Here is a 45,008-nt window from a genome sequence, read left to right as displayed (position 1 = left end):
GCAAATAAACTCAGCAGAGATACCGGGCTTTTTTTATAAGCCAATAGCTATTTTTACACCTGTATTTTATGGGGCCACACGCTTAAGAAATGCTATAGCGGCAGCACCGGGGTAGGCCTACAGAATTGATTACCGCAACGCTCAAACCTGTTATCCTTTCTAAAAACAACCCTCCAATTATTCCGTTACTTTTGCTTCAAGTTTTTTACAATGAAGCACAGCGTACTGATCATTGATGATGAAGAAAAATTAAGACAGCTACTTTCCCGCATCATCACACTCGAAGGATTTGAGGTGTTTCAGGCGGGCGATGGCCGCTCCGGACTGAAATTACTGGAAAAAACCGGCGCGGATGTGGTCCTCTGCGATGTAAAGCTTCCGGACGATAATGGTGTGGAACTGGTAAAGAAAATAAAAGCCCAGGCCCCGCAAACAGAAGTGATCCTGCTCACCGCCTATGGCAATATCCCCGATGGCGTGCAGGCCATTAAAAATGGGGCTTTTGACTATATTACAAAGGGAGATGACAATAACCGGATCATTCCGCTGCTGAACCGGGCCTTGGAAAAGGCCGCCCTTCATAAAAGAGTACAGCAACTGGAGCAACAGCTTGGTAACAAATATTCGTTCGACAGTGTTATCGGTCATTCTGAAGCCATACAACAAGCCGTTCTTTTTGGCAGAAAAGTGGCCCCTACCGATGCCACCGTTTTATTTACCGGGGAAACCGGCACGGGCAAAGAAGTGTTTGCAAGAGCCATACACGAGGCCAGTAACCGTAAAAATAAAAGCTTTGTGGCCATCAACTGTGCAGCGTTTAGCCGCGAACTGCTGGAAGGAGAACTCTTTGGACACCGGGCGGGGTCCTTTACCGGCGCGGTAAAAGACCAGGCGGGTCTGCTGGAGGAAGCCCATAACGGCACCCTGTTCCTGGATGAGATCGGCGAAATGGCCACCGACCTGCAGGCAAAACTGCTGCGGGTACTGGAATCCGGCGAATTTATTAAAATTGGTGAAACCAGGCCCACAAAGATCAACCTGCGGCTGCTGGCCGCTACCAACCGCAATTTGCTGAAGGAAATTGAAAGCGGGCAATTCCGGGAAGATCTTTATTACCGGATTTCTACCTTTAAGATCAATCTTCCGGCACTGCGGGAGCGAAAAAAAGACATCAAAGAACTAGCGGTTTTCTACCTCCGTTTCTTTGCCGAAAAAACCAACCGGAAATTGCTCCACATTTCACCGGAAGCATTCCGCGCCCTGGAAAACTACAACTGGCCGGGCAATATACGGGAATTGAAGAACAGCATTGAACGCAGCGTGATCCTGATGCAGGATGATGAACTGCATGTAGACGACCTTCCGCTCGAAATTCAACAATACCAGCATCCGGGGGCCGACGCGGGAGAAAATCCTTCGTCGCTGGCCTCTATGGAGAAAAACCATATCCGCCGTATCCTGCAATTTACCAAAGGCAATAAAGCAGAAGCCGCCCGCATCCTCGAAATCGGCGTAGCCACCCTGTACCGGAAAATTGATGAGTACCGGTTATAATCCCCGGTATTTCCAGCCACTGTTTATTACCGTGCTGCATTCGACTGCGCTTTAAAAGCCTCACGGCCGCTGTATCTCCCGGCTGTTCAGATCTTAGTGTATTTCTCATTTTGAGAATGCCGCCTATCAAAATGATAGGCTTTTTTTATGTGCCAGCCCGGACTCTCAAACACAACCACCTGATAAACAGCCCTCTGCACAAAATATTAAAATCCGGACCTGTATTTGAAACAGGAATGGCAACAGTAAACATTTAAATCACTGGTATATGGTAACAGGTATTTTGATTCTCGCAGGCATTGGCTGTTTCATACTCTTTTTCAGATCCATTTCTCTTTTTGAAAAGATCTAAAGCAGCTTTTAAACAATTAAATCTAAAAAAAATGACAGGACTATTCATCATCGCCATTCTTGTATTTATTTATATGTGTTACGTACTGCTGAAGCCCGAAAAGTTTTAGGACCAGCTCCACGTTTCACTATAAACCTCTCACCATAAACTTCCCCCCTTAACATTACTTCTCACTAAAACATTATTAACCCTTCATTTCTCACTAAAAACTTCCTCCAAACAATGAACACAGAAATATCAGGCATCATCGTCATGTTTATTCTTACACTGTTGCTTTCCCTGCCCTTAGGAAGGTATATTGCAAAAGTGTACGGCAATGAGCGCACATTCCTTGATCCGGTTTTTAATCCCATTGAACGGTTTCTTTTTAAATGCAGCGGGATCGATCCCCAAAAGGAACAAAACTGGAAACAACAGCTTGTGGCATTGCTGGTCATTAACCTGGTTTGGTTTCTCCTGGGTATGTTCATCCTGCTGAATCAGTCCTGGCTGCCGCTTAACCCCGATCATAATCCCAACCAAACGCCGGACCAGGCCTTTAATACTTCCATTTCCTTCCTGGTAAACTGTAACCTGCAGCACTATTCCGGAGAAACCGGAGTCAGCTACTTCAGCCAGCTCTACCTGATGTTTTTGCAGTTTGTAACCGCTGCCACCGGTATGGCCGCCGCCGCCGCGGTGTTCTATGCGTTCCGGAAAGGAACACATCAAACCCTGGGCAATTTTTACAACGCCTTTGTAAAATCCATTACCCGGATCCTGTTGCCCATTTCCATCATCATTGGAATAATCCTGATCCTTAATCATACCCCCATGACCTTTGAAGGCAAACAGCAGATGATTACCCTGCAGGGCGATACTACGTATGTGTCTACCGGTCCGGTGGCTGCATTTGTTCCTATCAAACACCTGGGCACCAATGGTGGTGGTTTTTTTGGCGCCAACTCCGCGCACCCACTGGAAAATGTGAATTACATCACCAATATGACGCAGATGATTGCACAAATGCTAATCCCCTTTGCGATGGTATTTGCTTTTGGACAGTTCATCAACCGCAGGAAACTGGGATGGGCAATCTGGTGCGTCATGACCCTTGGATTCCTGATCCTTTGTATACCCAATATTATTATGGAGATGCACGGCAACCCCAACATCACGGCCATGGGCGTTAGCCCTGCACTGGGGGCCATGGAGGGAAAAGAAGTACGCTTCGGTACCCCGGCCTCCGCCTATTGGAGCATTGCCACCACGGTGATCTCCACCGGCTCCATTAACTCCATGCACTCCAGCTATATGCCACTGAGTGGTATGAATATGCTGCTGGCGATGATGACCAATTGTTTTTATGGCGGCTGCGGTGTGGGTATCCTGAACTATTTTGTATTCATCATTCTTGCCGTTTTTGTAAGCGGATTGATGGTTGGACGCACCCCGGAATTCCTGGGCAAGAAAATAGAAGCCCGCGAAATGAAGATTGCCATGATCGTAGCTTTGCTGCATCCGCTGCTGATACTGGCCGGCACCGCACTGGCTGCGGCATTGCCTTCACAAACGGCTTCTACCCTCGCCAATCCCGGCTTTCATGGCTTTAGCGAGATGCTCTACGAATATACTTCCAGTGCAGCCAACAACGGAAGTGGGTTTGAAGGCCTGGGTGACAATACCCCCTGGTGGAATATCAGCACGGGTTTTGTACTGATCCTCTCCCGCTATCTTCCCATCATCGGCCCAGTGGCCATCGCCGGCATTCTTGGTGCAAAAAAATACATCCCTGAAAGCGCCGGCACCCTGAAAACAGATACCGCCACTTTCGGATTTATGGTTTTTGCCGTAATCGTTATCGTAGCTGCACTTTCCTTCTTCCCGGCATTAACATTGGGGCCTATTGCAGAATATTTTGGGATGGGTTAGGTTATGAAAAGTAGCCGGTAAGAAGTTGTTTGTAAAAGTAGGATACAGCATAGTTGGGTTAGTCCTTTCCATCCCACTTCTTACCAATAACATCTCACTTCTTACTAACAACTTTTTACAAACAACTTCTCACTTTTTACAAACAACTTCTCACTAAAAACATTTCACCAACATCACTTCTCCAAACTTTTAATCAACCCATAAATCATCTTCCCAATGATATCCATTTTTTCAACCAACCGGGTACATTCCTGCGGGGGAATAAATTCCAGGGCACCGCAGAGCAATATAAGCGTATCCAGTTCCGTCAGCGAGCCCAGCGAAACATACAGGAACCAGGCAAACTGCTTCGGGCTTTTCCGGGCGGCCCCTTCAGCAATGTTTACAGGAACAGAAACGGCGGCCCTTCGTATTTGCGAAACAAGGCCAAATTTTTCTTCGGGAGGAAGTGCTTTTGTTACAGCATATAATTCTTTAACAAGTTCAAAACTGTCTGCCCATGCGTTTAATTTTTGGTGTGGTTTCATAAGTTAAATATTTCATCGAATATAATTAATTATAATATAAAAAACAAATACATTTTATCCAACAATATGCTCCCTTTTACAAAAGAGCTCACGAATAACCGCTCACAAACAACTTCTTACTAAAAACTTCTCACTAATAACCTCTCACTAAAAACTTCTCACTAAGAACCTCTTACTAAGAACATCTCACTATCACCTCTCACAAACATCTCACAATGAAAAATCAACATACATCATTATTTCAAAAAGACCAGTTCATTGAAGCGCTGAAGGACTCTTTTTTAAAACTCAGTCCCTCAAAAATGTTCCGTAACCCTGTCATGTTCCTGGTATGGACCGGCACCCTGGTGATGCTGGGCGTATGCGTTCAGATCGCTGTTAACGGAAGCAACGGAGCACAGAGAACACTTGCCTATAATATTATCATCACCGCTGTACTATTTGTTACCCTGCTCTTTGCCAATTTTGCAGAAGCCATTGCCGAAGCACGTGGTAAGGCACAGGCCAACAGCCTTCGGAAAACGAGAGAAGAAACCCCGGCAAAAAAAATAGATCTGGTAGGCGAAATGACGCTGAATGAAATCCGCATCGTGCCCTCTTCTACCCTTCAGCTCAATGATATTTTTGTATGCGAACCAGGCGATATCATCCCCACCGACGGGGAGATTATCGAAGGACTTGCCACGATTGATGAAAGCGCCATCACCGGCGAAAGTGCACCGGTGATCCGCGAAGCCGGGGGCGATAAAAGCTCCGTTACGGGCGGTACCAAAGTATTGTCGGATAAAATAAAAGTAAAAGTAACCACCAAACCCGGCGAAAGTTTCCTCGACAAAATGATTGCCCTGGTGGAAGGTGCCTCCCGGCAGAAAACGCCCAACGAAATTGCCCTTACCATCCTGCTGGCCGGTTTTTCACTGGTATTTATTATCGTTTGTACCACCCTGAAACCCTTTGGCGATTTTGCCCATTCGCCCATTCCCATCGCCGCCCTGATTGCGCTCTTTGTTTGTCTGATACCCACCACCATTGGTGGTTTGCTGTCTGCGATCGGTATTGCGGGTATGGACCGGGCACTAAGAGCAAACGTGATTACCAAAAGCGGTAAAGCCGTTGAAACCGCCGGCGATATTGACGTGCTGTTACTGGATAAAACAGGAACCATCACCATCGGAAACCGGAAGGCCACCCACTTTTGGCCGGCTCATAATACCGGCGAACAGGATTTTATGGAAGCGGCCGTATTGGGTTCTCTTGCAGATGAAACGCCTGAGGGAAAATCCATTGTGGAACTGGCATCCGGCCTGTTTAAAGATAAAAACTATATCCCCTATGCACAGCAACAATTTTCCTCCGAGCACAGCAGTTATAAGCCCATTCCGTTTACCGCCGAGACCCGCTGCTCCGGTGTAAACTTCAGTGGTGTCCATATCCGTAAAGGCGCTATGGATGCCATTACCCGGCTGGTTCAAAAAGCCGGCAACTACATCCCGGCCGAAACCCTGGCAAAAACAAAGGAGATCGCCAGCAATGGTGGCACGCCCCTGGTTGTAGCCCAAAACGATGTGGTGCTGGGAGTAATCGAATTGCAGGACATTATTAAACCCGGTATACAGGAACGCTTTGAACGGCTGCGCCGGATGGGTATTAAAACGGTGATGGTAACCGGAGACAACCCGCTTACCGCAAAATTCATTGCTGAAAAGGCCGGTGTGGATGATTTTATTGCGGAGGCGAAACCCGAAGATAAAATGAACTATATCCGCAAGGAGCAGGCAGAAGGCCGTTTGGTGGCGATGATGGGCGACGGCACCAATGATGCACCTGCACTGGCCCAGGCGGATGTTGGTGTAGCCATGAACAGCGGAACACAGGCGGCTAAAGAGGCCGGCAATATGGTGGATCTAGACAACGATCCTACCAAACTTATTGAAGTAGTGGAGATCGGCAAACAATTGCTGATGACCCGTGGTACGCTTACCACCTTCAGCATTGCCAATGATGTAGCCAAATATTTCGCCATCATTCCTGCCTTATTCATTGCGGCCATTCCGTCCCTGCAAGGACTGAATATTATGCGGCTGCACAGTCCGGAAAGCGCCATTCTTTCGGCAGTGATCTTTAATGCCATCATCATTCCTTTACTAATACCATTGGCGTTGAAGGGCGTTGCCTACAAACCCATTGGTGCCAGCGCACTGCTGCGAAGAAACCTGTTTATTTACGGCCTCGGTGGTATCATCGTACCCTTTATCGGTATCAAGCTGATTGATCTGATGACCGGACTGCTGTTTTAAAAAGCGGCGCCCTTCATCAACATTTTACTACAAACATCTCACTAAAACATTTCACTAAAACATTTCACTAAAAACATCTCACTGTAAACATCTCACTAATTCCCCCACTCCCCAAAAAAACAAAACAATGAAACAACAGATCCTTCCCGCTCTACGCCTTACCCTTGTGCTGATGATCCTTTGTGCAGGCGTTTATACACTTCTGCTCTCCGGCTTTGCAGGGCTCACCCCCGAAAAAGGAAAGGGCGAAAAGATTGCCGATCGCAACGGGAAAAGTTATTATGCCAATATCGGACAGCGTTTCGATAGTGTTATCTACTTCAACTCCCGCCCTTCCGCAGTAGCCTATAATGCTGCCGGAAGCGGGGGCAGCAACAAGGGGCCCAATAACCCCGGCTACCTGAAAGAAGTACAGCAACGGGTGGAAGCCTTCCGGCAAAACAATCCCGGAGCCGTAATCCCCGCCGATATCGTAACCGCAAGCGGCAGCGGACTGGATCCCGACATTTCTGTTGCTGCGGCAAATGCACAGGTGGCCCGTATTGCAACGGCCCGCAAGTTATCGCAACAGGCCGTACAGGAGCTGGTAAACCAACACACAAACCGGCCGCTGCTGGGACCTCAGAAAATAAACGTACTGAAGTTAAATATCGACCTTGACAAATTGAACCATTGATTCCTTATAACCCGATGACCGGCACCTGCGCTCCCGGTACTCCTCTTTTTAAAAGGGGAGGCCGCCGGGAACCGCAAGGCGTACCGGTCCTTCGCAAAACAACTCAAAGAAACCAACACGTATGAACAGCAGAACAATCCGCAACAGCATTATCTGGCTGGCGCTCACCGCTCCGTTTACCGCGCTTCAAAAAGCAACCGCGCAAACGGATACCACCGAAAAATCGTTAACAGTCAGCGGTTATGGCGAAACATTTTACAGCTATGATTTCGGGAAACCCGGCCATCATATCCGCCAGCCTTTTTTGTACAGCTACAATCGTCATCATACGATAGCGATCAATCTTGCAATGGTCAAGGCCAGTTATGCCGCAGAACGCGTAAGAGGAAATATCGCCCTCATGGCCGGTACCTATAGCAATGATAATATGGCTGCCGAAAAAGATGGGTTAAAAAATATTTACGAAGCCAACGCCGGTGTTAAACTCTCAAAAAAAAGCAACCTCTGGGTAGACGCCGGTATCCTGCCCTCCCATATTGGCTGGGAAAGTGCTATTGGAAAAGACTGCCCGACATTGACCCGCAGCATCGCGGCAGAAAATTCGCCCTATTTTGAAACGGGTGTCCGCCTTTCCTATACCTCCGGCAATGGCAAATGGTATCTGAGCGGCTTGGTCCTGAATGGCTGGCAACGCATTGAACGGGCACACGGGAACAATACCCTGGCCTTTGGCCACCAGCTTACCTTTAAGCCTTCGGACAACATAACGCTTAACAGCAGCTCATTCATCGGTAATGATAAGCCGGACAGTACCCGGCAGATGCGGTATTTTCACAATCTGTATGGGCAGTTACTCCTGTCGCCCCATTTTTCATTAACCCTGGGATTTGATATCGGTGTGGAGCAGCGGAAAGCCGAACACCATGGCTACAATACCTGGTATACGCCGGTGGTAATTGCCAGCTGGTTTAATGACAGGTGGAACACCGGGCTGCGCGGTGAATATTTTAATGACCCGGCCGGAGTGATCATTGCTACCAATACGGCACAGGGGTTTAAAACCTGGGGCTATTCCCTCAATATCGACCGCAGGATCAGCCGTCAGTTTGTATGGCGTATTGAAGGCCGGGGGTTTAACAGCAGCGACCCGGTCTTTTTAAGGGGGAATCTTTCATCAAATAATAACTTTGCGATCACTAGCGCACTTGCGTTTTCTTTTTAAATAAACCACACTATGGACTCAGCAGCCGATTTCTTACAACTCATTCAGAAAAACAAACGGGGCCGGTTTAAAATATACATCGGCATGAGTGCCGGCGTGGGAAAAACATACCGGATGCTGCAGGAAGCCCATGTGCTGCTGCGCAACGGGATTGATGTACGCATCGGTTATATTGAAACCCACCACCGCGAAGAAACCCATGCCCTGCTGGAAGGATTGCCCGAAATTCCGCGCAGGCGGCTCTTCTACAAGGGTAAGGAACTGGAAGAAATGGATACCGATGCCATCATCAACCTGCGGCCAGAGGTAGTACTGGTAGATGAACTGGCCCATACCAATATAGAAGGAAGCCGCAATAACAAACGCTGGCAGGATGTACGGGATATCCTCGATGCGGGTATCAATGTGATCTCAGCCGTGAACATTCAGCACATTGAAAGCCTGCATGAGGATATACTGATGATCACCGGCGTGAATGTAAAGGAACGGATACCAGACAGCATCATTAAGGATGCCGATGAAGTCGTGAACATCGATCTGCCATCCGATGAGCTGATCACCCGTCTGAAAGAAGGAAAGATCTATAAAAGTGACAAGATACAATCCGCTCTTAATCATTTTTTCAAACACGACCATATCCTGCAACTGCGCGAACTGGCGCTAAAAGAAGTGGCTTCCGCCGTGGAACGGAAAGTGGAAGCCGAAGTGGTAAAGCTTCCGCTGCAACAGGAACGTTTTATGGCCTGTATCAGCAGCAACGAACAAACCTCCAAGACCGTGATCCGGAAAACCGCCCGCCTGGCAAATTATTATCACAGCAAATGGTACGTGCTGTATGTGGAAACACCTGCAGAAAGTGCCGATAAGATCCGGCTGGATAAACAGCGGTACCTCATCAATAATTTTCAGCTGGCTACGGAGCTGGGCGCAGAGATCATTAAGATAAAAGCCGACCGCATTGCTGCAGCGATCGTGGAACAGGCCGGGGAGCGCAAAATCACCACCATTTGTATCGGCAAGCCCCATTTGAATTTAATGCAGGTCATTGCCGCCACCAATATTTTCAGCAATCTTTTAAAGAAACTCAGCGATAGCCAGATCGACCTGGTGATCCTGAGCTAAGGTTATTACTTTTGTTGATGTATAAACATTAAGAAATGCGTATTCAAACAAAACTGGTATTGGCATTGGGTGCGCTCTTTGCATTGGTTGCCTTCCTGGCCATCCTCTCCGGCATTTATATCAACCGGCTTTCGGCAGACACCAAGAACATCCTGGTGGCCAATTACAACTCCGTGTCCTATTCCCGGGAAATGTTGCTGGCACTGGATGAAGGCATTCAATCGCCCCAGGTACAGCAAAAATTTGAAGTCCAGCTAAAACGTCAGAAAGAGAACATCACCGAGCCCGATGAACTCGAAGCTACGGAACGGGTCAATGCCGATTTTGAACAGATCAAAAACGCCCCCCCGGATTCTTTCCTGACCCGCCAGATCCGCAAAGATCTTGCAGATATCATGCTGCTGAACATGCAGGCGATTCAGCGAAAAAGCGCGATCGCAGGTAAAACGGCAGATAAGGCCATTGTGTGGATCGCCGTAAGCGGTACCCTTTGTTTTATTATTGCCTTTACCCTGTTGCTGAACCTGCCGGCAGCCATCTCCAATCCCATTAAAGCCCTTACATCCAGTATCCGCAGCATTACCTCCAAAAACTATTCCCAGCGGATCTATTATAACAAACCGGATGAATTTGGCGATATGGCGAAGGCCTTCAATACCATGGCGCAAAAACTGGAAGAATATAATAACAGCAACCTGGCACGCCTCATGAACGAAAAGCAGCGGATCGAAACGCTGATCAATAATATACACGAACCGGTGATTGGCCTCGATGAAAATAAAAAAGTCATTTTTATCAACGAAGAAGCGGCCCGTATCACCAATATTCAACCGGCAGATGTGCTGGGGAAACCGGTACAGGACCTGGCTGTAAGCAACGACCTGATCCGGATGCTGATCCGGGATTTTTTTGAACCGGTTGCAGCGCAGGTGCCGCTAAAAATATATGCAGATAATAAAGAAAGCTATTTTGACAAGGCCATCATTCCGATCAGCATTGTACCAACCGGCGAAACCGAAGCCCGGCACCTGGGTGATGTAATCTTCCTCAAAAATATTACGCCGTTCAAAGAGCTGGATTATGCAAAGACCAATTTTATCGCCACGGTCTCGCATGAACTCAAAACCCCCATATCTTCCATAAAAATGAGCGCCCAGTTGCTCGAGAACCACCGCATCGGAAATTTAAACGCCGAACAAAAGGAACTGGTGGAGAGCATACAGGATGATGCCGCCCGCCTGCTGAAAATAACCAGTGAACTGCTGAATGTAACCCAGCTGGAAAGCGGCAAACTACAGTTACAACCGGTATTGTGCCGGCCGGAGGAGCTGATCCAAAAGGCGCTACAGATCAACGAAACGGCAGCGGCTTCCCGGAATATTCATATCCAGGTACAACTCCCCCCAGACCTGCCTTTTTTAAATGTGGATGCCGATAAAACCGCCTGGATCTTCAGCAACCTGATTTCCAACGCCATCCGTTACAGTCATGAAAACAGCCCGGTTACGGTAACCGTTGCTGCCAGTAAAGAAGAAATCCGTTTCTCCGTTAAAGATCATGGCCAGGGAATTGCGCCTTTTTATCTCGACAAAATATTCGACCGTTATTTCCGGATCCCCGGGTCTAAAAAAGAAGGTACGGGGCTGGGGCTTTCCATCAGCAAAGAGCTGATCGAAGCCCAGGGGGGATCCATTGGAGTACACAGCGAATTTGGTGCAGGAACCGAATTTACGGTAACCCTGCCCGTTGCAAACAACAATTAGCCGGCACAACATTCCTACTTCAGTACGCTGGTATTTTCCGCTGATGTTCGCCGATACCTTCATCCTCCTGCGTTTCATCTGCGGGATCAGCGGAAACGAATCCCCGCTGATATTCGCTGATCACCGATGGATCCCTGCGAATGCCGTACCTTTAATACATGATCACACCCGAATTTTACGACAACCTTACCCCCTCTGAAGCCGTCGCCCTGCAAAAAGAACTACGTGAAAAAATCAACCTCACACCGCTCAGCACACCGGTCCGGTATATTGGCGGCGCAGACATCTCCTTCAATAAATTTGAGACCACCGTTTATGCAGGCATCGTGGTGCTGAAGTACCCCGAAATGGTGGTACAGGCACATGCATCCGTTACCTGCACGGTTCAATTCCCCTATATATCGGGCTTGCTGGCATTCCGGGAAGTGCCGGCATTGCTGAAAGCGTGGGAAGCGCTGACCTTAAAGCCCGATTTATTAGTGCTGGATGGGCATGGTATAGCACATCCCCGCCGCCTGGGCATTGCCACACATTTTGGTATTGTAAAGAACCTGCCCACCATCGGCTGCGCTAAAACCCGGCTAACCGGCGTATACCAGGAGCCCGGCAACAACCGTTTTGACCACACGCCCCTGTTTCATAAAGAAGAACAGATCGGCACCGTGTTGCGTACCAAACCCAATTGTAACCCGGTGTTTGTATCACCCGGACACAAGGTGGGAATGGAGCAAAGCCTGCAGATCATTACCCAATGCTGCGGTAAATACCGTATTCCCGAACCTACGCGGCTGGCGCATATGCTGGTGAACCAGGAGCGGGTGAAAGGGAGTCAATAGACCTCAGCTACCAGCAGTCAGATTTGAAAAATGCGAAAATGGACCGGAGGAACTGGGAATAAAACCGAAACCAATCTCAAATCAGGGAAGGAGCCCGGGCTGATAGCTGAAAACTGATGACTGATACCTGAAAACGGATACTTATATTTGTTCCTTATGAGGTGGATGCATCACAAAAAAACGGTTCTTGTGCTTTCGTCGATCCTGCTCTTCTTTTTGGGCAGCCTGATCATCGTACGTTGCTCTCAGCCGGATAAAAAAAGCGGGGAAAAGCGAACAGCCAATGACTACGTGGGGGATGCCGCCTGTATCAGTTGCCATAAAAGCGAACATGATCAATGGCAGCTTTCGGATCATTTTAAAGCCATGCAGCCCGCCAATGACTCCACGGTATTGGGCAACTTTAACAACGCCTCCTTTTCCGCCGATGGCGTTACCTCCCGTTTTTTTAAGAAAGATGGTAAATTTTTTATCAATACGGAAGGCCCGGACGGAAAGCAGCACGACTATGAGATCAAATACACATTTGGATACTATCCCCTGCAACAATACCTGGTGGAATTTGACAGGGGCCGCATGCAGGCGACCCGGCAATCCTGGAACAGCAAGGACAAAAACTGGTTTCATCAGTATGCCGGCCAGAAAATTGCCGCCAATGACTGGCTCCACTGGACGGGCAACGGACAGAACTGGAATACCATGTGTGCCGAATGCCACAGTACTAATTTAAAAAAGAACTACAACACCGAAACAGACAGTTACAATACCACGTACAGCGTACTTACGGTAAGCTGCGAGGCTTGTCATGGGCCGGCCAAACAGCATATTGACTATATCAACGGCGGTGATTATAAACAAGGAACCAGGCAGGCCGGCTCCTACCTGCGGGCGCCCAAGAACAGCAGCCAGCTTGCGCAGATCCAGACCTGCTTTCCCTGTCATGCCCGCAAAGGCAACATCAGCAGCAACCTGAAGAACAGCAATGAGATCATGGATGACTATATTCCCGAGATCCCTTCCACTGAGTTTTTTCATGCAGACGGACAGGCCGATGATGAAGATTACACCTATACGTCTTTCCTGCAAAGCAAGATGTACAAGCATGGGGTAAAATGCAGCAACTGTCATAACCCGCATACCGGCAAATTACTGATCGCCGGCAACGGGGCCTGCCTGCAATGCCACGATAAAAAATATGATGCACCTACCCATACTTTTCATGCTGTAAATACGGCTGGTGCCGAATGTAAGAACTGCCACATGCCAGGCAAGTTTTATATGGGCAACGACTGGCGGCATGATCACACATTCCGGGTACCGCGTCCGGATCTTTCCGTTAAATACGGTACTCCCAATGCCTGCAACAACTGCCATGCCAATCAATCTGCAGCCTGGGCAGAAACCGCAGTCAACAAATGGTATGGCCCCACGCGTGCCTATCATTTTGCTGAAGACCTGATCCCCGGAAGCAAAATGGATGCCGGCAGCCAGGCCCACCTGATCAAACTCATACAGGATACCGCCACCCCACCCATCATCCAGGCTACGGCGGTACACTATTTATCCGGTGTGCAGGGCGGCGAAAACCCGGTTGCCGGCGTGTTGCGGGAGCTGCACAACAAGGATGCCCAGGTACGTTACCGGGCAGTCACGGGGTTAAATAATTTTGCCCCGGCGCTGTGGCGGGATGCGATCCAGGACATGCTTACCGATAAAGTTCGGGCCGTACGTATCGCTGCGGCGAACCTGGTGCTGGGTGCCAATGATGCCGACCTCATCGCTGGTTTGGGAGCAGCTTACACCAACGCACTGGCCGAACTCAACGACCATGTACTTTACCAGACAGATTTCGCCTCCGGCAATATCATGGCCGCTGATTATTACTTAAAGCTGAAAAACTATGATAAAGCGGAATCCTTTTACCTGAAAGGATTGCAGAAAGACAACCAGATGAACTATGCGCGCCTGAATCTTTCAACCGTTTACAATATAAAAGGCAATAACGAAGCGGCATTGAAAACACTGGAAGAAGCCGCCCGTGTTGATCCTAAAAACGACCGCATTTACTTCAATCTTGCCTTGTTGTACAATGAGCTGAATCAGCCCGGCAACGTTGAGAAAAGCCTGAAGAAGGCCATTGAACTCAAAACCTCAAATCCAAGGGTATATTATAACTATGCCATTCTGCTACAACAACGGCAGCAATATAAAGAGGCGGAACAGCAATACCTGAAGGCGTTACAGCTGGCACCTTCGGATGCAGATATCAATTATGCCCTTTGTGTGCTACACCTGCAACAGCAGAACCCGGCTGCGGCCAGGCCTTATGCAGAAACCCTTAAACGTTATTACCCGGGCGATCAGCGCTTTCTCCAGCTCTGGCAGCAATTGGGAATGTTGTAATATGAGATGAATACTTTATGCCCCCCGTTTTATCATTGCCCGTATACGTTTTGCTGACGGCCTTGCAGCCCCGGCAGCCTTTTACATATTGAGCAGATCTTTGGGCGGAACGGGCTGCCACCGGAACGATTTCAGATCTGTACAGTTGGAATCAGTGCACCAACTTTCCGCATCGGTTTTTAATGGGCATTACCTTATCTTTTAACAAATAAGCCGCATTATCGTACAATGAATGGTACGATGATGCGGCTTACACTATTTTGCTTACCGTCCTTTCCGGGGGCCGTTCTCAGTTGATCAGGCCGCTTTCCGTTCGGGGCGCTCCAGCAACAAGCTCCAAACAATGGCCGCCAGGATGGCACCGGCAATGGGCGCTACAATAAACAACCATACCTGGCTTAAGGCTTCCCCGCCTTTGAGCAGGGCTGGCCCGATGCTACGTGCAGGATTCACTGAAACACCGGTAATAGGTATACCCACAATATGGATCAATACCAGGCTAAGCCCGATGCTGAGGCCTGCAAAGCCACCGTTGATATTTTTTGTTGAAGTAGATCCGAGGATCACCATCAGGAAAATGAATGTAAAAATGATCTCGGCCACCAGCCCGCTTTGCAACGAGTATTTTTGCGGCGAAAACTCTCCATAGCCGTTTTGTCCCAGTCCGCCCATATAATCGATCTTACCGCTGGCGATCAGCGAAAGCAATGCCGCGCCGATAATGGCACCGATGATCTGGGCTAAAATATAGTAGGCCGCTTCACCGGCCTTCATGCGTCCTGCTGCCACCATGGCAATAGAGATCGCCGGATTAATATGACAACCGGATATATGCCCGATCGCATAGGCCATTGCCACCACGCTTAATCCAAAGGCGAAGGCAATACCCAGCAGACCAACGCCGGTTGTGCCATCTGCCCCGGCAATTACAGCGCTTCCGCATCCCATAAGCACCAATACCATGGTTCCGATCAGTTCTGCAAAGAACTTTGATACAGCAGTTACTTTCATATGATTTATGTTTTAAGGATGAATAAACAACGTCAAAAAAACACCGTCGCTACATAACCTTCTTCTACAGCAATCATCAAATACTTCCTGAAGATACCAAAACTCCGGAATTGTTCCAATAAATGCCTTTTTATTTCAAAATTAAATACCCGGGAATAACCACAGGGTTCGCCCGGTGGCTTTAAGCAATCTCAACTGCAGGTTCAAGCGGATCTTTTCCCACCGATCTGCCGGTGACCTTTTTCAATGTTTCTCTGCAGGAAAATGACCGGTACGGTCATTACGGAAAGCGTTTAAACCAGGTGTACCGCAGCAACACTTCGATCAGCAAAAGTCCCAGTGCCGCAAGCACCAACGGCAGGAACATTTCCTCCGTTTGTTTATACCGGATCACTTCAACCTTTGTCTTTTCCAGCTTATTGATCTGGTTATAGATCGCCTGCAGCGACGTCTTGTCTACCGCATGGTAATACTGGCCGCCGGTCTCACTGGCAATCCGTTTCAGCAGGTCCTCATCCAGGAAGTTGCGGACCCCCGAGGCCACCTGTTCCTCTGTAAACTCACTTACGCCCAACCCTACACAATAAACTCTTACACGGTTGGCTTTGGCGATCTCCAGTGCCATTCCCGGATCAATAATGCGGGTGGGCGGCGCATCTTCCTTGCCATCGGTCAGCAATATGATCACCTTTGTTTTACTGCTGCCTTTGCTAATGCGGTTTACGGCTGTTGCCAGCCCCTCCCCAATCAGCGTGCCCGGCTCCAGGTAGCCATCGTCCATGACCTTCAACTGGCTGAGCTGATCCAGCAGGGTAGCTTTATCCGGCGTTAACGGCACTTTTGTAAAAGCCTCCCCGGAAAAAATAACCAGCCCGATCCGGTCGGTAGGCCGGTTCTTCACAAAATCAATGGCTACTTCTTTTGCAACAGTGAAACGCCTTGGCTTTATATCCTGGGTAAGCATACTGCCGCTCACATCCATCACCAGCATAATATCAATACCTTCTCCTTCACTGCGCGACATATCCTTTTGATGCTGCGGCCGCGCCAGCGCTGTTACCAGGCAGGTTATACCGATCAGGCGGAGCACAAAAGGCAAATGCCGGAACCGGGTCTTAAACGTACCAGGGATCTTCGACTGGATACCTGAGGTCAGGATCGCGCTTTTCCCCTGCTTGCCATTCTTAACATACTGGGCAATCAGGAAAGGGATCAGCGCCAGGAAGATAAAATTCTCCGGCCAGATAAACTTTATATTTTGCAACCAGTCGTAAATCATTTTTTATGGATCATTTCAGTGCGCCGGTCTTCGTCTTTTTTCAATTTTGCCGCGTTCCGGATCCCTTCCTCAATATGGTCAACCCCTTTATCGATCACCTCATAAGCCGATCGTGCCTCTGCGTCTTCAGGGTCGTATTTGGCAAACTTTACCAGGTCGCACAATGACAGTACCTGCGCCAGGCTCTGGTACAACTGCCCGTCATTAAAAAGTGGTTTGATCTTTTCAACAAGATCCCCGGACGTCTGCTGTAATGAATTCACCCTTGCCCGCTCCGACAAGAAAGCTCTTAATATCTCCACCAGGCGGGCATAAAAACGACTCTCCGGAACCTGTGCTTTCTTTAATTCGGCCAGCTGTTGTTTGGCCCTGGTATATGCGCTCTTATATGCTTTCGTTTCTGCCCGGGGCTTCTTTTCCCCGGTCATTACATAAACGACCAGCGTCATCATAATGAGTAACAGGGCGATCATATACCACCATTTTTCAAACTGTTTTCCCAATTTGAACGGGATCGAGCGGATATCCTGGATATCATGGTAGGGTTGGCTGGGATCGAATGGCTCCGTAAACACCACATCCATCAGAACAGATGCCGTCTTAGCCTCAGCATTCAAAACGATCGGGGGAATGGCCCAACGGCCGGAGTCAAAACTTGTAATCCGGAAGTACTGACGTAAAATCAGCTGTCCTTCTGCACTGTCCTTTACGATACTGTCTTTTGAAAGAAATTCAAAATGTGGCAGGGTATCGATCTTTACAGGTTGTATTTTACTACCCGGCGGTGCCTTTATCTCGAGCGTTAGCAGAACCGGTTCGCCAAGCAGGATCTTGTTTTTATCTACCGAAGCACTAACCGTTGGCGCCTGGGCCAGCAGCGATGCATTGAAGCCCGCTGTCAGCAGGTACAACAAAACTATGATCCATGCCCGTTTTATAAACATTCCTTGCTTGCTCTTTATTTAATACTTCCTTTAACCCTGCTCTTGAAAAAACGACGCAACACCTGGATGTAATCATCCCCGGTTTTCAGGTGCAACAGGTCGCTGTTGGCCTTTTTAAAAACTGCGGCACAATAGGCGGTGATCCGGAAAAATTCTTCCTCATACTTCCGCCGCACATAGGCGTTCCCCGAATCGACCCACTGAAGCGCCCCGGTTTCTGCATCCATCAGCTGGATCAGCCCCGCATCCGGCAGCTCTTTATCCATCCGGTCGTACAGCTTAACCCCGATCAGATCGTGCTTTTTTCCAGCCACACGCAACGCATCTTCATAGTTCGTATCGATGAAATCACTGAGTACAAATGCGATACACCCCTGCTTCATAGCATTGGTCAAAAAACGGATCGCGGTTGCGGTATTGGTTCCTTTACCGGAAGGCTCCAGCCCCAGCATCTCCCTTACAATAAATAATGCATGCTGCCTTCCTTTTTTGGGCGGGATATACATTTCGATCTTGTCGCTGTAAAAAACGGCGCCTACCTTATCGGCGTTGGCTACTGCTGAAAAGGAAAGCACAGCCGCGATCTCTGCAGCCACATCCCGTTTACGCCCGTAAGAAGTGCCAAACAAACCACTCCGGCTGATATCGATCAGCAGCATTACCGTTAACTCGCGTTCTTCCTCGAAGATCTTGGAATAGGGATGCCCGATCCGTGCCGATACGTTCCAATCGATAAAACGGATATCATCACCCGGAGTATATTCCCGCACCTCTTTAAAGGACATTCCCTTGCCCTTGAAGGCACTATGATACTCCCCGGAGAACAATTCTGTTGCCAGTTTCTTGCTTTTGATCTCCAGCTCCCGTACCTTTTTTAATATTTCTTCACGTGTCCGCAATGATTTTTCTTTTGGGCGATCAGACTTCTGGTATCAGCTATCAGCCTTGAGTTTTTAGTCGTCAGCAACCAGGCCATTCACTATTTACTTTTCACTATTCATTTCTCACTATTCACTTCTCACTATTCACCATTCACTTCTTCCTACGGCACATTCACCGCCTTCAGTACCTCATCAATAATATTCTCTGCCGCGATATTTTCTGCTTCCGCCTCGTAGGTAAGCCCGATCCGGTGCCGCAGTACATCATACACCACACTACGGATATCCTCAGGGATCACAAATCCGCGCTTGTTCAAAAAAGCCTGTGCTTTACCAGCCAATGCAAGGTTAATGCTTCCGCGCGGAGACGCTCCATAAGAGATCAGGGGAGCCAGCTTTTCCAGCTGATACCGGCCCGGGTACCGGGTGGCAAATACGATATCCAGTATATACCGCTCTACTTTCTCGTCAAGATAGATCTCACGCACCAGGCTTTTTGCATCCAGTATTTCCTGCACATTGACCACCGGCCGGATCGGAGGCAGCTTTTCGCCCTGTACATTGTGCCTCAGGATCAGCTGCTCCTCCTGCATTTCCGGGTAACGCACGATCACTTTCATAATGAAACGGTCTACCTGGGCCTCGGGCAACGGATAGGTGCCTTCCTGCTCCAGCGGGTTCTGTGTGGCCAGTACCAAAAAAGGGTCATCCAGCTTATAGGTATGATCACCAATAGTCACCTGCCGCTCCTGCATGGCCTCCAGTAAGGCCGACTGCACTTTTGCAGGCGCCCGGTTGATCTCATCCGCAAGGATGAAATTTGCAAAAATGGGACCCTTGCGCACCACAAATTCATTCTGCTGCTGGTTATAGATCAGTGTGCCGATCACATCAGCCGGCAACAGGTCCGGTGTAAACTGGATCCGGTTAAAGTTGGCCTGTATGGCCGTGGCAAGGGACTTGATCGTAAGCGTTTTTGCAAGCCCCGGCACGCCCTCCAGCAGCACATGCCCGTTGCTGAGCAGCCCTATCAATAAGCGATCCAGCATGTGATGCTGTCCTACAATGACCTGGCCGATCTCCTGACGTAACGCGTCCACGAAATAGCCGGCCCCAACTATTTTTTCATTTAACTGACGTATTTCTTCTCCCGTTTTTGCCATAATTATTTTTGAGATTACAGATATCAGTATTCAGATCTCCGCTATCAGCATTTAGCTTCGCCAACAGCGCTCCTGTTCATCATTGTCTATTCACCACTCCCTATCCACTATTGCCTTTCCCTGCTCACTCCCCCTCCCTTCTGCAAATAACCTGCCGGAATATTCTTTTCACCGGCCCTTATTCAATTCCAGCCAGCCACCCGCTATGAAAGATACTTGCCTACTACCGGCATCCTCCGGCCTGGTCCAAATGCTTTATAGCTTACCCGGATGATGGGACAGAACTGTTTCCGTTTATATTCATTCCGGTTTACCATTTTCAGGATCCGGTCTACCAGTTCCGCATCATATCCCATGGCCTCTATTTCCCGCGGGCCCTTACGTCCTTCAATATATTCTACCAGGATCGTGTCCAGGTCCGCGTAATCCGGTAAACTGTCGCTGTCCTTCTGTCCCGGGCGTAATTCTGCAGAAGGCGGTTTGATGATGATGTTGTCCGGTATAATCGTTCCGTTCCGGTTAATATACCGGGCCAGCGCATATACCTGCGTTTTATATACATCCCCCAATACACCGATCCCTCCTGCCATGTCGCCATACAATGTACCATAGCCGGTTGCCAGTTCGCTCTTATTGGAAGTGTTCAATAAAATATTCCCGAATTTATTCGACAGGGCCATCAGCAGGTTGCCGCGACTCCGGCTCTGGATATTCTCCTCGGCTACGCTAAAGGGAAGATCTTTAAAAACAGGCGCCAGCTCTTTAAGAAAAGCGTCATAAATGTTTTTTATGGGAAGAACGTTATACGGATTCCCCAGGTTCCGGCTGAGTTGCTCAGCATCTGCTACGGAATGCCCGGTAGAGTATTGCGAAGGCATCAATATAGCCCAAACGTTCTCTTTTCCCAGCGCATCCACGGCCAATACCTGCACCAGGGCACTGTCAATCCCCCCGGATGCACCAAGGATCGCTTTGGTAAAGCCCATCTTGGTAAAATAGTCCTTTATGCCCAATACCAGCGCCTGGTAGATCTCTTCGATATTTTTTTCGTCAGACAGGTAGTCCAGCGTATGCTTACCCAATCCTACTTCCGATGCTGAAAAGTAGATCGGCGTTTCTGCTACTGTATGCGCGGAACCTGCAAAAAGCGCATCCAGCTCCACTACATAAAAATCTTCCTCAAAATACCGGCATTCCTTTACCTTATTACCTGCGTTGTCGTAAACCAGGCTTCCCCCGTCAAACACCACTTCCGTTTGCGAGCCAACCGTGTTGCAATAAAGCATGGGCAACCCGTACTTTAGGGTATGCGCTTTTACAATACTGTTGCGCACTACATCCTGGGCATAATTATAGGGAGATGCGGAAAGGTTGATCATAAGATCCGGCTGATCTTTGATCAGTTCATCCATCGGTGTTATACGGTACAGCGGGTTCTCACCCATGTTCCAGATATCCTCACAAATCGTAACGGCCAGCTTTTTACCCCGGAACTCCAGGACCCGCCAGTGATCTGCCGGTTCAAAATAACGATACTCATCAAAAATATCATAATTGGGCAGCAGGGTTTTGTGTACCACTCCTTTAACAGCTCCATCCTCCAGCAGAAAAGCAGCATTGTACAGATCTTTCCCATCGGCGTTCTCATTACGGCAGGGGGTACCGATCAATACACCGATGCCCTGCGTATGCGCGGCGATCCTGTTCACGGCCGTCTCACAGGCATGGATAAAATCATCAAATTCCAGGAAATCCTGTGGTGGGTATCCACAAACGCACAACTCGGTAAATACCACAAGATCAGCCCCTGCTTCCTTTGCCTGCTGAATCCCGGAAATGATCTTTCCCACGTTGATCTCAAAATTCCCGATATGATAATTTTGTTGCGCTAAAGCAATTTTCATCAAGTACTCAATTAATAGTTACAAATGTAATCTTATGAGAACAAAGTTTAAAGCCAAATATACTTTAACATTCTCTATAGATAATTAACTCCGCCCACCTTAAAAAGATTGCCTATATTGCCACGCTGCTATATATGTAAATTGAAAATCTGTTATGAAGACCTTATCCGCATTAACTGATCCTGTGTATCAGCCTAAAAAATCGTTGAGTTCCTATGACCGTTTCTGGTTGCGGATCATGAACGATAAGCGGGACCTTCCTTTTATTTACCTGCTCACGCTCATCCATCTTACCGTATTACCGCTGGCCATTTTGCTGTTTACGCCCCTCCTGCACGGATGGCTCTGGTGGGCCGTGGCGATCCCCTACTTTTACCTGGCGCAGTTTTATTTTAAGGGCCGGTTCGGGCTGATGTTCCATTGTCTTTGTCACCGGAAGATGTTTAAACCAAAATACCAGCAGGCAGCGCATAATTACATTACCTGGATCCTCTGTCCGTTATTCGGGCATGCCCCCGAAGGCTATTTCAGCCATCATATGGGCATGCATCATGTAGAGAACAATAACGAACACGATGACAGCAGTACGATGTGCTATCAGCGAGACAGCCTGCAAAGTTTTTTTGCTTATTTCTTTAACTTCATATTTACCGGGGTTAAAGACACCTTTCAGTACCTCACCAAACGCAACCGCAAAAAGCTCGCAAGACGTCTCTCCGTTGGAGAGATCACCTATCTGATCTTTTGTGTTCTCATGTGCTTTGTGAACCTGAAGGCTACGCTGGTCGTATTTATTATTCCCCTTTTATTTGCCCGTTTTGTGATGATGCTGGGCAACTGGACGCAGCACTCCTTTATTGACCATACCGATCCGGAAAACCTGTATACCAACTCTATTAACTGCATTAACACGGAATATAACCGGATTTGCTGGAACGATGGTTATCACATCATTCACCACCTGAGACCCGGTTTGCACTACACCGAAATGCCCGGGGAATTTTTAAAACGGAAAGATGAGTTTGCAGCCCGGAAGGCTATTGTGTTTGACGGGATCCATTACCTGCATATCTTTATTTACCTCATGACGAAACAATACAATAAACTTGCGGATAACCTGGTAAATATCAACAACATGTTTGAGACCCGGGAACAGGCGATCCGGCTGATGAAGGAACGTACCCGGCGGATCGTTTAGGGTTTAAGCGCCCTTTAGCCGAGGTCCCGCATAGATCCAAAAAGTATCATTGATGGCAGGACCCTTCATACCATATGCATCAAGTTTCACGTTCAACGTTTACTGAGCTAACGTGAAGCGTTGAACCTCAAACCTGGAACAACAGGCCTACTGCACTACTTTATTGGCGCAGCAGGAGCTCGCAAAAGCCTCAGGTTTAGCTTTAAATACAAAGCCCATCCCGGTAATATAGCCGATAGCTTCCTTTAAGGCGTCATGGCTCTTGTACATCGGGTCGGTATTAATATCTACGTGCACTTCCATATCCACCTGGTGTGTATTCAATACGCTGCTCAGGGCGTAAGCAACTTCGATGCTGCGGGCCACTTCGGTCATCATCCGCTGGCGGATACTCATTTTCTCCTGTGTTATTTCATTATTCAGGTACATAAATCCGCCACGTCCTTTGCGGATGAATACGATCGCTGTTGCAAATTCGGTATCAGCACCCTTTACCTGGCTATCGGTGCCGATGCACACTTTGAGCTGGCTGCCCATCCGGCGTTCGCGTTGAATAACGCCGCGCAGTTCGTCTTCGATATAGGCTGTAATTTTTTCACCGGTCAGTTTTCGCCATTGCTTTGTTTTATTCTGCATATGTATCTGGTTTTACTTGTTTTAAACCGCAACACCATCCTCATAAAATCTGCTCAACAGGAAATTTCCCGGTAAATTATTAAATCTGTTCTTTTCGTAATAAAAAATATTTTCCACCTATCCCGGAAAATGTGGAAAACTATACCGGCCCCGTTAATACCGGGTTAACGGATTTTTTATAATGAACGGCAGCCCCGGGAAGCCCTCCCCACAGCGCCCCGATCCCTGTCAGACATCAAAACCGGCAGGGCCGCAAACAGGAATTAACATTTCTCCCACTGCCATACTGTCATACAACCAACAGATTTACTTATCTTTGCCGTTTCATAAGAACAACATACAGTATGTTAGATTTAACAGCAACAAAGGTGCACGATGAGGCACGCCAGGGAGAGCGGTTTGCACCCTTTAAAGACGACCCTAACAGCTATGGAAAACAGTTTTATATTGAAAGTTACGGCTGCCAGATGAATTTTGCAGACAGCGAGGTTGTGGCCGCTATTTTGAATAAGGAAGGATTTGGAGCCACGCGCAATGTAGAAGATGCGGACCTTATTTTTATCAACACCTGTTCAATCCGCGAAAAAGCAGAACAAACGGTGCGAAAACGCCTGACCGATTTTAAAAAACTCAAGACCGGCAAACCCGGTACGCTCATCGGGGTACTGGGCTGTATGGCAGAACGTCTTAAGTCCAAATTCCTGGAGGAAGAGAAACTGGTTGATATTGTAGTAGGCCCGGACGCATACCGCAGCCTCCCCCGGCTGGTAAGCGAGGCGAATGAAGGTCAGAAAAGCGTGAATGTGCTTTTGAGCCGTGAAGAGACCTATGCCGATATTGCCCCCGTGCGCCTGAACAGCAATGGCGTCAGCGCTTTTGTGAGCATCATGCGGGGCTGTAATAATATGTGCTCATTTTGTGTAGTGCCCTTTACAAGGGGTCGCGAGCGCAGCCGGGATGCCGGAAGCATTATTAACGAATGCCGGGATCTTTTTGACCAGGGATACAAAGAAGTGACCCTGCTGGGACAGAATGTGGATTCCTATCATTATATTCCCGGTAATGGGACCGAAGCCAATGCCGTAAGCTTTGCAAACCTGCTGGAGCAGGTGGCGCTGATCTCCCCCGAATTAAGGGTACGGTTCTCCACCTCGCATCCCAAGGATATTACCGATGATGTACTGCATACTATGGCTGCTTACGAAAACATCTGCAAATGCATTCACCTGCCCGTGCAAAGCGGGTCAACCCGCATCCTGCAGCTGATGAACCGGACCTATACCCGCGAATGGTATATGAAAAAAGTGGACCGTATCCGCGAGCTGTTGCCGGGCTGCAGCATCACTTCCGATATCATTGCAGGCTTTTGTACGGAGACCGACCAGGACCATCAGGACACACTATCCATTATGGATTACAGCAACTACGTATATGGGTATATGTTCTATTACAGCGAACGCCCGGGCACACTGGCCCAGCGCCGTTACCAGGACGATGTTCCACTGGAGGTAAAAAAACAACGGCTGCAGGAGATCATCGAAAAACAAAATCAGTTGTCGCTGGCAGACTATAAAAAAGATATCGGGCAAACCTGTAAAGTGCTGATCGACGGCGACAGCAAACGCAGCAGCGAACAATGGGTGGGCCGTAACTCACAGAATAAGGTAGTGATCTTTCCCAAACTGGAAAACGGCCGGCATAAAAAAGGCGACTATGTACAGGTACAGATCAACGATTGTACCCAGGCAACCCTGTTTGGAGCAATCATATAAACATTGATAAAACATGGCACCGGAAATAATAAATAAATGGATCTACAATCGATAAAAAACCGTTTTAATATCATCGGGAATTCGCCCGAACTGAACTATGCATTACAGGTAGCTGTGCAGGTAGCCAACACAGACCTTACCGTACTGATCATCGGGGACAGCGGCGTGGGTAAAGAAGCTTTCTCCTCGATCATCCATTCGCTATCCTCCCGGAAGCACAATCCCTTTATTGCGGTCAACTGCGGTGCCATTCCGGAAGGCACGATCGACTCTGAACTGTTCGGACATGAAAAGGGTTCGTTTACCGGGGCCGTGGATGCGCGTAAAGGTTATTTCGAAACAGTGAACGGTGGTACCATTTTCCTGGATGAGATCGGCGAAATGCCGCTGGGCACCCAGGCCCGGCTGCTGCGGGTACTTGAAGCGGGTGAATATATCCGTGTAGGCTCCAGCAAGGTGCAGAAAACAGATGTACGGGTTATCGCTGCTACGAACAAAGACCTGCTCAAACTGGTAGAGCAAAACAAGTTCCGGGAAGACCTTTACTACCGTTTGAGTACCGTACCCATCCGGGTACCTTCGCTCTCGAGCCGGAAAGAAGACATTGTACTGCTCTTTAGAAAGTTTGCAGCAGACTTTGCCGACAAGTATAAAACGCCTTCGGTTCAGCTGGATGAGGAAGCTAAAAGTTTATTGCTGGAATATCCCTGGCCCGGAAATATCCGGGAGCTGAAGAATATAGCAGAGCAGATCTCCGTCCTGTCGGAGAACAAGCAGATCTCGGCCAAAGCGCTCAGCCGCTATCTTCAGCCCTATTCCAGCAACCGCCTGCCTGCGATCTCACAGGCCCAGCCCCAAAATGAATTTCAAAACGAACGGGAAATTCTTTATAAGCTTTTTTTTGACATGAAAAAGGATGTAAACGAGCTCAAACGAATGTTCCTCGAAGTATTGCAAAACCCGTCGGTTGCTGCACAGAACCCATCGCTGATCAATGAGCTTAAGGACCTGAACAATGGACATGAATCCGGCTACCTGCCGGCCCCTGCCACCACTTACCAGCCCGTACAGCTGAGTATGCCGCAGCCGGCAGCACCGGTAATTATGGATAATACCATTGATGAACACGAAGAGGTAGACGAAAGCCTGAATATCATGGAAAAGGAAAAGGAACTGATCATCAAAGCCCTTAAAAAGCATAAAGGCAAACGTAAAGACGCCTCGCTGGATCTTGGCATCAGCGAACGCACCCTTTACAGAAAACTAAAAGAATATGACATTGAAGAGCTATAAAACCTTTTTTGCAGCGCTGACCATATCTGCCGTGCTGGTGCTCGCATTTGCCCAGGCAGGCTGCGGCATTTACAAGTTCAAGGATGTAAGTATACCGGACAGCATCAGGATTGTCCGCGTCGGCATTATCCAGAACAAGGCGTCCTATGTAAACCCGCAGCTGGCGCCTGAACTAACGGAAAGCCTGAAGCGAAAGATCACCAGCCAGACCCGTCTTAAGCAAACAAACGGAGACGATGCCGACTGGGATATCAATTGTACCATTACCTCCTACTCCTTCTCCACCTCCGGTATCTCCAACCAGCGGGCCAATACCAACCGGTTAAATGTAGGCGTACACGTGGACGTCCGCGACAATCATTCTCAGAAAGTAAGTAAATACGACGTCACCCGCAGCTTTGACTATAACGGAACACTGGCCCTGCAGCAGGCTGAGCAGGAACTGAAAACGGAAATGCTAAGAAGCCTCTCCGACGATGTTTTTAACCGGATATTCTCCAACTGGTAATTATGAAATGCAGCACAAGAAAATATTCATTTTCATACGCAGCAGCATGAATATTTTCTTATGCAAAATTCCATCTGACCAAAATCAATAAAAAACAAGCAGATGAATCATTTTATCAATACGATCGCATGGGCCACATTCCCCCACCAGCAGCAGCCCATGCCGGTGGCCGCCCTGGAACAGCTGGCCCGGCAATATCCTTATGCCCCGGCCCTGCAGCTCCTGCTGGCCGCGCGTCTTAAGGAAACACAGGATCCGGGGTTTGCCGGTCAATGGCAAAAGACCCTGCTTTACTTTAAAGATCCCTTACTGCTCCAATACCAGTTTTTTGCAGAACAGCAACGACCCGCCTCCGGAATTCCCCCGGCATCGGCCCATGACACAGAAGTTCAGCAGGCAGACGCCGAAGCAGGCCCCGATACCTCCGAAGCACCCATTCCCATCCCGGGCCTGAAACTGGAGCCGCTGGATACGGCAAAGGCCAACCTGCTGTTTACACCCTATTATACAGTTGACTATTTCGCCTCCCAGGGAATCCAGTTAAGCGATGACAACAATACAGGCGACCGTTTCGGGAGCCAGCTGAAGAGCTTTACCTCCTGGCTGAAGGAAATGCGCCGGCTTCCGGAAGCAACCTCAGGGATCCGGTTTAGCATTAAAAATGAAGCCGTTATCGAAAAAATGGCTGAAAAATCCCTCAATGGACAAAACGAAGAGACTGCTGCCATGGCGGAAGTTTGGGCCAAACAGGGCAATAAAGCAAAAGCCATTGAGATTTATCAAAAATTAAGTTTGCTAAATCCCTCTAAAAGAGCTTATTTTGCAGCGAAAATTGAACATTTAAAGAAATAATTCATGTTAACAACATTATTTGTAATACTGATCATACTGGTTTGTGTTATTTTAAGTTTTATCATCCTCATCCAGAACCCCAAAGGTGGCGGCCTGGCCGGAACCTTTGGCGGCGTAAGCAGCCAGTTTATGGGAGTAAAACAAACCAATGACGTACTGGAAAAAGGTACCTGGATCTTTGCAGCGGTGATCGGCGTACTGTGCCTGTTCTCTACCTTTTTTGTATCCGGTACAAAGACCGGTGGTGCAACTAACGGACGTCTGCAGGATATCAGTACACAACCTGTACAGCAGGCGCAACCCCAGGCAGCCCCCGCCGTTCCGTTCAGCAACGGCGTTCAGCAACAACCTGCCCAAACAGCCCCCAAAGCAGACTCTGGTAAATAAGGGCGCTTTTATCAAAAATATTCAGATCCCGGCAGTGGCTGCCGGGATTTTTTGTGTATATGGTCAATCAATGGGAAAACATCGCGCAAGGCCCCTGCTGATCCCCGGGTTACCGGGCTCCCGGCAGGATACGGACCATCGTTCCTCAGCCTGGTACAGATCCTTCTGACGGAACAGGGACCCTTTAAAACCGGCGCTGCGCCCTGGGTATCCAGTCATCTTCATACCCGTTTATTTTATGATCCAAAAAGGCCCCACATCCATCAGCTTAAACGGGAAATAAAGCCTGCGGCTGATCCCGGTTACCATCGGAACAGCCCCCGGAAAGGCACCGCGCCTGGCATATGCATCAAGGTAAGCGGTAAAACCGTGGATGGGTTTATGCCCGGATAGCCGTCGGTTTATGGGCGATTCATTTGCAGGGAACCCCGGCCGGGGTTCAACCAGGATCCGGATCATGAGCCCCGCGTTCCACCCGCGGTTCATCAAATACAACCGCTTACGGGTTTATCAGGGCAACAGCGGGGGGAAAACAGCGGTTTGGCGGTCATTTATATATAGGGCCTGCTGTTTACGTCGAAATTCAACAAATTTCATCGTAAAACGGATTCATTTGAGATCAGATAAAAAGAAGATTAGGCAAGAAATCCTGCAGGAACTGCCCCTTTAAAGAACAATGCCAGGTGTATCAGTCAAAAGACGGAATACTCAGAGACCCGATCGATAAGATCTATTATTCCCGAATGCATGAGCGGATGCAAACCGGTAAGGCCAGGAGATTGATGAAATTGAGACAAGGCACAGTAGAACCAGTCATCGGCAGGTTGATAAATTATCTGGGAATGAAAAAAGTAAATACAAAAGGGATAGCACAGGCCAATAAATGTATGACGATGGCAGCCACTGCATACAATTTAAAGAAACTGCTCAGGTATGCGGGAGGACCTAAAGTTGTAGCGAAGGCACAAGCGCTGATAACAAAGCTTGAGCATTATTATTCCAATCTTTTAAAAAATATTTTCCATACAACGGATCATTGTATTGTGTATTATCATAATATTAAATAGGCCCGGCAAATTTTTACTACGAAATTGACAGGCGCTGACCGTTCTGCTAATCTGCCGGCATTTTTAAAGTCATGTTGTGCAACAGCCACTCAATGACAAAAGCGGAAAAGACCAAACCGATTGCGGGACTTAATCAGCTGACCATATATAGAACCGGTACCCATCCTATCAGGGCAAACGCATCTAATTTCAGCATTGTTCAGCTCCGGAGGAGCAGCGTGTTTATAGTAATCTGCTGTTTTATCAACCCCGGCTCCTTTGGAGCCGCGTGTTTGTTGGGCCCGAAATTTTACGCGGCTCCTACAGGAGCCGGGGTTTCCCCTTTAGAGCCTGTTTAAATTTTATTGATGGAATTTATTATGAAGCTATTTTGGAGCGAAACAAGGAAAATTTTGCAGGCATAGTAGGCCACTATGGCGAAAAATTTAACGCAGTTGCAGCCCAAAACAGCCATAATAAAGCCATTGAATGAATTTTAAACAGGCTCTTAATATCCTGCTATAAACACGAGGCACTTACAATGCCTGAAAATGCTCCTGGTGTGCTCTTTTCACCCAATTTAGATGCGTTTGCCCTGTCCATCCTATGCCCTGGTTACCCACAATCCCCTGCAGACCAACATGAACCTGACGCACATGCGCCTGCGGCACCCGGCATTCGGTTTGCTTGCGCTATTTTCCGGAGCAGGGAGAAAGGCAGACCGGAGGAAATCCCGGGGGCCTTCAACCATCCGCTGCGGGCTTCCGTTCGCGGTACCGGAGGATCCAGGGCGCCGTAGTAGGCACTGGCCATAAATTGATGGCTATGGTACACACCAGGAGCCCTCACCGTGCAACTTGTGAAGCGCTCCATACAAGCGTAGACCCGGTAGCGCCGGGTCCCCTACCGGAAAAGAATAAATGCAATGATCAGTGTAATGATCACATTAAATGATTGTGCGATCAGAAAGGCCCAAAGCGGCTTCCTGCTGTTATTTTTAAACAGGTCGGCAAATCTTGTTTCCAGCCCAATACTGGTAAATGCCAGTCCGAACCATAATCCCTGGATGCTTTTAAGCCCGCTTTTCACTGATGCGTTTACTTCGGGGGTCACAAAGAAAGAGAACAGCAGGGAGGCCCCGATAAAGCCCAGTATGAATTTGGGGAACCGTTGCCAGATAACCCCCAGCGTGGGTTTTTCCTGGCGGCCTGCTGCGCTGCTTTTGGTATAGGTCCAGTAAATAGAGATCGCAAAGGCTGCAATACCGAGCAGCACATTTTGCGAAAACTTTACGATCGTGCTGATCTTAAGCGCCTCTTCCCCTACCAGCGACCCGGAGGCCACTACCGCCCCGGAGGTATCAATGCTTCCGCCAAGCCAGGCTCCTGTTACCTGTTCCGGGAAATTAAAATAATTGGCAATAACAGGCATAAAGATCATCATTGGCACGGCGGTAACCAGCACCATCGAGATCACATAGGATAATTTTTTAGAATCTCCCTTGATGGCCCCGGAAGTTGCAATAGCCGCCGATACGCCACAAATGGAAACCGCGCTGGAGATCATCATCGTCAAATCGTCATCCACCTTTAGTTTGCGGCACAACCAGAATGCAAAATACCATACAGACAGTACCACTACCAGCGCCTGCACCAGGCCCAGCCCTCCTGCTTTCATCACATCCGAAAAAATAACCGAACAGCCCAGCAATACCAGGCCGATCTTCACATACAGTTCAGCATTCAGCACCTCACGGATCCATCCCGGTAACCGGAAGCAGTTGCCGATGATCAAACCCAGTGCCAGGCTGAATATTACAGCCTCAAGGTTAAGATCGCGCATAGCACTGTTGCCGGCCAGTATAAGGGCAGCCTGCGTAATAATAAAGATCAGGCCAAATACCGGGATCGTCGTTTTCACCGGCTTCCCCGTTAACAATGCAGCGAGTACCGCCACCGGCAAAACGATCAGCAGCTGCTGCCCGATACCTGCCAGGTTAGATGAAGAAAAGACCGTGCCTGTAAGATCTGCCCCGGTCTTCCAGGAATATGCAGGTACAGGAATTACCAGCCCCGAAAGGGCCAGGACAATAATAAGGCCTCCTAATAATACAACGGCCCAATCCTCGTGCATCAGTGGTCGCTTTGTTTGCTCCATTACTCGTTTTTAGTTTTAAATTGATATAAGCGGGGCGCTCTTTTCCCCGCCCGGCCAATAATATGACCGAACAGCTGCAGGCTTCCCCGAAATCACCTGCAAAAAGAACAAAATATTTGCGGCTTACTCCTTAAATTTCATTCCCAGGTTGTACATGGTAAAGGCCCAGATGTCGGCAGCCTCTTCAATCACTTTACCGGTTGGCTTTCCGGCTCCGTGCCCGGCATTGGTTTCAATACGGATCAATACCGGGTTGGGCCCTTTATGATATTCCTGTAACCGCGCGGCAAATTTAAAGGAATGCGCCGGCACTACCCTGTCATCATGATCCCCGGTTGTTATCAAGGTAGCCGGGTAACTGGTTCCTTTTTTCAGGTTATGATAGGGCGAGTACCGGTACAGGTAGGGGAAATATTGCGCAGAATCGGAGCTGCCATACTCCACCGTCCAGCCCCAGCCTACCGTAAACTTCTGAAAACGCAGCATATCCAGTACCCCCACCTGGGGTATAGCCACCTTAAACAGATCCGGGCGCTGGGTCATAGCAGCCCCTACCAGCAATCCGCCGTTGCTGCCTCCCCTTATAGCCGTTTTATTCCTGTTGGTATATTTATGCGCGATCAGGTATTCCGCTGCGCCGATAAAATCATTAAATACATTCTGTTTATTCAACAGCATTCCGGCCTTATGCCATGCTTCTCCATACTCACTCCCCCCTCTCAGGTTCACTACGGCATAAATACCACCCTGTTCTACAAAAAATGCATTGCTGACGCTAAACCCCGGGGTCATCGGGATGTTGAACCCGCCATAACCATACAGGAGCACGGGATTGTTCCCATCTTTTTTCAATCCCTTTTTATAGGTCAGGAACATCGGTACGCGCGCGCCGTCCTTGCTTGTAAAAAATACCTGCTCCGTTACAAGATCGTCTGTGTTTAAGCTAAGGGCTGTTTTCCGATACAGCGTGGATTTCCCGGAGGCGATATCGTATTGATAAATTGCCGGCGGAGTTGCAAAAGAACTATAGGAATAATAAAAACTCCGGTCCTCCTGCTCAGCTCCAAAGCCCCCCGCGGTACCAATCCCCGGCAGCGCAATATCCCGGATCCGCTTACCCTCAAAATCGTATTGCACGATCTTTGACGATGCATCTTTCAGGTAGCTTGCAAACAGGTAGCCGCCACCTGTGCCTACCCCCTGCAACGCTTCTTTTTGCTCGGGGATCACCGTTTTCCAATGCGTCCTCTCCGGCTTTTTAGGATCGATCAGCACCACCCGGTAATTCGGAGCTTCATAATTCGTGTTTACCAGGAGCAGTGCCCCTTTATTTTCGATCACGGACGACTCCGTATCAAATCCCTTTACCAGCAGGGCAAATTCCTGTTGTGCAGGATCATTAAGATCGCGGTACCAGAGCTCACTGCCACTGGTCCCTTCGGTAACGCTCAGGATCAGGAACCGCTGGTCTTCTGTCAGGCCTACTCCAAAATAGCGCAGGGGGTGCTCCCTGTCCTGGTAAATAATAATATCGTCTTTCTGCGAAGTACCCAGCCGGTGGTAGAACACTTTCTGGAACTCGTTCTTTTTGCTCAGCTTTGATTTTTCATCCGGTTCGTCATAAGCGCTGTAATAAAAGCCTTCATCCCCCTTCCAGGCAACGCCTCCGAATTTGGTCCAGTTGATCTTATCCGCCAGCAATGCCTTTGTATCTGTATTCATCACGAAGATCTCACTCCAGTCGCTCCCGGCCTTCGATACGGAATAGGTGCACAGTTTTCCATCTTTGGTAAAGGACAGACCGCTCAACGCCGCAATGCCTTCACTGCTCAAGGTATTGGGATCTATAAAAACTTCCGGAGTACCATTAAGGTCCTTTAGCCGGTATAGCACGGCCTGGTTCTGCAGCCCGTCATTTTTATAAAAATAGTAATACGCCCCTTTCTTAAACGGAGCGCCGAACTTAGGATAGTTCCACAACGCTTCCAGCCTGCTTTTGATGGCCGACCGGTAGGGTATCTTAGACAAATAGTCATTCGTTACGTTGTTTTGCGCTGCCACCCATGCTTTTGTAGCCGCTGCATTATCGTCCTCCAGCCAGCGATAAGGATCCTCCACCTTCGTGCCGAAATAATCATCCGTAACCTCCTCTTTATGCGTTGCCGGGTACTGGATCTGCGCCATGGTCTTCATAGTCAGTAATAAAAATGGGAAATAAAAAATTCTCTTCATATAAAAGCATTTGAATAAAGATAATGCTCATTTCTGATTTCTCATTCCCGGGGCTACCGGGGTTGATTTTTCATAGACAGGTTTATCTTTTGCCACCCAAAACTCCACAAGGGTCCCTTCGCCGCAGGCGGTTACGATCTTAATATCAGCATTGATCTTCCCTGCCCTGGATTTTATATTCTTTATACCGTTCCGGTCTGTCAGTTTATCCGGGTCAAACCCGATTCCATTATCCTTTATAGCAAAGGAGATCTGTGCATCTTCGTTCCGCGCTATAATTGAGGCTTCCGTGCACCGGGAGTATTTGACGAGGTTGTTCACGGTCTCTTTTACTATAAGAAAAATATTCCGCCGGGTATCCATGGGCAGGGGCATTTCTGAAACGGAGTCAGGGAAGTCGATAACAAACCGGATCCCTTTTGACTGGAACATGGGTATGGCATACTCCCGGATATGCTGGCAAAGGTTGCTGAACTTATCATTAGAGGGTTTTACCAGCCAGATAATATCATCCAGCGCATCCAGTGTATCTTTTGCATTGGCCTCGATCTTTGTCAGCAGCTCTTCTTTATTGGTACCGGATTTCCGCAGCAGCTCACTAAAAATATGGATGCTGCTAAGCGTGGAGCCCATGTCGTCATGCAGGTCGGAAGCGATCTGCGAGCGGATCTCCAGCTCCTGGCTCAGCCGTTTATTACGTTCCAGCAACCGGTACCGCAAATAATAAAGGATACCGGAAGTCAGGATCAGCAGGAACAGGATCAATGCTCCAAACAGGAAAATGCGGTCATTCTTTCTTAAAACGCTGTCCTTTTCCCGGTTGGCTTCCAGAAATGCAATACGGGCCTTCTCTTTTTCTGTATCATAGATCGCTTCCATCTGCCGCACATGACGGTTGTTGCTTTCTGCTACAATACTGTCGCTGTATTGTTTGAACAGTTTGCTATAAAGCAATGCAGAGTCCAGGTGGCTGGTTCGTTCGTTCAGCTTCATCAGGCCTTCATAGGCACTTTTGATCTCCGTCATTGTACCGATATCCCGGGCTATCAGCAAGGCATCAAAGAACATTGCTTTGGCCTTATCGTACTGCTTTTGCAGCAGGTAAGCATTGCCCAGGTTATTGTAGTTATTGGCCCGGTACAGCCCGTCGCCAAGGGTATCGGTGATCCGCTTCGCTTTTTCGAATAACGCTATCGCCTCGCTGATCCGGGTCTGTTTTTTTAACACATTCCCTATCGAGTTGTAGCTGATGGCAATCCCCTTATGGTTATTGATCTTTTCATTATAATAAAGCGATTCCTTGTAGTATTTATCTGCAGAATCCAGTTTGCCCATGTATTCATAGGCTTCGCCGATATTATTATAGTTCATAGCCATACCCAGCATATTATTGGCCTTTTGGGCAATGGGCAGGCTTTTACGGAAATACAGGATCGCATCTTTATAGTTTCCCAAAACGATATGGATATTGCCGATGCTGTTTAATGAAACGCTGGCGCTGTAGTCGTCCCCCACTTTTTCGGCAAGCCGCAGCGCTTCCATATGATAAGTAAGCGCTTTGCCGTTTTCATCCAGCCGCCGGTATACTACCCCAATATTATTGGTAGCATGGATCTCTGTTGTAATATCCCCGAGCTTATGTGCCTGCGCCCGGCTATCTTTGTGATTGGCCAATGCCAATGCATATTTGGAAAAATCACGGTTATATACACCGTAGGCATCCAGCAACCGGGGCTCCGCTGCCTGGTAGTCGAGTTTTTTTACCAGTTCAAATCCCGCCGTAAACAAGGTATCCATAAGATTGTTCTTACGGTTACGCATGGTAAAAGCAATAATCGAATCCACTTTGGCTTTACTTTCCGGCTGGTTCAGTAATGCCATTGCTTCCATATGTACCGCTCCGTTTGTCTGCGACCATATTTTACCGGCCGGGGCAAACAGCAGCAGCCCGGCTAATAAAAGCAAACCATAGGGAAGAAAGATTTTCATATTTAGTTGTGAGAATGCAGACTAACTTTTCGCAGATCCGGCACTTAAAGTTACTAAAATCTCCTGTATGTCAGCGTTCTATTCAGCTGCATTTATAACCGGGTGTCAGACGCCGGATGGCCGATCCCGGAAGCACCGGACCCAATGGTTACAGAAAGAGGAAGCATGCTCTCGTCTCTATTGAGCTGCTTGGCAATCAGCATTGCGCCGGAACAAACCCTCCCACCGCACTTTGCTTCCTCCCGAAAAATGAAGGACACCCGTTTCCAGGCGTCCTTTCAATAGCGTTCTGTTTTTTTTATTTATTTCAGCAGGGCCAATACTTTTTTGATACGGGCCCAGCCTTCTTCTATTTTCTCCAGGCTGTTGGCAAATGAGAAGCGCACACAGTTTGGCTCTCCAAATGCAGCGCCCATCACGGATGATACATGCGCTTTATTAAGGATATACATACAAAGATCCGCAGAATCCTTGATGGTGATTTCCCCGTCGGACTTTCCATAATAAGCGCTCATATCCGGGAAGATATAAAAAGCGCCATCCGGCTCGGTACAGGTGATGCCCGGGATATCGCTGATCAGGTCCATTACCCGTTGTTTGCGGCGGGTAAACTCCCTGGTCATTTCCATTGAAGGAGCCAGGTCCGCTGTCAGTGCCGTTACCGTTGCTTTTTGTGCAATGGTATTGGTGCCGCTGGTCATTTGTCCCTGTAGTTTTTCCATTCCCTTAGCCACTTCTACAGTAGAGGCGGTATACCCAATCCGCCAGCCGGTCATGGCAAATCCCTTTGCCAGGCCGTTCACCACGATCACGCGGTCTTTAATTTCGTCAAATTGTGCAATGCTTTCATGCTGACCTACATAATTGATATATTCATAGATCTCATCGGAAATGATATAGATCTGCGGATGTTTTTTAAATACTTCCATCAGGCTGGCCAGCTCTTCCTTGCTGTAAACGGCACCGGAAGGATTACAGGGAGAAGAGAACAGGAAGGCTTTGGTATTGGGCGTAATCGCCTTTTCCAGGTCTGCCGCAGTGATCTTCAGTTTCTGCGCTACGGTGGTCCTGATTTCCACTACTTTTCCCCGGGCGATTTTTACCAGCTCGGAATAGGTTACCCAGTACGGGGTAGGAATGATCACTTCCTCGCCATCATCTACCAACGCAAGGATTACATTTGCCAGGCTTTGCTTGGCTCCGGTAGAAATGACGATCTGCTCCGGCCTGTAATCCAGGTTATTGTCTCTTTTCAGTTTGGTACAAACCGCTTCCCGGGCATCTAAAAAACCAGCAACAGGAGAATAATGGCTCCAGTTGTCATTAATGGCTTTAATAGCAGCCTCCTTAATGTGCTCGGGCGTATCAAAATCGGGTTCACCCAGGCTCAGATCGATCACATCGATCCCCTGTGCCCTCAGTTCGCGGCCTAATTTGGCCATTTTCAACGTTTCCGGTTCACTAAAACGCTGTAAAAGAGAAGATAATGACATTTTAAACGTTTATGGATTAATTTTAAACAAATTCACGCAAATTTAGGGGTTACAAAGACAGCTTCGAACCTAAAATCCTAAAAAATCGAAATATTCTATAAAATCCACGCTTAAACAAAAATTTATACAGCAGAAAAACCGTTTATAAAACCAAATCCACTATATGTCTATAAACCTTATCTTTGCCCCCTTTAAATTTAAAGAGGAACCAAAGATTAAATAACAAATACGTATGCAACTTAAAGGACTGGTTAGATTTTTTACAATCTTACTTATTATCTACTCACTCTACCAGCTGTCATTTACATGGTTTGTTCGCAACCACGAAAAGAAATTGGAGAAAATTGCGCACAATTATGTAAATGCCAATTACCAGACTGCTGCCCAAAAATTCCCCTCCAACAAGGACTCCCAGGATGTGTACCAGGAAGAGCTCAGCCAGCATTACAACGATCGCCTGAGCCGTTTAAAAGACAGCACTAAAGATGAAACCATTACCTATGGAATTACCGGTGCCATCAGCTACCAGAAAGCAAAAGAAGAAGAGCTGAACCTGGGTCTTGACCTCCAGGGTGGTATGAACGTGACCATGGAAGTGGAGATGAACGGATTGCTGCAAACACTGGCCAACAATTCAAAAGACCCTAACTTTTTAAAGGCTTTACAAAATGCCGATAACCGCAAAGGGAACAGTGATGCCAACTTTATTACCCTCTTCGTTGAAGAATTTAAGAAACTAAGCCCCAACACCCCACTGGCTTCGCTGTTTGCAACGGCCAACCGCGAGAGCCTGAAAGTGACCGATAATGATGCCAAGGTAACCCGGTTTCTGCAGGAGCAGGCCAAGGCCGCTTTTGACAATACGGCCCGCCTGATCACCACCCGTATCGACAAATTCGGCGTGGCGCAGCCCAGCATTAACCCGGACCCCAGCAAACAGATCATTACAGTAGAACTGCCCGGTGTTCAGGACAAGGAGCGGGTACGCAAAAACCTGCAGGCCTCTGCCAACCTCCAGTTCTGGGAAGTATATAATATTTCCGAACTATGGGGTAACCTTCAAAAGGCGGACGAGATCTACTTTGCACAAAACGCAGGGAAGTCAGCAAAAGACAGCTCCGCTAAAACAGACACAGCGGGAGTTGCCGCCGGTGCTGCCACCACGCCTGATTCTTCAAAAACAGCCGGAACAGATACCGCTAAAAAAATACAGGACCAGTTATCACAACTGGCCAACGCCGATAAAAATGCAGCCAAAACAGGAGATGCTGCTGCCAACCAGCAGCAGGAACTGCAGAAGCATATTTGGGGCCTGCTTATTCCTCCCGTGGATGAAAAAGGCGGTTTAGCCGATATGGGCATTGTAGGGCAAGTAAATATTAAAGATACTGCTGCCGTAAGAGCCATGCTTACCGCTCCGTCTATCCGCTCCCAGTTCCCTTCCGAAATTGCCTGGATGTACGGCATGCCCGATAAGATCGGCAACAAGAAAAGCAATATGGTGGCCCTTTATGCCATCAAAACAGGCGGCCGCGATAAAGCCAAACTGGAAGGAGAGCATGTGACCAATGCCGGCGCCGACTATGATCAGTCCGGCAAAACCAATGTATCCCTCGAAATGGATGCGATCGGAAGCCGTGTATGGGCCGATATGACCCGTGCTAACAAGGGCAAGCATATTGCCATTGTAGTAGATAACCAGGTGTATTCCGCTCCCGTGGTAAATGAAGCCATCGAAGGCGGCCGTTCCAGTATCTCCGGCAATTTCTCTGCAGAAGAAGCAAAAGACCTGGCCAATATCCTGAAGATCGGTAAACTGCCTGCACCGGCTAAGATCGTTTCGGATGAAACCGTTGGACCCACCCTGGGTGAAGCAGCGATCAAAGGAGGTTTGATGTCCTTTACCATCTCCTTTATCGTAATATTCATATTAATGCTTATCTATTACAATACCAGTGGATGGGTAGCCAACATCGCGTTGATCTTAAACCTGCTCTTTACCGTAGGTGTGCTTGCGGGGCTGGGCGCCACACTGACCGCGCCGGGTATCGCCGGCCTGGTACTGACCATTGGTATGGCGGTGGATAGTAACGTAATCATTTATGAACGGATCAAAGAAGAACTGACCAAGGGCAAGAGCTATATATCGGCCATCAATGACGGTTATAACCGATCCCTGGCGCCGGTACTGGATGGCCACGTAACCACGCTGATCACCGCCTTTATCCTTTATTACTTCGGATTGGGACCGGTTAAAGGTTTTGCAACCACGCAGATCCTGGGGCTGTTGCTGTCCCTGTTCTGTGGTATCCTGGTAAGCCGTTGGGTAACCGACTGGTTCACCAACAAGAACCATCACCTCAAGTACTTTACCAGTCTGAGCCGCAGCATCTTCAAGCACAGCGCGTTTAAATTTATCGAGTTCCGGAAAATAGCCTATATCATTTCAGTAGTGATCCTGCTGTTATCGATCGGTACGATATTCCATGGTTTTGATTATGGCGTTGAGTTCAACGGAGGACGCTCCTACCGGATCGACTTTGGTAAAAAAGTAGACGTAGAAAAGTTAAAGGTAGATCTGAAAGCTACGTTTGACAATGAGAATCCTTTTGTTAAAACAGTGGGGGATGCAAGTGAGCTTGACATTACAACCTCTTATCTGATCACCGATCCCAATACAACAAAAGCAGACTCTATCGTATCACATAAGTTATTCGAAGGATTAAAATCCTACCTGCCGCAAGGCGCTACCTATGAGCAGTTTGATACAAAGTATAAGATAAAAACGAACAAGGTGCTGCCCACCATTTCTGATGATCTGAAAAGAGGCGCCGTAACCGCCACTGTGCTGGCAATCCTGGCCATCTTTGTGTACATCTTCCTGCGTTTCCGCGACTGGAGATATTCACTGGGTACCATCTTCTCCCTGCTGCACGATGCGCTGGTCACATTGATCGTGTTCTCTTATGCGCGGGACTGGGTGCCCTTCCCGCTGGAGATCGATCAGCATTTTATTGCGGCCATCCTTACGGTGATCGGCTTCTCGATGAACGATACCGTGGTGGTATTTGACCGGATCCGGGAAGACGGGAAACTGTACCCGAACCTGGATCAGAAAACGCTGGTGAATAAGGCCATCAACGATACGCTAAGCCGTACCATCATGACGTCCTTCACCGTGTTTATCACCGTGTTGATCCTGTTCATCTTTGGAGGGGAAGCCGTTAGAGGTTTTGCCTTTGCTATGCTGATCGGTGTCGTTACCGGTGTTTACTCTTCTATCTTTGTAGCGGCCCCGGTACTGGTAGACCTTAAGGGCGGTTTGAAAAAAAACAAAGCCAGCACCCCGGTCAAAGTGCAGCCCGAGCATTAAGCAACGTAGATAACAACTTATCAATAAAAACCGTATCAGTTCCTGGTACGGTTTTTTTTTGCCCGCAACCGCCGCTTCCCAAAGCCGCCACTTAAGCCCCGGAGGTCATAAAAGCATTCCGTTTTTTTCCGGATCCCGTAACCTTTTTTTCTGATCCCGTAAATGATTCGCTGCCGGGCAAAATAGATTTGCGCCGTTTAAAACAAGTTTATAATGAAGCAGCATTACTCCTTACTCCTCTTTTTTGCCCTTTTTACCTCTGCCCACCTTGCCGCCCAACCAGGGAAAATAAAGGGCGCTATTACCACGGCTGATGGTAAGCCGGCCCGGTATATCACCGTCTCCATCGATGGCACTTGGCAGCAATCTTCAAGTGATGAAGAAGGCGCCTATGAAATAAAGAACATACGTCCCGGCACCCGTACCCTGGTTATAACGGCAGCAGAAACAGCGGCCCAGCGCAGAACGATAACCGTTGGCGCAAACGAAACACGCATCGAAAATTTCATCATTAAAGAGACCTCCCGGCAGCTGGATGCCGTATTTGTTAACGCACACAAGGGCACCGAGCATGCCTCGGTAAGCCTGCGTCTGAAAACGCCGCTGCTGGAAACGCCTCAAAACATACAGGTAGTGGATCAGGCCGCCCTGGTTCAGCAGCAGGTGATCAGCATGAGCGACGGGCTGGTGCGGAATGTAAGCGGGGCCACGCGGGTGGAGCACTGGGGCGATCTTTATGCCAACATCACGGCCCGTGGTTCCCAGATACAGGCGTTCAGGAACGGGTTTAACGTGGTAGCCTCTTACTGGGGACCGCTTACGGAAGATATGAGCTTTGTAGACCGGGTCGAATTTGTAAAAGGCCCTGCCGGGTTTATGCTGGCCAACGGTGATCCAAGCGGCCTGTATAATATTGTTACAAAAAAACCAACCGGCATTACAAAAGGAGCAGTCAACCTTACCCTCGGAAGTTTTGACCTTTACCGGGGTAGCCTGGACCTTGACGGATCCCTGAGCAAGGATAAAAAATTATTATACCGCCTCAATATCGCGGCACAGCATAAAGGCTCCCACCGCGATTTTGAATACAATAACCGGTACGTCATTGCCCCGGTGCTCTCCTACCAGGTAGATGATAAGACCAAACTAACCCTGGAGTATAACGGGCAGTTTGCAAAAATGACGGAAGTGGGCTCCTACTATGTATTTTCAAAATTCGGGTATGGAACCTATCCCGTCAACTTCACCCTTACCAACCCGGGCCTGCCGCCTACAAAGATCAACGACCAGAGTGCTTATCTTACCTTCGAACATGCGTTTAATACCAACTGGAAGCTCACGGCACAGGGTGCTTATTTCAACTACAACCAGGCGGGTATGAGCTCCTGGCCCTCTATGATGGATTCCACCAACGGTCACCTGGTCCGCAATATCGGCCTCTGGGATGCCAAGAGCAATATGGTGCTCGGCCAGGTATTCCTGAACGGCGAATTCCGTACCGGTTCCGTCCGCCACCGGATCCTGGCAGGTGTGGATGCCGCCGATAAAAAATATTATGCAGACTGGGGGCAATCGCACGACCTGGATTCCGTAGGTGCCCTGTTTGACCCCCGGAATCCGGACTATGGCGTTCCGGCAAACGGCTACCCCGTCTTTGACCGCAGCAGGCCCATCGAAGAACGGGCGATCGCCGCCGGGGGGATCCAGACACAGCGCTATTCCAGCGTTTATGTGCAGGATGAACTGGCTTTTTTCAGGGACCGCTTAAGGCTCACGCTTGCCGGCCGTTATACGGATGTAAGCCAGATCTATGGCACCGGAACCGACTTTTCAACGGCCAAACATCTCACTCCCCGTACCGGGCTGAGCTATTCGATCGGTAAAACCCTCTCTGTATATGGTTTGTACGACCAGGCCTTTATCCCGCAAACCGGAACCCTTACCGGCGGCGGAAAAATAAAACCGGTTACCGGTAATAACATGGAACTCGGTATCAAGAAAAACTGGTTCCATAACCGCTGGCTGACCACGCTGTCCGTATACCGCATCCTCAAACAAAACGAGCTCACTGCAGATCCGGATGCGCCCAACCCTAACCAGCCTACCAGTATCGTACTTGGAGAGAAAGTGGCCCGGGGCGTTGAGCTTGATGTAAGAGGCACCATCCTTCCCGGCTTTACAGCCACGGCCAACTACGCCTTTACAGAAGGCCTGATCACGAAGGTAGCGCCCGGCGCCGCCGGCATTTATGCGGTAGGCGAAATTGTGCCCGGTTATGCAAAGCACACTTCCAACGCCTGGCTTTCCTATGAACTGCAGAAAGGGGCATTACAGGGCCTGGGTATCTCAGGCGGGTTCACTTCCCTTATCGGCCGGCACACCGGTTGGTCTACCCGGGGACAACAGCTTCCGGACTACTTCAAACTGGATGGCGGGTTATTTTATACGCAGGACCGGTACCGTTTTACGCTCAACGTATTTAATATGCTCAACAGCTATCTCTACACCGGTTCTTATTATGACCTGCCTTCTGTTTACGGCGACTGGAGCTCGGTAAAACCTGCTTACTATTACCAGACGGAGCCGCCACGCAATATACGGTTCAGTGTAAGCTACCGGTTCTGATCCGGGCCGGTTCCGGTGAACTGTTGTCTGCCTGTCGGCAGACAACAGTTTTTCTTTTTGAGGCTGTTGCCCGGCCTTTCTTATCTTTGATCCTCTTAACGATCCTTCAAATTAAACGATATGAAAAGGAATCTTCTTGCCCTGTTTGCATTGTTATCCCTGGCCGCCGGAGCTCAATCTGCAAAAAAAGGTTTTGCGCTCATTGCCCGCCCCGGCCAGGACCAGGTAGATGTCCGCTACAACGGCCGGCTGCTCACGGCCTTCTGCTATACCGATAGTATTGCCAAACCGTTTCTTTACCCGGTCAACACATTGAGCGGCGTTACGATTACCCGCGGGTTCCCGGTAAAACCCATCCCCGGTGAAAGTACAGACCACCCGCATCACGTGGGTATCTGGATGAATTACGAATCGGTGAACGGTGTCGATTTCTGGAATAACTCTTCTGCCATCCCTGCTGCAAAAAAAGAGCACTACGGAACCATCCTGCATCAAAAGATCCTGAAACAGACCGCATCAAAAAACCAGGCCCGGCTGCAGACCACCGCTACCTGGGTGAACCATGCAGGGGAACCCTTCCTTAACGAAGCCACCACTTATTTTTTTGAAGTAAAGGGTGACCGGTTTTATATCACCCGCTCCTCTACCCTTACGGCCCTGAACAGGCCGGTGGTATTTGCAGATGTTAAGGATGGCTTCTTTGCCATCAGGGTGGCCAAAGAACTGGAAATGCCGTCAACAGGAACCCAGTCGTTTGCAGACAACCAGGGCAATGTAACCAATGTAGCAGCCTCCGGTACCAATATACCCACCGGTATGTATTATGCCTCCAACGGGCTAAAGGGGGATGCGGTATGGAGCAGCCAGGGAACCTGGGCCCTGCTCAAAGGGAAAAAAGACGGGGCACCCATATCCATTGGCATGTTTGACCATCCTTCCAACACCGGTTACCCCACCTACTGGCATGCGCGCGGCTACGGACTCTTTGCCCTCAATCCGCTTGGCAGGTCGGTATTCAGCAAGGGAAAAGATTCACTGAACCTTACGCTGCAGCCCGGCCAATCCAAAAAATTCACCTATCGTATCGTAATTGCACAGCAGGATCTCCCGCTTCCCGAAATGGGGAAAATGGAAGCGGAGTTTCACAAAACCCGTTATTAAGGGTATAAGACCCTGATCTTTTTCGAATTACGGCGCCGGTTTTGCAACATAGATTCAACAAAAAACCGGTATTGTAGCTGTGTGCATGCTATTTTTTGTCCCGGATGTTTTCGCATACGCGTCCGGTTAATTTTAGGAATTTAGCGGTTAAAGGCCAAAGCTGCAGCGCAGCGTTGCGCTTATTAGCAACGAATACGAGCTGGAACAGAGGTGCAGCGCACCGGTAATATAAGCCTCCCCCGAAAAGATTCCCGCCGCGCTGCGGCTACGGGTAAGTCCCTGGAAGTGCTTGTTACCATTATTTGCGGCGCGCTGCGCCTGCTATCAAAAGATCAGGTCCTTTTCGGCCTCCAAAGGCTTATTCACACTACATTTTATGGCAATAGACCCGCTTTTTATCTTGACCCGCATGCGATAGTCTTCGGGATTCTCATTTTTGCC

Annotated in this window: 33 protein-coding genes; 20 read left to right on the top strand and 13 right to left on the bottom strand. The window is 48.6% G+C overall.

The features are described 5' to 3' along the window. Window positions 1-210: 210 nt before the first annotated feature. The 3 genes from BLS44_RS02305 (at window position 211) to kdpA (ending at window position 3,817) form a co-directional block, all read left to right on the top strand. The gene (locus BLS44_RS02305) at window positions 211-1,554 is read left to right on the top strand and encodes a sigma-54-dependent transcriptional regulator (protein WP_090388390.1); all 1,344 of its coding nucleotides are present in this window, start codon (window positions 211-213) and stop codon (window positions 1,552-1,554) included. 383 nt (window positions 1,555-1,937) lie between these two features. Next, window positions 1,938-2,015 (top strand): K(+)-transporting ATPase subunit F, encoded by a 78-nt coding sequence (gene kdpF, locus BLS44_RS27090; RefSeq protein WP_143019645.1) that lies wholly within the window; start codon window positions 1,938-1,940, stop codon window positions 2,013-2,015. A 113-nt stretch (window positions 2,016-2,128) separates the two neighbouring features. Then, window positions 2,129-3,817, top strand: a complete 1,689-nt coding sequence (gene kdpA / locus BLS44_RS02295) for a potassium-transporting ATPase subunit KdpA (protein ID WP_090388388.1) — start codon at window positions 2,129-2,131, stop codon at window positions 3,815-3,817. 173 nt (window positions 3,818-3,990) lie between these two features. Here kdpA and BLS44_RS02290 read toward each other — a convergent pair whose 3' ends face one another. Further along, window positions 3,991-4,344: a four helix bundle protein gene (locus BLS44_RS02290; RefSeq protein WP_090388387.1), complete on the bottom strand. Its 354-nt coding sequence runs from the start codon at window positions 4,342-4,344 to the stop codon at window positions 3,991-3,993. Between the two features lie 215 nt (window positions 4,345-4,559). On the opposite strand from BLS44_RS02290, the gene kdpB reads away from it, so the two are divergent. The 7 genes from kdpB (at window position 4,560) to BLS44_RS02255 (ending at window position 14,663) form a co-directional block, all read left to right on the top strand. Continuing rightward, window positions 4,560-6,641 (top strand): potassium-transporting ATPase subunit KdpB, encoded by a 2,082-nt coding sequence (gene kdpB, locus BLS44_RS02285; protein WP_090388386.1) that lies wholly within the window; start codon window positions 4,560-4,562, stop codon window positions 6,639-6,641. Between the two features lie 127 nt (window positions 6,642-6,768). After that, window positions 6,769-7,317, top strand: a complete 549-nt coding sequence (kdpC, locus tag BLS44_RS02280; RefSeq protein WP_090388385.1) for a K(+)-transporting ATPase subunit C — start codon at window positions 6,769-6,771, stop codon at window positions 7,315-7,317. A gap of 121 nt (window positions 7,318-7,438) precedes the next feature. Beyond that, entirely contained in the window at window positions 7,439-8,539 is a 1,101-nt protein-coding gene (locus BLS44_RS02275) for a porin (RefSeq protein ID WP_090388384.1), read from the top strand. A gap of 12 nt (window positions 8,540-8,551) precedes the next feature. Then, entirely contained in the window at window positions 8,552-9,661 is a 1,110-nt protein-coding gene (locus BLS44_RS02270) for a histidine kinase (protein WP_090388383.1), read from the top strand. A 35-nt stretch (window positions 9,662-9,696) separates the two neighbouring features. Further along, window positions 9,697-11,424 carry a sensor histidine kinase gene (locus tag BLS44_RS02265; RefSeq protein WP_090388382.1) on the top strand — a complete coding sequence of 576 codons (1,728 nt, stop codon included), beginning with the start codon at window positions 9,697-9,699 and terminating at the stop codon, window positions 11,422-11,424. 158 nt (window positions 11,425-11,582) lie between these two features. Beyond that, a complete protein-coding gene (gene nfi, locus BLS44_RS02260) occupies window positions 11,583-12,260 on the top strand; it encodes a deoxyribonuclease V (protein ID WP_090388381.1) in 678 nt (225 codons plus the stop codon). 156 nt (window positions 12,261-12,416) lie between these two features. Further along, the gene (locus BLS44_RS02255) at window positions 12,417-14,663 is read left to right on the top strand and encodes a tetratricopeptide repeat protein (protein WP_143019634.1); all 2,247 of its coding nucleotides are present in this window, start codon (window positions 12,417-12,419) and stop codon (window positions 14,661-14,663) included. Window positions 14,664-14,960: 297 nt separating this feature from the next. Here the strand turns inward: BLS44_RS02255 and aqpZ are convergent, their stop codons facing one another. The 6 genes from aqpZ to BLS44_RS02225 all read right to left on the bottom strand — a co-directional run bounded on the left by aqpZ (window position 14,961) and on the right by BLS44_RS02225 (window position 21,845). Then, window positions 14,961-15,674, bottom strand: a complete 714-nt coding sequence (gene aqpZ, locus BLS44_RS02250; RefSeq protein WP_090388380.1) for an aquaporin Z — start codon at window positions 15,672-15,674, stop codon at window positions 14,961-14,963. A gap of 280 nt (window positions 15,675-15,954) precedes the next feature. Then, window positions 15,955-16,953: a vWA domain-containing protein gene (locus BLS44_RS02245; protein WP_090388379.1), complete on the bottom strand. Its 999-nt coding sequence runs from the start codon at window positions 16,951-16,953 to the stop codon at window positions 15,955-15,957. After that, on the bottom strand, window positions 16,950-17,897 hold the full coding sequence (locus tag BLS44_RS02240) for a hypothetical protein (protein WP_090388378.1): 948 nt from the start codon (window positions 17,895-17,897) through the stop codon (window positions 16,950-16,952). Before BLS44_RS02240 ends, BLS44_RS02245 begins: the two co-directional genes overlap by 4 nt. Before the next feature lie 14 nt (window positions 17,898-17,911). Further along, a complete protein-coding gene (locus BLS44_RS02235; protein ID WP_090388377.1) occupies window positions 17,912-18,796 on the bottom strand; it encodes a DUF58 domain-containing protein in 885 nt (294 codons plus the stop codon). Between the two features lie 143 nt (window positions 18,797-18,939). Next, a complete protein-coding gene (locus BLS44_RS02230; RefSeq protein WP_090388376.1) occupies window positions 18,940-19,941 on the bottom strand; it encodes an AAA family ATPase in 1,002 nt (333 codons plus the stop codon). A gap of 203 nt (window positions 19,942-20,144) precedes the next feature. Beyond that, window positions 20,145-21,845 (bottom strand): NAD+ synthase, encoded by a 1,701-nt coding sequence (locus BLS44_RS02225; protein ID WP_090388375.1) that lies wholly within the window; start codon window positions 21,843-21,845, stop codon window positions 20,145-20,147. Window positions 21,846-21,999: 154 nt separating this feature from the next. On the opposite strand from BLS44_RS02225, the gene BLS44_RS02220 reads away from it, so the two are divergent. Next, a complete protein-coding gene (locus tag BLS44_RS02220; RefSeq protein ID WP_090388374.1) occupies window positions 22,000-23,043 on the top strand; it encodes a fatty acid desaturase family protein in 1,044 nt (347 codons plus the stop codon). A 147-nt stretch (window positions 23,044-23,190) separates the two neighbouring features. Here BLS44_RS02220 and BLS44_RS02215 read toward each other — a convergent pair whose 3' ends face one another. Next, window positions 23,191-23,679, bottom strand: a complete 489-nt coding sequence (locus tag BLS44_RS02215) for a ribonuclease H-like YkuK family protein (protein ID WP_090388373.1) — start codon at window positions 23,677-23,679, stop codon at window positions 23,191-23,193. 344 nt (window positions 23,680-24,023) lie between these two features. On the opposite strand from BLS44_RS02215, the gene miaB reads away from it, so the two are divergent. The 5 genes from miaB (at window position 24,024) to secG (ending at window position 28,491) form a co-directional block, all read left to right on the top strand. After that, entirely contained in the window at window positions 24,024-25,451 is a 1,428-nt protein-coding gene (gene miaB, locus BLS44_RS02210; RefSeq protein ID WP_090388372.1) for a tRNA (N6-isopentenyl adenosine(37)-C2)-methylthiotransferase MiaB, read from the top strand. A gap of 36 nt (window positions 25,452-25,487) precedes the next feature. Next, complete coding sequence (locus tag BLS44_RS02205; RefSeq protein WP_090388371.1) at window positions 25,488-26,744, top strand: sigma-54 interaction domain-containing protein; 1,257 nt, start codon at window positions 25,488-25,490, stop codon at window positions 26,742-26,744. Then, the gene (gene lptE / locus BLS44_RS02200; RefSeq protein ID WP_090388370.1) at window positions 26,725-27,252 is read left to right on the top strand and encodes an LPS assembly lipoprotein LptE; all 528 of its coding nucleotides are present in this window, start codon (window positions 26,725-26,727) and stop codon (window positions 27,250-27,252) included. The genes BLS44_RS02205 and lptE overlap by 20 nt, the downstream gene beginning before the upstream one ends. A gap of 102 nt (window positions 27,253-27,354) precedes the next feature. Beyond that, window positions 27,355-28,104: a hypothetical protein gene (locus BLS44_RS02195; RefSeq protein ID WP_090388369.1), complete on the top strand. Its 750-nt coding sequence runs from the start codon at window positions 27,355-27,357 to the stop codon at window positions 28,102-28,104. Window positions 28,105-28,107: 3 nt separating this feature from the next. Next, entirely contained in the window at window positions 28,108-28,491 is a 384-nt protein-coding gene (gene secG / locus BLS44_RS02190; protein ID WP_090388368.1) for a preprotein translocase subunit SecG, read from the top strand. A gap of 63 nt (window positions 28,492-28,554) precedes the next feature. Here the strand turns inward: secG and BLS44_RS26420 are convergent, their stop codons facing one another. Further along, entirely contained in the window at window positions 28,555-28,716 is a 162-nt protein-coding gene (locus tag BLS44_RS26420) for a hypothetical protein (protein WP_176954284.1), read from the bottom strand. A gap of 398 nt (window positions 28,717-29,114) precedes the next feature. Between BLS44_RS26420 and BLS44_RS02180 the strand changes: the two genes are divergently transcribed. Next, entirely contained in the window at window positions 29,115-29,558 is a 444-nt protein-coding gene (locus BLS44_RS02180) for a transposase (RefSeq protein ID WP_090388366.1), read from the top strand. Between the two features lie 882 nt (window positions 29,559-30,440). On the opposite strand, the gene BLS44_RS02165 is transcribed toward BLS44_RS02180, so the two are convergent. The 4 genes from BLS44_RS02165 to BLS44_RS02150 all read right to left on the bottom strand — a co-directional run bounded on the left by BLS44_RS02165 (window position 30,441) and on the right by BLS44_RS02150 (window position 37,408). After that, entirely contained in the window at window positions 30,441-31,694 is a 1,254-nt protein-coding gene (locus BLS44_RS02165; RefSeq protein WP_090388363.1) for a YeiH family protein, read from the bottom strand. Window positions 31,695-31,817: 123 nt separating this feature from the next. After that, the gene (locus tag BLS44_RS02160; RefSeq protein WP_090388362.1) at window positions 31,818-33,926 is read right to left on the bottom strand and encodes a prolyl oligopeptidase family serine peptidase; all 2,109 of its coding nucleotides are present in this window, start codon (window positions 33,924-33,926) and stop codon (window positions 31,818-31,820) included. A gap of 27 nt (window positions 33,927-33,953) precedes the next feature. After that, window positions 33,954-35,915: a tetratricopeptide repeat-containing sensor histidine kinase gene (locus tag BLS44_RS02155; protein ID WP_090388361.1), complete on the bottom strand. Its 1,962-nt coding sequence runs from the start codon at window positions 35,913-35,915 to the stop codon at window positions 33,954-33,956. 302 nt (window positions 35,916-36,217) lie between these two features. After that, a complete protein-coding gene (locus BLS44_RS02150; protein ID WP_090388360.1) occupies window positions 36,218-37,408 on the bottom strand; it encodes a pyridoxal phosphate-dependent aminotransferase in 1,191 nt (396 codons plus the stop codon). 232 nt (window positions 37,409-37,640) lie between these two features. Between BLS44_RS02150 and secDF the strand changes: the two genes are divergently transcribed. The 3 genes from secDF to BLS44_RS02135 all read left to right on the top strand — a co-directional run bounded on the left by secDF (window position 37,641) and on the right by BLS44_RS02135 (window position 44,567). After that, window positions 37,641-40,781, top strand: coding sequence for a protein translocase subunit SecDF (secDF, locus tag BLS44_RS02145; RefSeq protein ID WP_090388359.1), 3,141 nt, complete (start codon window positions 37,641-37,643; stop codon window positions 40,779-40,781). A 213-nt stretch (window positions 40,782-40,994) separates the two neighbouring features. Next, on the top strand, window positions 40,995-43,406 hold the full coding sequence (locus tag BLS44_RS02140) for a TonB-dependent siderophore receptor (RefSeq protein ID WP_090388358.1): 2,412 nt from the start codon (window positions 40,995-40,997) through the stop codon (window positions 43,404-43,406). A 120-nt stretch (window positions 43,407-43,526) separates the two neighbouring features. Continuing rightward, window positions 43,527-44,567: a DUF6807 domain-containing protein gene (locus BLS44_RS02135; RefSeq protein ID WP_090388357.1), complete on the top strand. Its 1,041-nt coding sequence runs from the start codon at window positions 43,527-43,529 to the stop codon at window positions 44,565-44,567. Window positions 44,568-45,008: the final 441 nt, after the last annotated feature.

Origin of the sequence: Niabella drilacis (assembly GCF_900101395.1) — a bacterium.
Taxonomy (GTDB): Bacteria; Bacteroidota; Bacteroidia; order Chitinophagales; family Chitinophagaceae; genus Niabella; species Niabella drilacis.
This window is presented reverse-complemented; position numbering and strand designations above follow the sequence as displayed.

Excerpts from the sequence above, each read along its gene's own strand:
- BLS44_RS02265 (WP_090388382.1), top strand. The coding sequence starts at position 9,697 with ATGCGTATTCAAACAAAACTGGTATTGGCATTGGGTGCGCTCTTTGCA.
- BLS44_RS02255 (WP_143019634.1), top strand. The coding sequence starts at position 12,417 with ATGAGGTGGATGCATCACAAAAAAACGGTTCTTGTGCTTTCGTCGATC.
- nfi (WP_090388381.1), top strand. The coding sequence starts at position 11,583 with ATGATCACACCCGAATTTTACGACAACCTTACCCCCTCTGAAGCCGTC.
- BLS44_RS02245 (WP_090388379.1), bottom strand. The coding sequence starts at position 16,953 with ATGATTTACGACTGGTTGCAAAATATAAAGTTTATCTGGCCGGAGAAT.
- BLS44_RS02240 (WP_090388378.1), bottom strand. The coding sequence starts at position 17,897 with ATGTTTATAAAACGGGCATGGATCATAGTTTTGTTGTACCTGCTGACA.
- BLS44_RS02155 (WP_090388361.1), bottom strand. The coding sequence starts at position 35,915 with ATGAAAATCTTTCTTCCCTATGGTTTGCTTTTATTAGCCGGGCTGCTG.
- BLS44_RS02230 (WP_090388376.1), bottom strand. The coding sequence starts at position 19,941 with ATGGCAAAAACGGGAGAAGAAATACGTCAGTTAAATGAAAAAATAGTT.
- kdpB (WP_090388386.1), top strand. The coding sequence starts at position 4,560 with ATGAAAAATCAACATACATCATTATTTCAAAAAGACCAGTTCATTGAA.
- BLS44_RS26420 (WP_176954284.1), bottom strand. The coding sequence starts at position 28,716 with ATGAAGATGACTGGATACCCAGGGCGCAGCGCCGGTTTTAAAGGGTCC.
- BLS44_RS02160 (WP_090388362.1), bottom strand. The coding sequence starts at position 33,926 with ATGAAGAGAATTTTTTATTTCCCATTTTTATTACTGACTATGAAGACC.
- BLS44_RS02215 (WP_090388373.1), bottom strand. The coding sequence starts at position 23,679 with ATGCAGAATAAAACAAAGCAATGGCGAAAACTGACCGGTGAAAAAATT.
- BLS44_RS02195 (WP_090388369.1), top strand. The coding sequence starts at position 27,355 with ATGAATCATTTTATCAATACGATCGCATGGGCCACATTCCCCCACCAG.
- kdpF (WP_143019645.1), top strand. The coding sequence starts at position 1,938 with ATGACAGGACTATTCATCATCGCCATTCTTGTATTTATTTATATGTGT.
- BLS44_RS02225 (WP_090388375.1), bottom strand. The coding sequence starts at position 21,845 with ATGAAAATTGCTTTAGCGCAACAAAATTATCATATCGGGAATTTTGAG.
- kdpC (WP_090388385.1), top strand. The coding sequence starts at position 6,769 with ATGAAACAACAGATCCTTCCCGCTCTACGCCTTACCCTTGTGCTGATG.
- BLS44_RS02150 (WP_090388360.1), bottom strand. The coding sequence starts at position 37,408 with ATGTCATTATCTTCTCTTTTACAGCGTTTTAGTGAACCGGAAACGTTG.
- BLS44_RS02290 (WP_090388387.1), bottom strand. The coding sequence starts at position 4,344 with ATGAAACCACACCAAAAATTAAACGCATGGGCAGACAGTTTTGAACTT.
- BLS44_RS02220 (WP_090388374.1), top strand. The coding sequence starts at position 22,000 with ATGAAGACCTTATCCGCATTAACTGATCCTGTGTATCAGCCTAAAAAA.
- BLS44_RS02205 (WP_090388371.1), top strand. The coding sequence starts at position 25,488 with ATGGATCTACAATCGATAAAAAACCGTTTTAATATCATCGGGAATTCG.
- BLS44_RS02140 (WP_090388358.1), top strand. The coding sequence starts at position 40,995 with ATGAAGCAGCATTACTCCTTACTCCTCTTTTTTGCCCTTTTTACCTCT.
- BLS44_RS02275 (WP_090388384.1), top strand. The coding sequence starts at position 7,439 with ATGAACAGCAGAACAATCCGCAACAGCATTATCTGGCTGGCGCTCACC.
- BLS44_RS02165 (WP_090388363.1), bottom strand. The coding sequence starts at position 31,694 with ATGGAGCAAACAAAGCGACCACTGATGCACGAGGATTGGGCCGTTGTA.
- miaB (WP_090388372.1), top strand. The coding sequence starts at position 24,024 with ATGTTAGATTTAACAGCAACAAAGGTGCACGATGAGGCACGCCAGGGA.
- BLS44_RS02270 (WP_090388383.1), top strand. The coding sequence starts at position 8,552 with ATGGACTCAGCAGCCGATTTCTTACAACTCATTCAGAAAAACAAACGG.
- BLS44_RS02135 (WP_090388357.1), top strand. The coding sequence starts at position 43,527 with ATGAAAAGGAATCTTCTTGCCCTGTTTGCATTGTTATCCCTGGCCGCC.
- lptE (WP_090388370.1), top strand. The coding sequence starts at position 26,725 with ATGACATTGAAGAGCTATAAAACCTTTTTTGCAGCGCTGACCATATCT.
- kdpA (WP_090388388.1), top strand. The coding sequence starts at position 2,129 with ATGAACACAGAAATATCAGGCATCATCGTCATGTTTATTCTTACACTG.
- aqpZ (WP_090388380.1), bottom strand. The coding sequence starts at position 15,674 with ATGAAAGTAACTGCTGTATCAAAGTTCTTTGCAGAACTGATCGGAACC.
- secDF (WP_090388359.1), top strand. The coding sequence starts at position 37,641 with ATGCAACTTAAAGGACTGGTTAGATTTTTTACAATCTTACTTATTATC.
- BLS44_RS02305 (WP_090388390.1), top strand. The coding sequence starts at position 211 with ATGAAGCACAGCGTACTGATCATTGATGATGAAGAAAAATTAAGACAG.
- secG (WP_090388368.1), top strand. The coding sequence starts at position 28,108 with ATGTTAACAACATTATTTGTAATACTGATCATACTGGTTTGTGTTATT.